Raw genomic sequence first — 57,153 nt, forward strand, 5'->3', positions numbered from 1 at the left:
GGCCCGCCACACCGCCCCAGATCTCTGCCTGCTGCACGGTCTTGGGCACCTCGGCGCCGGTGAACAGGCCGCCCGCCGGGATGCCGTTCTGGATGAACGCCTGGTAGTCGCTGCGACCGCTGAACTGCGCGTCGTCGTACGGCACGCCCGCCCAGGTGTAGTAGCTCTCGAACAGGTCCTCGATCTGGATGGAGCCCTCGGGGATCGGCACGCCGGCAGGCGCATCCCAACCGGACTCGTCACCGTCGTACACCATGAAGATGTAGTTCGGCGACGCCACCATGTCGAAGTTCAGGTAGAGCGCGACCTCGTCGAGGGTGCCCTCCACCAGCTGCTCGTCGACCCACGCGCGCGAGCCGAGCAGGCCGCTCTCCTCGGCGCCCCACCACGCGAAGCGCACGGTGTTCTCGGGCTTGAGCTTCGAGATCTGCTGGGCGATCTCCAGGAGCGCCGACGATCCGCTGCCGTTGTCGTTGATGCCGGGACCGGCCAGCACCGAGTCGAGGTGCGCGCCGGCCATGACGACGTTGGAGTCGTTCGCGCCGGGCAGCTCCGCGATCACGTTGACCTGAGGACGCGACTCGGGCTGGTCGACCACGATGTGCGCCGTCGAGTTCGCCTGGGCGAGCGCGGCGCCGTCGGCGAAGCTCGCGCCGACGACGGGGATGTTCAGCGGCGTCTGGTTGATGCCGAACAGTGTTCCCGTCACGAGGCCGGAGCGAAGCTCGGTGTTGCCCTGGTTGAAGATGATCACGGCCTCGGCGCCCGCCGTCTGCGCGTTCACCGCCTTCACGCCGAACTCGCATGTGCCCCGCTGGATCAGCGCGATGTCGTTCTCGCCCGAGAAGTCGAGACCGACGAAGTCCGATGCCTCACAGCCGCTCGTGACCGGGTCGCGCGGCATGTCGAGGACGATGTCGACCGGGATCACATTGCCCGTGAGCTCCCCGTAGCCGGTTCCGGTGAAGGTGCCCGACTCGTACTCGGCGGCGACCGGCGTCAGCTGCTCGAGGAAGGGCGGCGGCACGAAGGTGAACGGGAACTCGTCGAGTTCGACGTTCCAGCCGGCGGCTTCCAGCGTGTCGACCACGTACTCGACGCTCGCGGTGTAGCCGGTGGTGCCCGCCGCGCGGGTGTCGTCGTTGGCGTCGGCGATCGCCTGGAACGCCTGCTGGTGCTCGAGGACTCCGTCGACGCTCACGCACGAGAGAAGTTTCTCGTACGTGTTGTTGGTGCGCGTGTCGCAGGCTTGGGCGGGCGCTGCGTATGCGCCGCCGGCTGGAATCAGCGCCAGGGCCGCGACCGCCGTCGTCGCGATCACCCCGGTCCTGGCGCGCATGGAAAGTGCTCTAGATGGGTACATCGTCTTCCCCTCCATTGCGGGCGTCATCGTTGACACCCGTCGCGATGGAGCATATGCAAAGCCCTCCGCCGGGGGAAGTGAAGAAAGTATGAGAATCGGGATCGACGTCTGCGCACATCGCCGCGTGCACACCTCGCCGTCCCGATTTGGAGGTGGGCGCGGCATCCCTTACCATGAATGAAGCCGAAGACCGCCGGTCATCGACGTGCGTGTGAACGCATGGAGATCGAAGCTCTGCAACGCAGGGGCCCGCGCAGGTGTCACGAACGATTCTCCTGGATTCAGGAATCCCGCTCCGTGCGCTTGCGCCGGAGCTTTTTTGTTGCCGCGACGAGATGATGAGCGGATGCCTCCGGCCGGCGCCCCGCCACCGCGGAGCGTCTCGTACACCACAAGGAGTGGCCATGGCGCAGAAGGAAGCATCGGTCGCCGAGCTCACGAAGAACTTCGAGGACTCGACCGCCGTTCTGCTGACCGAGTACCGCGGTCTGACGGTTGCCCAGCTCAAGGAGCTGCGCAACAGCATTCGTCAGGACGCGGAATACGCCGTGGTGAAGAACACGCTGACCAAGATCGCCGCGAACAACGCGGGGATCACGTCGCTGGACGACGACCTCAAGGGTCCGTCTGCCATCGCGTTCGTGCACGGTGACCCGGTCTCCGTCGCGAAGGGTCTTCGTGCCTTCGCCAAGGCACACCCTCTTCTCGTGATCAAGGGTGGTTTCTTCGACGGAAACCCCCTGAGCGCTGACGAGGTCAACAAGCTCGCCGATCTCGAGAGCCGTGAAGTCCTGCTGGCGAAGCTCGCCGGTGCGATGAAGGCCTCGATGACCAAGGCGGCATACGTCTTCAACGCGCTCCCGTCGAAGGCCGTCCGCACGGTCGACGCGCTGCGCGAGAAGCAGGAGTCCGCGGCCTGACATCGGGCCTCGGCGTAGCAAAACCACTATCAAGGAGAATCATCATGGCAAAGCTCAGCACTGAGGAGCTGCTCGACGCGTTCAAGGAGCTCACGCTCATCGAGCTCAGCGAGTTCGTGAAGGCGTTCGAGGAGACCTTCGACGTCACCGCCGCCGCCCCCGTGGCCGTGGCCGCCGGCGCTCCCGCCGGTGGTGCCCCCGCCGAAGAGGTCGAGGAGAAGGACTCGTTCGACGTCGTTCTCGAGGCCGCCGGCGACAAGAAGATCCAGGTCATCAAGGTCGTCCGCGAGCTCACCTCGCTCGGCCTCGGTGAGGCGAAGGCCGTCGTCGACGGTGCTCCCAAGGCTGTCCTCGAGGGCGCCAACAAGGAGACCGCCGAGAAGGCTCAGGCCGCCCTCCAGGAGGCTGGCGCGACGGTTACCCTCAAGTAACCCGCTCTGCGAATCACGAAGGCCCCGGATGCTCGCATCCGGGGCCTTCGTCATGCCCGGGGAATCGTAGCGGCGTGCTGAGACTGCGCAATCTGCGAAATCCCTTTCTCACGGTTTGGTCTCGAACCACGCCTGATTTTCACTGGGGACTTGCGCTTCGACATCCGTTCTGACAAGAATGAGAAAGCGCATTCCAGAAAGCGCATTCTCACCACTCGAAGACGAGACCGGAGGACACGGTGACGACGACGCACCGCCCCAGAACACGGCCCCCCGGCCGTGCCCGTGGAGCAGACGCATGAGCGCTGTCAGCGAGCTCGGCAAGCTGAAGACCGCGAAGTCGGACGGCAAGAAGCAGAACAAGGCCGCGTACCTTTTCCTGGCTCCGTGGTTCGTCGGGCTGGAGCTGATCACGATCGGCCCGATGGTCGCATCGTTCGGCCTGTCGTTCACCCGGTACAACCTGCTGAGCCCGCCGAAGTGGATCGGCTTCGAGAACTTCTCGCGGATGCTGACCGATGAGCGGCTCGCCACATCGCTGCAGGTCACGTTCAGCTACGTGTTCATCTCCCTGCCGCTGCAGCTCGCGGTCGCGCTGTTCCTCGCGATCGTGCTCGACCGGGGCCTTCGCGGACTGGCGTTCTACCGCTCGGCGTTCTACCTGCCCTCCCTGCTCGGAGCGAGCGTGGCGATCGCGATCCTCTGGCGTCAGATCTTCGGCGTCGACGGCCTCGTGAACCAGGTGCTCGCGGTCTTCGGCATCCAGGGGCAGGGATGGATCTCCAATCCCGACACGGCGCTCGGCACGCTGATGATCCTGAACGTGTGGACGTTCGGCTCGCCGATGGTGATCTTCCTCGCCGGGCTCCGTCAGATCCCCACCATGTACTACGAGGCCGCCGACGTCGACGGCGCGAGCCGCCGGCAGCAGCTGTTCCGGATCACGATCCCGCTGCTGACCCCGATCATCTTCTTCAACGCGGTGCTCCAGCTCATCGGCACGTTCCAGTCGTTCACGCAGGCGTACATCGTCTCGGGCGGAACGGGGGGTCCGGTCGACTCGACGCTCTTCTACACGCTGTACCTGTACCAGCAGGGCTTCACCAACTACAACATGGGCTACGCCTCGGCGATGGCGTGGCTGCTGCTGGTCATCGTCGGCATTCTGACCGTCCTGATGTTCTGGACCTCGAGGTTTTGGGTTTTCTACGATGACCAAGATTGACGACGCCGCCATGACGGCCCCGCTCGCGACCGAGACGATCGTCACCGGCCGCGCACCGCGCGCCCGCCGGCGCAGCCCGTTCCGCAAGCCGATGGCGAGCATCGTGCGGCACACGCTGCTCATCGCGCTCGCGCTGGTGATGCTCTACCCGGTGATCTGGATGGTCGTGAGCTCGCTGCGGCCGAACGAAGAGATCTTCCGCGATCCGAGCATCATCCCCGACAGCTTCCAGGTCTCGAACTACGTGGACGGGTGGAACGCCCTGGCATATCCGTTCAACGTCTACATGTGGAACTCGGCGCTGATCGTGCTCGGTTGCATCATCGGCAACCTGGTGTCGTGCTCGATGGCCGCGTACGCGTTCGCGCGGCTGCCGTTCAGCGGCAAGCGGTTCTGGTTCGCGGTGATGCTCCTGAGCATCATGCTCCCGATCCACGTGATCATCGTGCCGCAGTACGTGCTGTTCTCCCAGCTGGGCTGGATCAACACCTTTCTGCCGCTGATCGTGCCGAAGCTGCTCGCGACGGATGCCTTCTTCATCTTCCTGATGGTGCAGTTCATCCGCGGCATCCCGAAGGAGCTCGATGAAGCAGCCAGGATCGACGGCGCCGGCCACCCGCGCATCTTCCTGCAGATCATCCTGCCGCTCATGGTGCCGGCCCTGGCGACGACCGCGATCTTCACCTTCATCTGGACGTGGAACGACTTCTTCTCGCAGCTGATCTTCCTGACCAAGCCCGAGCTCTACACGGTCCCGCTCGCGCTGCGGTCGTTCGAAGACGCCCAGAGCACGACCAACTACGCCCAGATGTTCGCGATGAGCGTCGTCTCGCTCATCCCGATCTTCCTGATCTTCCTGTTCGGCCAGAAGTTCCTCATCAAGGGAATCGCGACGACCGGGATCAAGTGACGTCCGCGTCACGCACACCTTCGCGGGCCCCCGGCCCACCCTCATCACACGCACCAACACCCACACACCGACTTCGGTCGAAAGGATGCAAGACATGCGACGCACCACAACCGCACCGCGCTGGTTGCTGCTGACCTCCGTCGGCGCAGCGACGATGCTGACGCTGACGGCGTGCGCGGGACAGACGGAGGCTCCCGCCACCGGCCCGACCCTGTCAGACGAGCCCGTGACCCTCAGCTTCACCTGGTGGGGCAACGACGTCCGCCACGGGATCACGGAAGAGCTCATCGCGGCCTTCGAGGCCGAGCACGAGAACATCACCATCGAGCCCCAGTACACCGACTGGGCGGGCTACTGGGACAAGCTCGCGACGACGGTCGCCGCCGGCGATGCCCCCGACATCATCCAGATGGACGAGAAGCAGCTGTCGACGTACGCCGCCAACGGCGTGCTGCTCGACCTCGGCACCCTCGGCGACCAGCTGCCGACCGGCGACTTCCCCGAGGCCGTGCTCGGCACCGGCGCCCTCGACGGCACGCAGTACGGCATCCCGGTCGGCATCAACTCGTACACCTACATGGCGAACGTCGACGTGCTCGACAGCCTGGGCATCGAGCTGCCCGACGATGAGAGCTGGTCGTGGGAAGACCTCAACGAGATCGCCGAGGAGGTCACCGCGAAGAGCGGCGGCGCCGTCGTGGGCTCGCAGTCGTGGGGCTTCGAGGACGGCGGACTCAACAACTGGCTGCGCCAGCACGGCGAGTCCCTCTACGCCGAGGACGGGTCGCCCGAGGTGACGGCGTCCGCAGAGACGCTCGCCGCATGGTGGCAGAACCTGCTCGACGCCACCGAGGCGGGCGGCACCCCCGACCCCTCGGCCACGATCGAGCGTGAGTCGGCGGGCCTCGCCGAGTCGTTCACGGCCACGAACCAGTCGGCCTTCGGCCCGTGGTGGTCGAACCAGGTCGCCGCGCTGCGCGAGGCGAGTGGCCAGAATCTCGAGCCGCTGATGGTGCCGACGCCCGACGAGGGCGAGAGCGCGGCGGCGTACTACAAGCCGTCGATGTTCTGGTCGGCCTCTGCGAAGACCGAGTACCCCGCCGAGGTGGCGCTGTTCCTCGACTTCCTCTCGAACAGCGAGGAAGCGGCCGACCTGCTGCTCGCCGAGCGCGGTGTACCGGCGAACGAGAAGATCCGCGAGTACATCACGCCCAAGCTCGACGAGGTCAACCAGGAGGTCGTGGACTTCCTCGACGAGATCGCGCCGCGCGTCGGCGAGGCCCCACCGGCGACCCCGCCGGGCGGTGGCGCGATCGAGACGATCATCGACCAGCACACGCAGCGCGTGCTGTTCGGCGAGCAGACGCCCGAGGATGCCGCTGAGAGCTTCATCGCGGAGCTGCAGCAGGCCCTCGACGACGCCGCCATCTAGCCGACGGCCGGGCCGCGCCCACCCGAGGCGCGGCCCGTCGTCCCCAGAACCGCACGGGGCCGGACCGAAGTGATGAGGGGTCCGGTCCCGGGCGGGCATGCCAAGAATCGCTCGGCGACCGCCGCCGGGTCGAAGTCGCACGCGCGAATGCGCCGCACCGGGCACGTCGACGCCCAAGATTGAGAGAGGAGGGGATCCGTTGAGCGAGGTCACAGCGCGCCCGATCACGATGGCGCAGGTCGCGCAGCACGCAGGAGTGTCGCAGGCATCGGTGTCGCGCGTCCTCAACGGCGTCGCCACCGTCGACCCCGCGATCGTCGCGAAGGTCAACCGTGCGGTCGCCGCCCTGAACTACTCGCCGAGCGAGGCCGCGCGCAGCCTCGTGCGGGGGAGCAGCCACACCATCGCGCTGCTGGTGCCCGACCTCGAGAACCCGATGTTCCAGGGCGTGCTCAAGGGGCTCACGGTCGCTGCGGCGCGCGACGGCTATCGCGTGCTCGTCGCCGACAGTGCGGAGGCGGTCGGCGTCGAGGCCGACATCGCGGGGGAGGCGCGCAGCAAGTGCGACGCCCTCGTGCTGGTGTCGCCACGGATGCCGGATGCCGAGCTGCGCGAGCTGATCCAGCGCACGACGCCGGTCGTGGTGGTCAACCGCCGCGTGGACGACACCCCTGCGGCGCAGCTCTCGGTGGACTACACCGCCGCGGTCAAAGAGCTCGGCGTGCACCTGCGGGGCTTCGGCCACCGGCGCATCGCGTATGTCGCCGGACCCGCTCTCAGCTACGCCAACGAGCAGCGCGCGCAGGGGCTCGGGGAGCTCGCCCGTGAGCACCCCGACCTCGAGTTCCTCACGATCCCGGCCGGATCGAGCATGGAGGCGGGCTATGACGCCGCCGACGCCGTGCTCGAGACTGGCGCCACTGCCGCGATCGCCTTCAACGACCTCGTCGCCCTCGGCCTGATGTCGCGCCTGCGCGAGGTCGGCGTCGAGGTTCCGCAACAGCTCTCCATCGTCGGCATCGACGACATCCCCCAGTCCCGTTTCGCCGCCCCTCCGCTGACGACCATGTCGGTTCCTCGGATCGAGATCGGGCGGCAGGCTTGGAATCGCATGCGTCAAGCACTGGACGGCGAGAACGCCGGCCACGCCCTGTTCTATCGGCCCGTCCTGGTGCCGCGTCAGAGTTCCGGTCCGGCATCCCATGCCAGCGGCTGGGTGGGTCCTGCCCGCCCCCTGCTGCGGCTCGGGTCGACGGTGGTCGCCCAGTACGAGGAGGGGACGAACGTCGACTCGGTGCTCTCGCCCCGCCCGTACCTCGACGCCGTGATCTCGCGCGACGGCACGCCGCTCTCCGTTACGGAGCCGACCGACCACCCGCACCACCTGGGGGTGAGCCTCGCGATCGCCGACGTCAACGGCACGTCGTACTGGGGCGGTCGCACCTACGTGCGCGGCGAGGGCTCGATCATGGTCCCCAACCACGGCCGGCAGCGGCGCGACCGCCTGCACATCGACGGGCACTCGCTCGACGAGCGGCTCAGCTGGGTCGACGAGCACGGCACCACGCAGCTGGTCGAGGTGCGGGAGCTCCGGTCGGCTGAGCTCTCGGGCGGCTGGGCGCTGCGGTGGCGCAGCCACCTCAAAGCGACGCTCGACGCCATCACCTTCGGCTCGCCGGCGACGAACGGCCGCGACGGCGCGGGCTACGGCGGGATCTTCTGGCGGTTCGCCCCCGAGATCGCCCGGGTCTTCAGTCCGGCCGGGGACACCGAGCGGGATGTGCACGGCGCGGCGACCGACTGGCTCGCCTTCACGTTCCCGGAGCGCGGCACGACGGTGGTGCTCACGCAGGGCGAGGAGCGCCTGCCGTGGTTCGTCCGCTTCGCCGAGTACCTCGGCGCGGGTCCCTCCGTGGCGTGGGACCAGCCGCGGACGATCCCCGAAGGGGGTGAGCTGAACCTCGAGCTGACCGCCTATGTGCTCGACGAAGAGCTCGCCGACGCCGGCGCGGTCGAAGCGGCCCTTCCGGCGCTCCGCGCCGAGGCGGGGCTGTGACGCCACCGCTTCGCGTCGGTGTCGCCGGCGTCCACGGGCATGGCCGGAGTCACGTCGACGCCGTGCTCGCCCGCCCGGACCTCGAACTCGTCGCCGTCGCCGACCCCCGGGGCGGCGGCGACGTGCCACCTGGGACCGGGGTGTTCGCCGATGCGACGTCGATGATCGAGGCCCTCGATCTCGACATCGTCGTGCTGAGCACGCCGATTCCCACCCACACCGAGCTCGCACGGCTCGCGCTCGCCCGCGGCGCCCACGTGCTGCTCGAGAAGCCGCCGGTGCCCTCGGTCGCCGATCACCATGCCCTCCTGAGTGCGGCGGATGCCGCCTCCCGCGCGGTGCAGGTCGGCTTCCAGTCGCTCGGCAGCGCGGGTGTTCCGGCGACCGCCGACGCCCTGGCATCCGGTGTCATCGGCGACCTCGTGCACGTCGGCGCGGTGGGCCAGTGGTCGCGGTCGGAGCAGTACTGGCGCCGCGCGCCGTGGGCCGGTCACCGTGAGCTCGACGGACGCCTGATCGCCGACGGCGTGGTGACGAATCCTCTCGCCCACGCCGTGGCCACGGCGTTCGCCGTCGCCGGAGCCGCGGCCCCGGAGGACGTCGTGGCGATCGACGCGGACCTGCGCCGGGCGAACGACATCGACACCGACGACACGTCGTCGCTGGTGATCGAGCTGCGCGACGGCACGCGCATCGCCGCAGGTCTTGCGGCCACCGCCGTCCGCCGGCAGGAGCCGTACGTGCTGGTACGCGGCACGCGCGGTTTCCTCGTGTATCTGTACACGCTCGACACGCTCCACGTCCATCGAGACGGCGCGGCGCTGCCCCGCGCCTACGCCTTCAACCGGACCTCGCTCCTCGACGACCTCGCCGCCCACATCCACGACGGCAGCGACCTGCTCGCGCCGCTGCGCCGCACCGGCGCCTTCACCCGCGTGCTCGAGGATGTCGTCACCGGGCCACCGGCTACCCCGATCCATCCCGGGCTCGTGCGTGTCGAGGCATCCGACGGTGAGACGTTCCGCACCGTGATCGGCGTCGAGGACGCCGTCGAACGCGTCGCCTGGGAGGGCCGCACGTTCCGCGACCTCGGTCTGCTCTGACCCGCACCCCGCGCGGAAATCCACCCTCTCGCGGTTCCACGACGCAAGGAATCGCGAAAGGGTATGGTTCCGCGGGGACGGGGTCAGGCGCTGCCGCGGGGGCCGACGCCGATGATCGCGGACGCGTCGTCGTCCACCGCGGCGGTGGAGTTCCGCGCCACGAGCGGCGAGGACTCGTAGAGCCGGTGGGTCGGGGCGCCGGGGTCGTCGAGCTGCCACATCAGCAGCTGCACAGCCGCCCGCCCCTGCTGGTGCGGACGCTGCTGCAGGGTGGTGAGCGAGAACATCTCGGCGTAGGGGTGATCGTCGATGCCGACCACACTCAATCGCTCGGGAACGCGGATGCCGAGCCGCCGCGCTGCGATGATCGCGCCGACCGCCGCCTCGTCGCACACGCCGACGATCGCCGTGGGGCGCGTGCGGCGATCGCCCAGCACTTCGACCGCGGCCCGGTAGCCACCCGGCATGGTGGCCTCGGAATGGACATGACGGACGGATGCCTCGAGCCCGGCGTCGCGCATGGCGCTGCGATAGCCGTCCAGCCGGCGACCGTCGCCGAAGCTCGTCCGGCGCCCGTCGGGGTCGCCGCCGAGGAAGACGATCTCGCGGTGACCCAATCCGATGAGATGCTCGGTGGCGATGCGGGCAGCCGCCTGGTCGTCGATCGACACCGCGTTCGTGCCGACCTCGTACCCGCCGACGGCGACCACGGGCTTGCCGAAGGCGACCAGCTGCTCGAGCTCGCGCGCGCTCGGCTCGATCCCCACAGCGATCAGCCCGTCGAACCTCTTTCTCGCGAGGAAGTGCTCGAACATCTCCCGCCGTGCGGCGGAGTCGGGAGGCGCGCCGTAGAGCGCCAGGTCGAACCTGCGCTCGAGCAGCGCGTCCTGGATTCCCTCGAGCACCTGGGCGAAGAACCACCGGTCGAGTGAGGGCATCACGACGCCGACGGTCTGGGTGCGGCCGGTCACGAGACTGACCGCGCTCGTCGTGGGGACGTAGCCCAGGGCGGCTGCGGCATCCCTCACGCGCTCGCGCGTCGCCGCCGAGACATAGCCCGAGCCGGTGAGCGCACGGGACGCCGTCGACTTCGAGACGCCTGCCGCGCGAGCCACCTCGGAGATGCCCGCCATCGGATCCTCCTCCCCTCCGACGACACCGCCGTCGTCTGGATTGTGGAACCGGTTCCGGGCCTCATTGTGCCGTGATCGCCTCGCGGATGCCACCCCGGTTGACCGCGTTTACCGAGTTGTGATCCGGGGACGTTGTGTCGCCCTGCGGCATCCCCTACCGTGAATATGGAATCGGTTCCCGATCCATACGAGCGGGGTGCGCAATGCGTGCGGCTCCGCGACTCGAAGAGGAGGCAGACGAACATGACTGCACTGCGATCACGTCGTCGACACGGCTACATCGCGCTGGGGCTCGCCACCGTCGCGGCACTGACTCTCGCGGGCTGCGCCGAGGGCGGAGACGAGGGCGACGCGGGTGACGGCTCGCTCGAAGGCGAGACCGTCGAGATCTCCGGCGGCATCACCGGCTCTGAAGCTGACAACCTGCAGAAGTCGTTCGACGAGTTCACCGCCGACACCGGCATCGAAGTGGTGTACACCGGCGACAAGGGGTTCGAGGGCAACATCGTGACGAAGGTCGCCGGTGGCTCCGCGCCCGACATCGCGATCGTGCCTCAGCCCGGGCTGTTCCGCTCGCTCGTCGAGACCGGCGAGGTGCAGGAGGGGACCGAAGAGGTCTCGGCCAACGTCGACGAATACTGGGCCCCCGCCTGGAAGGACTACGGCTCGGTCGACGGCACGTTCTACGCCGCGCCGATGCTCGCGAACCTCAAGGGCTACGTGTACTACTCGCCGGCGAGCTTCGAGGAGTGGGGCGTCGAGATCCCCACGACCTGGGAAGAGCTGCTGGAACTCACCGCGACGATCCAGGAGCAGACCGGTACGGCGCCGTGGTGCGCCGGGTTCTCGTCCGAGGCCGCGTCCGGATGGCCGGGCACGGACTGGATCGAAGACCTCGTGCTTCGTCAGTCTGGTGCCGAGGTGTACAACAGCTGGGCTGCGGGCGACGTCGAGTTCACCGACCCCGACATCGAGGCCGCGTTCGACGAGGTCGCGAAGATCCTGCTCGACCCGAAGTACGTCAACGCCGGGTTCGGAGACGTGAAGAGCATCAACTCGACCGCCTTCGGCGACCCCATCGCCGCAGCCGTCGCCAACGGATCGTGCGCGCTGACGCACCAGGCGTCGTTCCTCACCGCGAACTTCCTCGCGGTGCAGACGGCCGAGGGTGCGACACCCGACGTGGCCGAGGACGGCGACGTCTACGCGTTCCTCATGCCGGGATTCGAGGGTGAGCCCTTCTCGGTCTCGGGCGGAGGCGAGTTCGTGACGGTCTTCTCGGACGACGCCGCGACGCAGGCAGTCGCGGAGTACATGTCGACACCGGAATGGGCCGACGCGCGCGTCGCTCTCGGTGGCGCCATCTCGGCCAACACCGGCGCCGACCCGTCGCTTGCCTCGAGCAAGTTCCTCACCGACGCCATGACGATCGTGCAGGACCCCGAGACGGTGTTCGGCTACGACGCCTCCGACCTGATGCCGGCGACCGTCGGCTCGGGATCGTTCTGGCGGGGCATGGTCGACTGGATCGACGGAAAGCCGACGCCGCAGGTCCTGGAAGACATCCAGGCAGGCTACGAGAACTGACGCACCGCACCTCGGTGCCGGGTCTACACGCTCCTCGCCGAGCGGACCCGGCACCGGGGTGACGTCATCCGTCGGCGTCGACGGGGGAAGGCAGAACATGTCTCAGACCGCAACATCGGCGGAGCAGGCGAAGGCGACGCCGCCGCCCGAAAGAGGCGGCAACAAGCCGCCGTCGCGCGCGACGACGCGCATCGTGGTCACGATCGGCTTCATCCTGATCGCCGCCCTCGTCGTCTTCCTGTTCCTGAGCCCGCCCGACCCTGACGCACCGCCCACGTCGCTGGGGTTCTCGTTCAACTCGTTCTTCCAGTGGATCGGCAACCTGGGCCCGCTCGTCCAGATTCCGATCGTCCTGCTGGTCTTCGGCGTGGTGGTCGCGGTCCTCCTGGTGCTCATCGAGTACGCGCCCCGCAAGGGCACGGGCTACTTCTGGCTGCGACTGGTCTCGTGCTTCGCGATCCCGGTGCTGGCGTTCATGATGCTGCGGCCGTACCAGAACGCGGTCATCTACGTGATCCCCATCGCGCTCATCGCGGGCGGGCTGCTCTTCTACGCCGACTACCGGGCGCGCGAAGGTGCGGGGTATCTGTACCAGCTGACGCTGTTCCTGGCGCCCGCGGCGATCCTGATCCTGATCGGCCTCATCTACCCGTCGATCGCCACGATCATCCAGTCGTTCTTCGACAAGACCGGCGAGAACTTCGTCGGCATGGAGAACTACGTCTGGGCCTTCACGAACCCCCAGGGGTTCTGGTCGATCATCAACACGCTGATCTGGGCGATCTTCGCGCCCATCTTCGCGACGATCGTCGGGCTCGCGTACGCCGCGTTCATGGAGCGTGCGCGCGGTGACCGGTTCCTCAAGATCCTGGTGTTCATCCCCTTCGCGATCGCCCCGGTCAGCATCAGCCTCATCTGGAAGTTCGTCTACGACTACCGGCAGGGTGAGCAGATCGGACTTCTCAACGCGGTCGTCGTCGCCTTCGGCGGAGACCCGGTGAGGTGGCTGGACGTCTGGCCGCTCGTGAACACGTTCTGCCTGCTCTTCGCCTTCGTGTGGGCCCAGACCGGTTTCGCGATGGTGGTCCTGTCGGCCGCCATCAAGGCGGTGCCGGCCGAGCAGATGGAGGCCGCGCAGCTCGACGGCACCAACGCGTGGCAGCGGTTCACCAACGTCACCGTGCCGGGAATCCGCACCGCGATCGTCATCGTTCTCACGACGATCACGATCTCTGCACTCAAGCTGTACGACATCGTGGCGGTGATGACCGGCGGCCGGTCGAACTCGACGGTGCTGGGCTTCGAGATGGTCAACCAGCAGCAGCGCTTCCAGAGCTACGGGCACGCGGCAGCGCTTGCGGTGCTGATCTTCGTGTTCGTCACGCCGCTGATCATCTACAACGTCAGACAGCTCCGCCGGCAGAGGGAGGTGCGGTGATGACCGCCGTCGACTCCAAGACGACCCCGCAACTCGACAGGGCGGCCGCGCGCAAGATCGCGCGCGAGACTCGTCGCAACGAGGCGCAGGCGCAGAAACGCATGACGTCGCCCGTGGCGACGGTGATCGCCGTCGCGATCGCCTTCCTGTGGACGATCCCGACGCTCGGGCTGCTCATCACATCGTTCCGTCCAGGCGCGGATTCCGCGTCCTCCGGCTGGTGGACGGTGTTCACCAACCCCGACTTCACCCTCGGGAACTACGAGGCTGCCCTCACCTCCGGCGGCACGGCCTTGACGCTCGGCGAGTCGTTCCTGAACTCGCTCGCGATCACGATCCCCGTCACGATCTTCGCCCTCGCGATCGCGTCGCTGGCCGCCTATGCGTTCGCGTGGATGGACTTCAGGGGACGCGGCGTGCTGTTCGTGGCGGTCTTCGCGCTGCAGATCGTGCCCATCCAGATGGCGCTGGTGCCGCTGCTGAGCCTGTTCTCGCGCGGGCTGGAGATCGGCGACGTCGCGGTCTTCCCGGGCCTCGAGATGCGCGAGATCGATCACAGCTTCGCGACGATGTGGATCGCGCACGTCATCTTCGCCCTGCCGCTGGCGATCTTCCTGCTGTACAACTTCATCGCCGAGATCCCTTCGGACGTGATCGAAGCGGCGCGGGTGGACGGGGCGGGCCACGGCCAGATCTTCTTCCGCATCATCCTGCCGTTGGCGACCCCGGCGCTCGCGTCGTTCGCCATCCTGGAGTTCGTGTGGGTGTGGAACGACCTGCTCGTGGCGACGATTTTCGCGCCATCCTCGTCGCTGCCGATGACGCAGACACTGAACTCCCTGTCCGGGTCGTGGGGCGATCAGTGGTTCCTGATCTCGGCGGGTGCGTTCCTCGTGCTGGCCGTGCCGCTCATCGTGTTCCTCTCGCTGCAGAGGTTCTTCGTGCGCGGCCTGATGGCGGGCGCGACGAAGGGCTGACACACCACGGCGGACGGATGCCGCGCCCCGACGAGCGACGTCGGGCGCGGCATCCGTCTGTCGGTGCCGCATCAGTACCCTGAACGCATGGATGCCGCTCCCGACGCCTCGCTCTCGCCAGCGGCGGTCGATCCGGGCCTCACTGCCGCGGACGTCGCCGAACGGGTCGCCACCGGGCGCACCAATGCCTTCAGCCCCGACACGAGCCGGAGCGTCTGGACGATCGTGCGCGCGAACGTCTTCACCCTGTTCAACGGCATCGTCTTCGCCTGCTTCTTCGTGCTGTTCGTGCTGGGGCGCTGGCAGGATGCGCTGTTCGGACTCGCCGCGTTCGCGAACTCGATCATCGGCTGCGTGCAGGAGTTCCGCGCGAAGGCTGCGCTGGACCGCCTCGCCCTCCTCAGCGCATCGCAGTCGCGGGTGCGCCGGGGCGGGGCCGAGGTCGAGGTCATGCCGGCTGACGTCGTCATCGACGACATCCTCATCCTCCGTGCCGGCGACCAGGTGTCGGCCGACGCGACGATGATCGACTCGCGCGCCCTGCAGATCGATGAGTCGATGCTGACCGGGGAGTCCGACGCGGTTGACAAGCGGCCGGGCGACGAGGCGCTCTCGGGCTCGATCGTCGTCTCGGGAGAGGGCGCGGCGCGCGTGACGCGGGTCGGTGCCGACTCGTACGCGAACTGGTTCGCGGGGGAGGCGAAGCGGTTCTCGCTGGTCGCCTCGGAGGTGCGCAGCTCGGTCGATCGCGTCCTGAAGTGGATGAGCTGGATCATCGGTCCGGTCGGCCTGCTCGTGCTGAATGCGCAGATGATGGTCGCCGGCGGGTGGGTCCACGCGTGGCAGAGCGGCGCCTGGGTGGACGCGGTCGTGAACACCATCGCGGCACTGACCGCCATGATCCCGCTCGGTCTCGTCCTGATCACATCGATCACGTTCGCGGTGGGGGCGGCGAAGCTCGCCGGTCAGCAGGTGCTGGTCAACGAGCTTCCCGCGGTCGAGGGGCTGGCCCGCGTCGACGTCATCTGCCTCGACAAGACGGGCACGCTGACGGCAGGCGAGATCGCCTTCGACGCGCTGCAGGCGATGCCGGCTGCCGCACCCGGCATCGAGGCCGTGCTCGCGTGGTACGGCGCGGCACCCGACGCGAACGCCACGGCGCGCTGCCTGCGCGAACCGTTCCCCGTCGGCGTCGCCCTCGCCCCGTCGGCCTACATCCCGTTCTCGTCGGCCCGCAAGTGGAGCGCGGTCTCGTTCACGGAGGGGCCGGTCGGCACCTGGGTGCTCGGCGCACCCGAGATGGTCTTCGGCGATGCCGCGACGGATGCTGCCACCGACCTCGGACGGGTCGTCACCGCGCTCGCCTCCTCCGGCCGTCGCACGCTCGTCCTCGCGCACTCGGCTGCGGTCCTCACCGACGAGGATGCCGAGGCGGAGCGCCTGCCTCCTGCACTCGCCCCGGCCGCGGTCGTCACGTTCCGCGAACAGGTGCGGGAAGACGCCGCGCAGACGCTGGCCTATTTCGCGCAGCAAGGGGTCGGCATCCGTGTGATCTCGGGCGACAATCCCCGCACGGTCGCGGCGATCGCGCGAGAGGTCGGGCTGGACGTCCCCGAAGGGTTCGACGCGCGCAGCCTTCCCGACGACGAAGCGGCGCTGGCGGACGTGCTCGAGCGCAACCTCGTGTTCGGCCGGGTGACACCGGAGCAGAAGAAGCGGATGGTACTGGCGCTCCAGTCCCGGGGTCACACGGTGGCGATGACCGGCGACGGCGTCAACGACGCACTCGCCATCAAGGCCGCCGATCTCGGCATCGCCATGAACTCGGGCGCGGCGGCCACGAAGGCCGTGGCGCGCCTCGTGCTGCTCGACGGCCGGTTCTCGCATCTTCCGGACGTCGTCGCCGAAGGACGCCAGGTCATCGCGAACATCGAGCGGGTGTCGATGCTGTTCCTGACGAAGACGGCGTACGCGACAGGGCTGGCGGTGCTGTTCGGCGCCCTCGTTCTCGAGTTCCCGTTCCTCCCGCGGCAGCTGTCGATCACCGACGGCCTGACCATCGGCATCCCGGCGTTCTTCCTGGCGCTGCTGCCCAACACGCAGCGTTACGTCCCGGGTTTCCTGCGTCGTTCGCTGGCGTTCGCGATTCCCGCCGGTGCGGTCATCGCCGTGTCGCTGACGCTCTACACGCTCGCGGCGATGCAGCTCGGCGTGAGCGAGCCGGAACTGCGGACGGGCTCGACGATCATCCTCGCCGTCGTGGGCATCTGGGTGCTCACCGTGCTGTCGCGCCCCATCACCCGCTTCAAGGCGCTCGTGATCGGCGCGATGTTCATCGCGCTCGTCGCGGTGTTCACCGTGCCGCTCCTCACCGAGTTCTTCCAGCTGGTGGATCCGGGCGAGGATGCGGCCTGGCTCGTGGCGGTGGTGACGGTGCTGACCATCGGGGCCATCGAGATCGTGCGGTTCTTCCACCGCCGGTATGTCGAGCGAGATCTCGCCGGCGGAGGGTCAGGCGTTGGCGCGCCGGTCGCGGGTGAACCGGCGGGAACCCGGCGGCGCCCAGAGTAGGACCACGACGATCACCTCTACCGCGAGCTGCACAGCGGTGCTCCAGTCCCAGCCGTCGGTCGTGGCGATCGTCGCGGCGTTGAGTGCGATGAGGATGCTGAGGTACACCGTCGCGAGCACGCGCGACAGCCGGCTGCCGCGGCTCAGTCCGGACGCGACGGCCACGAGGAGGAGGCCGAAGAGGATGACCGCCGCGCCGAGCAGCGACACAGGCAGCACGTCGGCGCGAGCCACCTGATAGCGGCTGAGCAGGATCAGGATGCCGAGCAGCACGTTCGCGAACGCACTGACGTAGACGGCGACCACGGCGATGGTGACGGCGATGGTGACGGGTCTGCCGGCGGCCGAGGCCGTGCGCGGGGGGATATCGTCGGTCACGCGCTCACTGTAGCGGGCGCGGCCCGCGTCAGCCCGAGCAGCCGAGGCGGGCCCGGATCGACTGCATCGCGTCGATCTCGGAGGTCTGACCGTTCTTGATCGCCTGCGCCACCTCGAGCGCACGAGCGTCGGTGCCGAGGTCGAGGAGCGCCTCGGCCATCGGGATCGCCCCCTCGTGGTGGCGGATCATGAGCGACAGGAACAGGCAATCCGCCTCCTGCCCGGTGGCGGCCTTCAGCGCGGCGATCTCGTCGGCGGACGCCATACCCATGGCCGCGTGCGCCTCGTCGTCGCTCATCGGCCGGCCGGCGGTCGCACCGTCGTGAGCGTGCTCGTCGGAGACGTTCATCCACTGCATCATCGGGCCGCCGCGCTGGGGGAGGCCCCACTGCACGAGCCAGTCGTACATCTGACCGCGCTGGCCGGCCTGCCCGGTGGCGATGTCGTAGGCGAGGATGCGCAGCTCGTCGTCCTCGGTCTTGCGGTAGATCTCCATCGCCATCTCGATCGCCTGTGCGTGATGCACCTGCATGTCGCGGGAGAATCCGGCCTCGGGCGAGGCCGTGCCCGGGGTCGTCACAGCCGACTGCGAACCGAAGGTCGAGAAGCGTCCGACCGCGAAGGCCAGCGCCGCGATCAGGACGAGCGCGACGGCGGCGACGAGCCATCGCCGGGCACCCCCGGTCGACGTCTCGTCCGACACGCCGCCTACTTCTTACCCGGCGCGTCGAACGCGCCGGTGCAGGCCGCGCCCGGCTCGGGAGCGTTCGTGCTGTTCCAGTACGCCGTGATGAACTCCTCGATGCGCTCGTCGTCGGCGGAGTCGACCTTGAGCTGGGCGTTCCACGCGCTGACGGCGATCGGGCTGTCCATGTCGTTGTACGGCGAGAGCACCGTGTAGGTCGACGGGAGGGCGTCCTCGAGCTGGGCGATCTCCTCGTCTGACACCTGTGCCGGGTCGTAGGTGATCCAGACCGCGCCGTGCTCGAGAGAGTGGACGGCGTTCACGTTGGGCACGGGCTCGGTGTAGACGCCGCAGTTCAGCCAGATGGCGTTGTGGTCGCCCCCGGCCGGGGGGGTCTGGGTGTACTCGACATCGCCCTCGACGTGGTTGGCCGTGTTGGTGAACGTCTCGACGCCCTCGATGCCGCTGCCGTCGCCGTCGCCGCGGTCGTAGGTCGGCGCGGGCGCCGGCGCGAAGACGATCGAGGCGACGATCGCCCCGATGACGAGGACGGCCGCGACGGAGCCGACGATCCACCACACGAGCTTGCTGCGCCGCCGCTTGGCGAGCTGCTTCTGGTACTCGGCGAGCTTCTCCTGGCGCTTCTGCTCGCGCTGCTGCTTGACGGTGAGGTCGATCTTCGCCTGCGTGGCCGGGTTGCCGCTCGCGCGCTTGTCGGAGGTCTGGGTCATGCTCGTGATCTCTGCCAATCGATAACAGGGGTCTGGGCGCCCGCGAACTGCCGCGGGAACGCGGACGACGGGTTGGGCCCATCCTATGCGAGCGCATGTGTCGGGGCCCTGGGAAGGCGCCGACAGCGGCGACCAGCCGAATGGATCGCGGGTGCGGTCGGGGGGAGGCATCCGTTATCATGGGATCTCGAATCGATTCGACCTTGCGGTCGTCTCCCCTGTTCTGGTGCCGATCGGCAGCGCCGGACTCCTCGTTCCCCCCGGTTCCTCTCCGTGCGCCCGCACCGCCCGGTGTCGATGCCGTACTCCTACGCCGCCCGTCGAAACCACGCCACGAAACGAAGCCCACTGTTGCTCGACACCGCCTCCACCCCCGTCCAGAAGCCCCAGGCCCGCACGCCGCACGAACCGCAGCCGCACCCGCACCCGACGTCCACCGGCGCGATCCGCACCCTGGGCAGCAACCCGGCCACCGCGCCGATCGTCCTGCACCCGGGCGATGCGATCACGCACCGCCGTCGGGTCCTCTACATCGTGCTGCTCGGCGCGCTGACCGCCCTCGGCCCCTTCACGATCGATCTCTACCTGCCCGCGTTCCCGGTGCTCGAGGCCGACTTCGACACCACGGCCGCCATGATCCAGCTCACCCTCACGGGCACCATGATCGGCTTCGCGCTGGGGCAGCTCATCGTCGGCCCGCTGAGCGACAAGGTCGGCCGGCGGCTGCCGCTGCTGGCGGTGACCGCCCTGCACGTCGTGGCCAGCGTCGGCGCGGCGCTCGCGCCCACGCTCGAGCTGCTGTCGGTGGCCCGCGTGCTGCAGGGCGCGGGAGCCGCCGCCGGCGGCGTGGTGGCCGCCGCGATCGTGCGCGACCTGTTCGGCGGACGCCGCCTCGTGGTCATGCTGTCGCGCCTCGCGCTCGTCTCGGGCGTCGCCCCGGTGCTCGCGCCGCTCGTCGGCTCGGCCCTCCTCGCCGTCATGCCGTGGCGCGGCATCTTCGTCGTGCTGGCGGTGTACGGCGGGATCATGCTCGTCTCGGCCATCGTGTTCCTGCCCGAGACGTTGCCGCCCGCGCGCCGCCACGAGCGGGGCGCCACCACGGTCTGGCAGCGCTACCGCAGCGTCTTCAGCGACCGCGTGTTCATCGGCGTGCTCATCATCGGCGGCATGACGTTCTCGGGCTTGTTCTCGTACCTGTCCAGCTCGTCGTTCCTCTTCCAGCTCAGCTATGGCCTGAGCGCCCAGCAGTACGGACTGATGTTCGCCGTCAACTCGCTCGGCGTCGTGCTGGGCGTGCAGACGGCGTCGCGGCTGGCGGCCCGCTTCGGTCCGCAGTGGGTGATGGCGTGGTCGACGGCGGTGCTCGTTGTCTCAGCATCCGCCATCATCGTCACCGATCAGCTCGGCCTCGGACTCTGGGGAACCATCGTTCCCCTGTTCGTCTTCATGACCGGGTGCGGGTTCACCTTCCCGTGCGTGCAGGTGCTGGCGCTCGACCGCCACGGCAAGGCGGCCGGCACGGCGCAGTCGATCGTCGGCGCGACCAACTTCGGCGTCGCAGGGCTCATCTCGCCGCTGGTGGGATGGATCGCGAAGGATGCCGGCATCACGGCCACCACGATGGCCTCCGTGATGGTCGGCTGCGCCGTGGTCGGCGTGCTGGCGCTGTGGCTGATCGTCCGTCCCCGGACGGTGGAGCGCCTCGCTCCCTGACCCCGTTCTCAGTCCGCCGCGGCCACGGGCTGCAGGCGGAAGAGGCGGACGATGCGGCCGGACTCGCGCTCGTAGTTGCGGTAGCCGGGCCACTGGGTCTCGATGCGCGCCCACACCGCGTCGCGCTCGGCGTCGGGCACCGGGGTGGCGTGAACGAGCATGCGGCGCCCCCGGACGGTGATCGCGGCATCCGGGTGGGCCAGCAGGTTCGTCGTCCACGCGGGGTGCCGTGCGCCGGCGAAGTTCGTGCCCGCGACGATCGCACGTCCCCGCCCGTCGGGCGTGTACATCAGCGCCGCATCACGCGGCTCGGCGGACTTCGCCCCGACGGTGTGGAGCACCAGCGAGGGCACCAGCAGCGCGCTCACCTGCACGCGGCCGTGAGAGATCCACGCCACGAAGCGCTCGACCGGTGGCAGCAGCAGCGGCCCCAGCACACGCCGGAACACCCGCGTGCGGGTGAGCGGCGCGATGAAGGCGCGGACGATATCGACGGCCCGTGCTGGCATGGATCCCATCCTGCCGGACGCGGTCGACGCCGTCACGGTCGGGCCCGTGCGGCGGCGCGCGGAAAAAGCCCGGATGAGGTGCAAACCTCCGCCTGGCAGGCAGAATGGGGCGATGACCACGACAGAGCGGCGGGTGGTGGTGCCCGTCATCACCTACCTGGTCGCCGGGTCTGTGCTGGTGGTGCTGTCATGCCTGCTGGGCTGGTGGATCTTCTCGCGCGGCGAAGAGCCCTTCCCGATCGACACGGCGTGGAACAGCTTCGTCGCCGAATGGTGGTACCCGGCGGTCGCGGGGTTCTCTCAGGTCCTGAACTTCGTCGGCGGCGGCTGGTTCAGCGTCCTGGTGGTGCCCATCGGCGGAGCGATCGGGCTGATCCTGCTGAGGCGCCCGTGGGCGGCGGCATACTTCCTGGCGGCCGAGGCGGTCTCCGTTGCAGGTGTGCAGGTGCTGAAGCACGCGTTCGGGCGGGTGCGCCCCGAAGACATCCTCATCGTGTCGGACTACGGTTCATACCCGTCGGGGCATGTGGCGAACGCGGCGACGATCGCGGTGGCGGCTACGGTGATCTTCCCCCGCCTGTGGGTGGGGCTGGTGGGCGCCGCGTGGGTGCTGATGATGGCGTTCAGCCGCACCTATCTGCACGCGCACTGGCTGAGCGACACGGTCGGCGGCGCAATGATCGGCGCGGGCGCGGCGCTGCTGGTGGCGGCCGCCTTCGCCCTTCCGATGGCGCGCGAGGGGACGGATGCCCCGGCGAAACGCGCGTGACTAGGCTGAGCGCATGACCGCGCCCGACTCGCCCGCGCCCGACGTCACCGCGACCGACCCGGCCATCCTGGCCGCCGAGGCCGAGCTCGCCCGGTTGCGCGCCGAGGCGGACGCCGCCGAAGCACAGCTGAAGGCCGCGCAGGCCCGGGCCGCGCTCGCCGCCGCCGAGGCCGCCGCGGCCAAGGCAAAGGCGACCGGCGCTCCCGCGCAGCCCGCATCCTCATCTTCGCAAGCCTCGAGCGAGCCGCTGCCCGCCGTTCCCCACGAGCCCGCACCCACGGACACAGGTATCCCGACGGCAGGGGAAACCGCGGCCGATGCGACCCAAGGGCCCGCGCGAGCGCCCAGCTCGCCCCCGGCGACGCAGGAACAAACTTCCCCACCGACTGTCTCGCCGACGCAAGCCACCCCGACAGAACCCAACCAGCGAACCATCCCGCCCACGCAAGCCGGCCCACTCGACCAAGAAGACATCGAGAAGGTCACCTCCGGATACACATTCGAGGAGGCCACTCTCGACCTCGGCGCGCTGCTCAACGGCGACCCGGTGCCGTCGGCGCAGATCCGCATTCCGCTCGGCATGATGAATCGCCACGGGCTCGTCGCCGGAGCCACGGGGACGGGCAAGACCCGGACGCTGCAGGGGCTCGCCGAGCAGCTTGCAGCCAAGGGCGTGCCCGTGTTCGCCGCCGACATCAAGGGCGATCTGTCGGGCGTCGCGACGCCGGGCGAGCCCAGCGAGAAGCTGCTCGCGCGCACCGAGGCGATCGGGCAGGACTGGAAGCCCGAGGCGTCCGCCACCGAGTACTTCGCGCTGGGCGGTATCGGCAAGGGCGTGCCGGTGCGGGCGACCGTGTCGGGCTTCGGGCCGCTGCTCCTGAGCAAGGTGCTGGGCCTGAACGACACGCAGGAGTCGAGCCTCGGCCTCGTGTTCCACTACGCCGACGCGAACGGCCTCGCGCTCGTCGACCTGTCGGACCTGCGGGCTGTGCTCAGCCACCTCACCAGCGCCGAGGGCAAGGCCGAACTCAAGGAGCTCGGCGGGCTGTCCGCGGCGACGGCGGGCGTGATCCTGCGGGAGCTGATCACCTTCGCGGATGCCGGAGCCGACGTCTTCTTCGGCGAGCCCGAGTTCGACGTCGCAGATTTCATCCGCACGGCGCCCGACGGCCGCGGCATCATCAGCCTGCTCGAGGTGCCCGGCGTGATCGACAAGCCGGCGCTGTTCTCGACGTTCCTGATGTACCTGCTCGCCGAGCTCTTCGAGATCCTCCCCGAGGTGGGCGACGCCGACAAGCCCAAGCTCGTCTTCTTCTTCGACGAGGCCCACCTGCTGTTCAAGGACGCCTCGAAGGACTTCCTCGCCGCGATCGTGCAGACCGTGCGACTCATCCGGTCGAAGGGTGTGGGCGTCTTCTTCGTGACGCAGACCCCGAAGGACGTGCCCTCCGACGTGCTGGCCCAGCTGGGCTCGCGCGTGCAGCACGCGCTGCGGGCGTTCACACCTGACGACGCCAAGGCGCTGCGAGCGACCGTCGGCACCTACCCGAAGTCAGGCTACGACCTCGAGCGGGTGCTCCAGGAACTCGGCACAGGTGAGGCCATCGTCACCGTGATGAGTGAGAAGGGCGCTCCCACTCCGGTCGCGTGGACGCGGCTGCGCGCGCCGCAGGGGCTCATGTCGCCGACGCCGGACCCGGCCATCGAGGCCGCGGTGAAGGCGTCGCCGCTGCTCGCGAAGTACGGCACGGCGATCGATCGCGAGTCGGCGCGCGAGATCCTCACCGCGAAGATGAAGGCGGCCGACGATGCCGCCGCCGCGGAGGACGCAGCCCTCGTGAAGGCGAAGGCCGACGCCGAGTACGCGAAGCAGAAGGCCGCGATCGACAAGCAGCAGGCCGCCGCCGACAAGTCGAGCGCCGCTGCAGAGAAGAAGGCGCAGCAGGAGTACGAACGGCTGCTCAAGAAGACGGCGGGCACGACGCGCACGTCACGATCGACCCAGAAGTCGCCGCTCGACCAGATCCTGAACTCCAAGTCGACGCAGACTATCCTCGGGGGAGTGATCCGCGGGATCTTCGGCACCGGCAGGCGCTGAACGGTCCCGATCCCCGCCGGCGCACGTTCCCGAGCGCGCGCAGCGCGAAGCGTGACGACGCCGCGGCGTGGGCGGATCCCCTCCTGATCCGGAAGGTCCCCGTGCGCCGCAGAGCTGTCGCCGTCGTCGCGTTGACGCTCGCTGTGGCGACCGCCGCCGCGGGCGTCGCCTTGGCGGTGGCGTCGGGCATCGGTGCGGGCACGGCGGGCCAGGCGAATCCCGGGACGTCGGCGTCGGCGCCGGCCGCGTCGTCGTCCGATTCCGCGGTGACCGCTGACGACTACTGCTACGTCGAGGCGATGATCTACTACCGCGTCAAGGAGCTGGAGCTCGCCGAGACGCTGCAGCGCAAGGACGGGCTCGACGCGGGCGCCCTCGGGTTCGCGACCGGGGTCGCCGCCCGCGACGCCGAAGAACTCGAGGACCTGCGCGCCTGGTACCTGTCGTGGGCCGGTGCCCGCCCGCTCGAGCCGCCCGCCGACGGCCCCTGCGGCGGGCACGGTTCCGACCACGCGCAGATGCCCGGCATGCCGTCCTGGAGCACGCTGCAGGGCTTCGTCGACGCGCAGCACCCCGACGCTGAACGGCGGTTCGCCGAGATCCTGCGCGACCAGAACGCCGGCATGGTGGCCCTGGTCACGCTGATCCTCGACGGCGACCCGCATCCGGAGGTCGTCGAGGCGGCGCAGCGGGCGCTCGAGCAGGCCGCATCCGATGCGGCGACGATCGACGGCATCCTCGGCGCCGCACCCTGATCGCCGGAGCCCCCGGCTTCGCAACGACGGCGTCGCGTTCTCGTGGCGAAGCCGGCGGCGCATCACCAGTCGCTGAGCGCGCCGATCGGAGCGAGCGCGTGCGCCGCCCCGCGAAGCGCGCCGACGTGGCGTGCGGCGACAGAGAGGCGCGAGATCGAGGTCGACAGGGTCACCGCTCCGACCGGGCGGGCGGCGTCGTCGTGGATCGGCACCGCCAGGCACCCGCGGTCGGAGTTGAGCAGCGCGACCTGCTCGGTGTAGCCGCGGACCGCATACGCCTCGCGAATGGCGCGGACGTCGCCGGACGCTGCGTCGATCCGCCAGCAGGGCGCCTGCGGCAGACGGCGATCGGGATGGGCGACGAGCCAGAGGTGCCCGATCGCCGATCGCGTGGGGTCGGCCAGCAGCGCATCAGGGTCCGACAGCGGCCGCGCGGGGTCTTCGTCGAGCACCAGCAGCCCTGAGCGGTGGAAGGCGAACAGGTGCACTGCCTCTCCCGTCTCACTGCGCAGGCGATCCACGACGTCCGCGTGGGCAGGTCGAGTGCGGGCACCCACGATCGCGGCGAGCTCGAGCACGCGGGTGCCGAGGAGGAACCCGGAGAAGTCCGGTCGCCGCACGAGATACTCATCGCGAACCAGGGAGTTGACCACACGGTAGACCGTCGCCCGCGGTGCGCCGACGGCACGGGCGATCTCGGCGGCGGATGCGCCGCGGTCGTCGCGCGCGACCTGTTCCAGGATCTCCAGCGCGAGGCCGAGGCCCTTCTCAGGAAGCCGCGAGTCGCCCGCGAGACCCGCGCCGCTCACGCCCGCGCCGGCCCTTCGATGCAGTCCGAGTCGACCGGCCAATCGTGTACGCCGATCCGTGCTGCCACGCGCGGGTGACGTGCCAGCCGCAGCGAGCCGGCCCCGACGACGATGGCGAGGATGGCGGCCGCCCACAGCAGTCCGCCGGGGTTGTCGCGCAGTGTCGCAGCGAGATAGAACCCGAGCACGCACAAGAGGCCGGCGAGCGGCAGTGCGCTGATGGCCACCGCGCGCACCGTGAGCTCGCCGATGCGCGCGAGGAAGACCGGCGCCGCCGCGCACACCAGTGCGTAGGCCAGCACGAAGCCGATGATCGACGCCGGCGAGGTGACGATCCGCATGTCCTGCCGGCTGCCGCCGACCGCGAGGACGGCGACCGGCACCGCCGTCACCACCGTCGCGAGCAGCACGCCGGCAACCGCGGGCACGCCGCGACCCGAGACCCGGCCGAAGGCCGCCGGCAGCAGGCCCTCGCGGCTCATCGCGAACCCGAGCCGCGTCGCCGCGTTCGTCATCGCCAGGGCGCAGGCGAGGAACGAGATCGCCACGATCACGTCGATGAGGCCCGAGAGGCCTGTCACGGCGGCGAGGGATGCCGCACCCGGACGCTCCGCCACGATCGACAGCTGCGCGGCCGTTCCGACCAGCATGACCAGGCCCGTCGCCCCCACGCTCACCATCACGGCGCGCGGGACCGACGCGAAGGGACGGCGCGTCTCCGGGCCGAGGGCGGCGCCGCTCTCGAAGCCGACGAAGCCGATGAGGGCGAAGGCGACGCCCGTGATGATCGCCTCGAGCGAGAAGTCCGACGGACGTGGGACGAGCAACCCCAGATCCCACCGGGTGAGGCTGAGCGCGGCGATCGAGAGGATCAGCACCGTCACCACCGCGATCGACTCGAGCACCAGCAGCATGCGGGTCGACATCCGCAGTCCGCGGGCGACCACCAGGGCGATGATGCCGCCGAACGCGGTGAGGAGGACGACCACGAGCCATGGGGGAGCGGTCCCGCCGCTGAGGAGGTTCGCGAGTCGCTGCGAGCCCGACGCCAGCGTGTTCATGGCGACCGCGAGGTAGCCGATTCCCAGGGCGGCGCCGGTCACGAGTCCGACGTGGGAGCCGAGGCCGCGCGCCGCGAAGGTGTAGAGCGAGCCCGTGCTCGCGATGCGGCGCGCGAACATGCCGATCACCAGGCCGACGCCCACCACGAGCGTGATCGTGATCGCGATGTCGAGGAAACCGAACGATCCGCTGCGGGCGTAGGCGGCGGCGGGATGGATCAGCAGGACTCCGGCGGGCGCGGTGGCCGCGACGGACTGGGCGACGACGTCGATCGTGTGGGCGTGGCGACGGCGCAGGCCGGCGAAGGGTGAGCTGGTTCCCAGGTCATTCCGCGGCCGCGCCCGCTCGATCGCATCTGCGAGTGCAGTGCTCACGCGTCCTCCTCGGTGCCGGCGCTCGCCGCTGTGCGGCTGGCGGCGACGCTACCGGGCGCGCGTTGCCGTAAACGGCGGCCCGTGTTTCGGCCGCGTGACACGGCGTGAGATGAGCGGGCCGGGATCGGCGGGTGTCGTCTCATCAGGATTTCGCTCGGCGTTCGCCGTCCCATACGGCGGGGAAACGGCGCGGGCGAAGAATCGGCCCGACGCGGGTGCGAGCCGCGTCATCGCCGTCGAAAGGAACCCTGTGACCGAACAACAGCTCTCTCCCGAAGGGGACTCGCCGCCCCCCTCGCGGCAGCGGCCGACACTGCGCGGCCGACTGCTCACACCGCGCATCCTGGGCATCGGCTCCGCAGCCGCCGCGGCGGCCGCCGCCGTCGCGCTCGTCTTCGCGACGCAGACCGCCGTGCAGGCGACCTCGTCGCCCGAGATCACGGCATCCACCCCCATCGCCGCCGACAGCACGGATGAGGACGCCCCCGAGAAGGCCGAGGAAGTCGCCAAGCCCGAGAAGATCGCGGCCGCCTACGACGCGCTGTCGGGTGCCGAGGTCGAGTACGTGCGCTTCGTCGGTGCACAGGACGCGGCGTTCGCGGCCGGCGAGGACGTGTTCGGCGAGCCGGGACTGCAGTTCCTCTCCACCGACGTGGCCGACCCGCAGGCATACTCCGACCGGCAGCGGCGCCTGATCTCGCTGTACTACGACTACGCCACCAACGAGACGGTCAGCATGATCGTCAACGCGACGACCGGAGCGGTCGAGTCCGTGGACCGCGCCTCCGGCACCCAGCCCGCTCCGACGGATGCCGAGACCTCGCTCGCGTGGGAGCTGCTGCTCGACTCGGACGCGGCCCAGCCCGTCGTCGACGAGTTCGCCGCGCTCACCGGTGGTTCCGCTCTCACCCCAGCATCCGCCGAGGTGATCCTCACCGCCCACTCCTTCGTCACGGATGCCGGCTCCTTCGGCGCCGAGTCGTGCGGCGTCGATCGGTGCGTGCAGCTGCTCGCCCAGGTAGACGGCGGCGCGTTCCTCACCACCAGCACCTACGTCGTCAACCTGTCGACGCGGGCCGTCCTGTCCATCTCATGACCATGGAGACCCTCCCGATGAAACGAAACCCCCTCCGCCGCCTGCTCGGCGCGGGCACCGCGATGGCTCTGCTGGCGGGCGGCCTCGTGCTGTCCGCTCCGGCGGCGGCCTCTGCCCAGACGGTCACCGAGGCATCCTGCTCCGGCGACTCCCTCGTCTCGAAGACCCTCGAATCCGGATCCAGCTGGCAGATGTGCTGGCGCCTCGACACCTATCGCGGGCTCGTGCTCGACAAGATCGCCTATCAGCCGCGGGACGACGCGGCGCCGATCCTCGTGCTCGACTCGATCGCGCTGGCCCAGCTGAACGTGCCCTACGACACCGGCGCCACGGAGTACAACGACGTGACGACGTACCAGGTCGGCGGGCGCCGTCTGCAGGCCATCGAGGCTGTCGACTGCCCGGTCGGCGAGGTCCGAACCTCGTGGGTCGACGCCACTCGCGGAGCGATCCCCGCGGTCTGCATCGGCGAAGAGGAGTCGGGCCTCGCGTACCGCTCCAACATCGCACGCGACGCCCTCTACGCCGCGCAGGGCACCGATCTCGTGCTGCACACCGTGTCGCGCATCGGCTGGTACGAGTACCAGACCGAGTATCGGTTCCACGACGACGGCGAGATCTCGGTGCGCCTCGGCGCCACCGGCGACCTCTCGCCCAACGACTACGTCGACATCGTGAACCAGGGGTGGCCGATCGCCCCGGGCCAGGAGGACTTCGCGGTCAACCACTACCACTCGGCGTTCTGGCGCGTGGACTTCGGCCTCGACTCCGGCGCCACCCAGCTGGTCGAGAAGTTCGCGACCACCCCGACCGGCGAGTACGGGACCACGGGCGACACCGGTCACACGGCGATCCTCGAGACGCAGCTCACTCAGATCACGAACGAGACCAAGACGATGGGCTCGAACCGCGAGGCCTACCGTGTGGTGAACCCCGAGAGCATCAACGCCGACGGGCACGCCCGCTCCTACGAGATCATCGTGCCGCGCGACCAGGCCTACAACCTCAACCCCGAGACCGATTACGACATCGCGTTCACGTCGGCCAAGTCGGACGAGATCCACGCCAGCCACAACCTCATCCCGTCGAAGGCGGGGCAGATGGTCACCGACTACATCGCCGACGGCGAGACGCTCGAGGACCCCGTGGCATGGGTGAACGTGGGCTTCCACCACATCAACCGCGACGAGGACCAGAGCCCCATGCCGATCCACTGGCAGGGCTTCACCCTCTACCCGCGTGATTTCGCGGCGCAGAACCCGAACATCCCCGAGGGCCGCAAGTGGGTCAACGGCGACATGCGCGGGGTGCCCAACCCGAACATCACGCCGACGCCCACCGCGTCGCCGACGCCGACCCCCACGACGGAGCCCACCGCGGAGCCCACGCCGACGCCCACCGAGTCCGGGAACGGCAACGGCAACGGGAACGGCAACGGGAACGGCAACGGGAACGGCAACGGGAACGGCAACGGGAACGGCAACGGGAACGGCAACGGGAACGGCAACGGGAACGGGAACGGGAACGGCGGCTCGACGGCGCCCGCAATGGCGCCGGTGACCTTCGACAGCGCCGAGGTCGCGCCGGGTGCCGCGCAGTCTGCGACCGCGAGCGGCTTCACGCCCGGTGAGACCGTGAGCGCCGTGATGCACTCCGACCCCGTCGACGTCGGCACGTTCGTCGCCGACAGCGAGGGCGTGGTGAGCGTGCAGTTCATCGTGCCGTCCGACACACCCGCCGGCGAGCACTCGCTGGTTCTGACCGGGCAGACCTCGTCGGCCGTTGCGCAGGGATCGTTCACGGTGGCGTCCGCGTCGCCCGCGGCCATCTTCGGCGCACTCGCGACGACCGGCACCGACGCGAACAACTGGGCGCTGTCGGGCCTCCTGCTCCTCACCGCAGGCGCCGGACTGGCAGCCACATCGTGGCACCTGCGCCGCCAGCAGGCGGTCAAGGTGCACGCGGCCTGATCCACACCCGCGGGGCGACGCGCCGGTCACGTCGCCCCGCGGGTACCCCGTGTCGCTGAGGGCTCGGTCCGCGGCATCCAGATCTGAGAGGACTCGTCCATGCGCAGTCGTATCGCCGCCCTCGGCGTCGTGCTGGCCCTTTCGACGGCCATCGTGGCGGTCGGGGCCGTCGGGCTCAGTCTGACGACGAGTCCGGATTCGGCGCCGCAGGCGGCCCCTGCGGGCGCGAGGACGGATGCCTCCACCGCCGCCTACCCGACCGTCGAGGACCATTGCTACATCGAGGGCATGATCCCGCACCACGAACAGGCGCTCGAGCTCAGCAGCCTGGTCCTGGGCGCCACCGGGGTCCGCGAGCGCACGCGGGCGCTCGCCGAGTTCATCGTGACCGACCAGACCTCCGAGATCGAGACGATGCGGGCATGGCAGAACGCGTGGCGCGGTGCGATCCCCGCCGGCGGTTCGAGCGGCGGCCACGACGGTCACGGTGACGCGCGGCCTGCCGTCGGAGTGATCCCGACCGGGTGCGGCGATCACCCGCACACGCAGATGAAGGGCATGGCCGGCGTCGAGCAGCTCGCGGCCCTCGATGCAGCCGACGACGTCGCGGCCGACCGGATGTTCCTCGAGCTGATGATCGCGCACCATGAGGGCGCCCTCGAGATGGCGGAGAGCGCGGTCCGCGAGGGATCCAATGCGTACGTGCGCGCATCCGGCAAGCACGTGCTCGTCGAACAGCAGCGCGAGATCACCGCGATGTCGACGTTGCTCGCCGAGGCGCCGTGACGATCGTCGCCGGCTCGGCAGCGGTCCGTCGATCCGTGGGCAGGGCTCGGGCGCTCGTCTGGCTCGCAGCCCTTGTGATCCCCACCGGTGCAGCGCTCGCGCTCGCCGCAGCCCTCGGCGTGGCGACCGTGCACAACGACTCGATGAACCCGACGCTGCACAGCGGCGACACGGTCCTGTTCGACCGGTGGAGTACCCCCGGTCGCGGAGACGTCGTCCTCCTGACCGACCGCGAAGGATGGTCGGGCACACGGGACGCGCTCCTCGTGAAGCGGGTCGTCGGTGTCGCGGGCGACGTGGTGGTGTGCTGCGAGGCGGGAACCGGGCGGCTGCTCCTCAACGGAGCGCCGATCGAGGAGGCCTATGCCGGCGCGGTTCGCCCGGGTGGCGACATCCCGTTCCGAGTGACCGTGCCCGAGGGTTCTGTGTGGGTCATGGGCGACAACCGGGCCGCATCGGTCGACTCGCGGGCGTCGGTGTCGGCGCCGGGTCACGGGGCGGTGGCGCGAGACGACCTGCGCGGTACGGCGCGCGCGTGGTGGGGTGGCTGAGGGGCGTGGGACGACTTCCCGGGCGGATGCCGGCGGTCGCCGCATCCGTCATCCAAAGCGGAACCGCTCACATGTCGTGAGGCGCCCTCGACGCCCGGGCGAGGCATAGCCTGGATGTATGGCGACGAAGCCCCCGAGAGCCGATATCGACGAGACGCGTGTGCGCTCCACCCGACCGAAGAAGGTCGCGGTCGGTGTGCCCGCGGTGCTGCACGCGTTGGAGATCGCCAACGAGCAGATGGGCGTGGCCCGGTCGGTGCAGACGCTGCTGCGCGTCAACCAGAAGGATGGCTTCGACTGCCCCGGATGCGCGTGGCCCGAGGAGGACAAGCGTCACATCGCCGAGTTCTGCGAGAACGGCGCGAAGGCGGTCGCCGAGGAGGCGACGCTGCGGCGCGTGGGGCCGGAGTTCTTCGCGGCGCATTCGCTCGACGAGCTGCGCGGCCACGACGACTGGTGGCTCGGGCAGCAGGGACGGTTGACGCACCCGATGCTGCTGGAGGAAGGGGCATCGCATTACCGCCCGATCTCGTGGGACGACGCGCTCACGCTGGTCGCCGACGAGCTGAGGACGCTGGACGACCCTGACGAGGCCGTGTTCTACACGTCGGGACGCACATCGAACGAAGCGGCGTTCCTGTACCAGCTGCTCGTGCGGGGGCTCGGCACCAACAACCTGCCCGACTGCTCGAACATGTGCCACGAGTCGTCCGGATCGGCGCTGACCGAGACCATCGGCATCGGCAAGGGCACCGTCTCGATCGACGACGTCCACGAGGCCGACCTGTTGATCGTCGCCGGGCAGAACCCCGGCACGAACCACCCGCGCATGCTCGCGGCGCTCGAGAAGGCGAAGCAGCGAGGGGCGACGATCATCGCCGTGAACCCGCTGCCCGAGGCGGGACTGATCCGCTTCGAGAACCCGCAGACGGTGCGGGGCGTGGCGTTCGGCGGCACGAAGCTCGCCGACCAGTTCCTGCAGATCCGGCTCGGCGGCGATCAGGCGCTGTTCCAGGCGATCGGCAAGCACCTCCTCGAGGCCGAGGAGACCGACGGGGGTGTGCTCGACCACGAGTTCCTCGCGGCGCACACCAGCGGCTTCGACGCCTACCGTCAGGCGATGACGGATGCCTCGTGGCGCGACCTGGTCACCGCCACGGGTCTTCCGGAGAAGGCGCTGCGCCGGGTGGCTGAGACGGTGCGCACGTCGAAGGCGACGATCGTCTGCTGGGCGATGGGACTGACCCAGCACAAGCACTCCGTGCCCACGCTGCGCGACGTCGTGAACATGCTCCTGCTGCAGGGCAACATCGGCCGACCCGGCGCCGGAGTGTGCCCGGTGCGCGGGCACTCCAACGTGCAGGGCGACCGCACCGTGGGCATCTACGAGAAGCCGTCCGCGACGTTCCTCGACGCGCTCGACACGGAGTTCGCCTTCGCCTCCCCGCGCGAGCACGGCTTCGACACGGTCGGGGCGATCCGCGCGATGCGCGACGGCCGCGTGCGGTTCTTCATGAGCATGGGCGGCAACTTCGTCTCGGCGACCCCCGACACCGCGGTCGTCGAGGCGGGCATGTCCCGTGTCGGGCTGACCGTGCACGTGTCGACCAAGCTCAACCGCTCGCACGTCGTCACCGGGCGCCGCGCGCTCATCCTGCCGACCCTGGGCCGCACCGACCGCGACCGCCGCGGCGGCCGCGAGCAGCGGGTCACGGTCGAGGACTCGATGGGCGCGGTGCACGCGTCGCGGGGCCGGCTCGCCCCGCCGTCCGAGGAGATGCTCAGCGAGGTCGCGATCGTCGCCCGCCTGAGCGGCCTGGTCTTCGGATCCACGGGTGCCGGCGGCGGTTCGTCGTCGCGAGATCAGGTGATGTCACGGGGGAAGGACGTTTCTGACTCAGAACGTCCTGAGCCGGTGACATCACCTGAGCCGGTGACGGATGCCGCGGCGCATGGTGCGGACGCGACGCGGCACGACCGTGGGTACCCGGAGCGCACCGCGGCCGAGGAGTCCGACGGGACGCAGTCGCCGGTCCACAGAGACCGCGAGACCGCAGACGGCCCCGATCCGGCCGGGTTGCGGCATCCGTCCAACGTCCCGCACGCGGACTGGGCGGCGCTCGAAGCGGACTACGCGCTCATCCGCGCCCACATCGCCCGCGTCATCCCCGGATTCGACGACTACGAGGAGCGCATCGACAAGGGCCGCACGCTGCACCTGCCGAACGGGCCGCGCGATGCGCGCCGTTTCGCGACGGCCGACGGCAAGGCGCGCTTCACGGTGAACCCGCTGGAGTACCCGCGCATCCCGCGCGGACGCCTGCTGCTGCAGACGCTGCGCTCGCACGACCAGTACAACACCACGATCTACGGCAAGGACGACCGGTACCGCGGCATCCACGGCGGGCGGCGGGTCGTGCTGGTCAATGCCAAGGACATCGTCGCGCTGGGCTTCGCGGAGAACGACATCGTCGACCTCGTGTCGGAGTGGCGGGGGGCCGACGGGGCGCTGCAGGAGAGGCGGGCGGAGGAGTTCCGCATCGTCGCCTACCGCACGCCGCGGGGCAACGCCGCCGCGTACTACCCGGAGACGAACGTGCTGGTGCCCCTGGACTCCGTCGCCGACGTCTCGGGGACGCCGACATCCAAGTCCGTGGTGGTGCGGCTCGCACGCCGCACCTGAGAGCCCGGCGCGTGCCTAGGCTGGAGGCATGACCCGCGCCGCCGTCATCACCGTCTCCGATCGCTCCGCCGAGGGCGCCCGCCCCGACGCCAGCGGGCCGATCGCGGTCTCGGCACTGCGGGAGGCGGGCTTCGACTGCGCCGACGCCGTCGTGGTGCCCGACGGTGCCGACAGCGTCGAGCGCGCGCTGACAGCCGAGGTCGTCGCGGGCGTGAAGCTGATCGTCACCACGGGTGGCACCGGCGCCTCGCCGCGCGACCAGACGCCGGAGGGCACCGCCCGCGTCGTGACCCGCCAGGTACCGGGCATCGCCGAAGAGCTGCGTCGACGGGGTGCGGCCGAGAAGCCCGCCGGCATGCTGACGCGCGGGATCGCCGGCGTCGTCGACCCGCACGGCGCGCTCGTGGTCAACCTGCCCGGGTCTCCGGGCGGCGTGACGGATGGGATGCCGGTGGTGCTGTCGGTCGCCCATCACCTGCTGGACCAGCTCGGTGGAGGGGACCACTGATGGCCGTGTCGACCGACGCCGTGCGGGTGGCTGCGATCAGCGCCGAGCCGCTCGATCTCGACGCGCACCTGCGCGCCGTCGACGATTCCCGCATGGGCGCCGTGACGACGTTCGTCGGTCGCGTACGGGATCACGATCCGGATGCCGCGGCCGCCGTCGTCGCCCTCGAGTACTCGGCGCATCCTGACGCCGAAGCCGCGCTCACCCGCCTGGCCGCCGCGGCGATCGGGGCCACCGGAGCGCTTGTCGCGGTGTCGCACCGGGTGGGCACGCTGCACGTCGGGGACGCCGCCGTCGTGATCGCGGTCGCGTCCGCCCACCGCGCCGAGGCGTTCGCGGTGTGCCGCACGCTCATCGAGACGATCAAGACCGACCTGCCGGTCTGGAAGCGCCAGGTCGAATCCGACGGCACCGCCACCTGGCTGGGCCTCGGCGGCTGAGCGCCGCGGCCGGAAGGCCCCGCACCCCGGAAGGGGATCAGCCGCCGGCGAAGGGCGGCAGCACGTCGATCAGGTCGTCGTCGCCGAGGGGCGTGTCGTCGTCGACGCGTGAGCCGCCGACGAGCACGGCGCAGCGCGGCAGGATGCCGCCCAGCCCCGGGAACTCCTCGGACACCGCGCGGCGCAGCTCTCCCAGGGTCGCCTCGGTGCGGCGCTCGGAGTCCCGGCCGGTCGCCTCCTGTGCGGCGGCGAAGTAGCGGACGACGGCCATCAGGCCTCGTGCTCCCAGTCTCGGGCGAGTTCGGTGATCGCCGCCACGGCGGATTCGATGTCGGCGGGGGATCCGCCACTGCGGCCCGCGACGAGGCCGGCGACGAAGGTACTGAAGGGCGCCGCCGGGCGTGCGACGTCGTTCGCGACGTCGCGCGCGAGATCGAGGATGAGCGACACCGGGACGTCTTCGGGCGCGAGCCCGAACCGCTCGCGCAGCACGGCCGCCCAGGCGTCGAGGGCCTCGGGGGGAAGGGTGCGGGACTGCTCGCTCATGACGACTCCTCCGGGCGTGGGTGGTGCGGTGCGGGATCGGCCTGGTGCGCGCGATCGACCTGGTGCGCGCGATCGACCCGAGCGCGGGCCTCGTTCAGATCCTCCCACGTGTCGACGTCGCGGGTCAGGTCGTCGGGCGCCGCGACGACGGCGATCGCGAGCTCGTCGGCGATCGCCCGCACCGGAAGGTCCCGTCCGCGACCGGGAAGAGCGGATGCCGCCTGCCGCAGCGCCCGCGTGCGGTAGGCGCCGGTGAGCCACTGCGGGCGGCTCGAGGCGTCGCCGAGACACACGCCGTCGGTGTCGGCGGGGAGCAGCGGGATGTCGTTCACGAGGCGGCGCACGGCCTCGCCCACGCCGGGCAGATCGCAGGCGAGCACGAGCGTCCATTCCGGGTCGGTCTCCGCCGACCACTCATCGAGCGCCGCCACGACCGCCGCGGCGGGGCCGCCGAACGGCGGGTCCTCCCGCACCCAGGCCACGGGGAGCGTCTCGTCGAGGACGGGTGCCACCACCGTGATCGGCCGGGCTCCGGCATCCGTCACCGCCGTCACCGCCGCCGCCAGCAGCGTGCTGCCGCCGACCTCGAAGAGCGGCTTCACGGCCCCGCCGACGCGCGTGCCGCGGCCGCCGGCCAGCAGGATCGCGCCGAGGCTGAGGGGCGAGTGCGGGTCGCGAACGGACATCAGCTCTCGTCCGGGCGGTGCCAGTCGCCGCTCTTGCCGCCGGTCTTCGTCACGATGCGTACGTGATCGATCGACGTGCCCTTGTCGAGCCCCTTCACCATGTCGACGACGGCGAGAGCGGCAACCGACACGGCGGTCAGCGCCTCCATCTCGACGCCGGTGCGATCGGCGGTGCGCACGGTCGCCTCGATCGCGACACCGCCGTCTTCGATGGCCAGGTCGACCGCCGCGCCGTGGACGCCGATGACATGCGCGAGCGGCAGCAGTTCGGGGGTGCGCTTGGCGGCCTGGATGCCGGCGATCCGGGCGACGGCCAGCACATCGCCCTTGGGCACGGTGCCATCGCGCAGCGCGGCGACGACGTCGGGCGCGCAGCGCACGAAGGCGCGGGCGGTGGCGGAGCGCACGGTCGGCTGCTTGAGCGTGACATCCACCATGCGCGCGTTCCCCGCGGCGTCGAGGTGGGTGAAGGTCGGCTGTTCGGGCGCACTCATGAGATCAGCATGACATCCACGACATCGCCCGCCGCCACCGCGTCGACCTCGGCGGGCACGACGGCATATGCCTCGGCGCGGCCGAGTCCGCCGGCGAGATGGGATCCGCCGCTCGTCGCCGGGATCGCGCGCCACGCGGCCGGGTCGGAGCGGTCGATCGTGACGGGCAGGTACTGGCGCCGCGCCGGCGGTGTCCGCCAGCCGGCTCCCGCCTGGAGCGCGAGGACGGGGCGGTCGATGGCCCGGCGACCCTGCAGCCGCAGCAGAACCGGCCGCACGAACACCTCGAACGAGACCGCCGCGCTCACGGGATTGCCCGGCAGCCCGAACAGCAGGGTGCCGGCCTCGAGGCGGCCGAAGCCCTGCGGCTTGCCCGGCTGCATGGCCACCTTCGAGAAGACCATGGTCCCGGCGAGCGCGGTCTTGACCACCTCGTAGGCACCGGCGCTGACGCCGCCGGAGAAGACGACCACGTCGGCGCGATCCGGCGACCGCGGATCCGTCACCTCGGCGAGCAGCGCGTCGAGGGTGTCGCCCTCGTCGGGCACGCTGGCGCGGCGCACGAGCTGGGCTCCGGCCTCCGTGGCGAGGATGGCGAGGAGCACGCTGTTCGACTCGGGGATCTGACCTCGGCGCAGGGGAGAGCCGGGCTCGACGAGCTCGCTGCCCGTCGAGATGACGGCGACGCGGGGACGCCGTGAGACGACGACCTCGGCGACGCCCGCCGCCGCGGCGGCGGCCAGCTGCAGCGGGCCGAGCAGTTCTCCGGCGGAGAGCACCTCGTCGCCGGCGCGGGCGTCCTCCCCGGCGCGACGGATGTGGGCGCCCACGGCACGCGGGACCCTCTGCACAGCGATCGAGCCGAGGGAGTCCGCGAGCCCACCGGCGGTGTCCTCGAACGGCACGATGGCGTCGGCGTCAGTCGGGACCGCCGACCCGGTCATGATGCGGGCGGCCTCACCAGGAGCGAGTGCCGGGTCGGCGTCGGTGCCGGCGGGCAGGTCCGCGACGACGCGGAGGGTCGCCGGGGTGACGGGGTCGGCATCCGCGACATCCGCGAAGCGGACGGCGAACCCGTCCATCGCCGAGTTGTCGAAGACCGGGATGTCGACGGCGGCACGCACCGGTTCACGCAGCGTGCGACCGTGGGCGGCGGCAAGGGTGACGCGCTCTGACTCCAGCGGCTCGGCGGCCGCGAGCGCGTCGGCGAGGTGCTCCTCGACGGTGCGCAAGCCGCTCACGCGCCGACCGCCGTGCGCGCTCCGTCGCGGGTCCACGCGTCGATGCCGCCGGCGAGGACGGATGCCTCGATCCCTGCGCCGCGCAGGGCCACTGCCGCGCGCTGCGCGCGCATGCCGACCTGGCACACCACCACCACGCGGGAAGCCTCCACTCGTCGCGGCTCGGCGAGCACGTCGCCGAGCGGCAGCAGCATCGAGCCGGGGATGACGCCGCGCGCGGTCTCGAAAGGCTCGCGCACATCCAGCAGCACGGCGCCGGCACGCTGGGCGGCGAGGGCTTCGGCCGGGCTCAGCTGCGGGATGCTCGGCGGGCCGGCCGGTGAGGGAGCGGGGGCTGCTGACGGATCGGCGACGACGGCCTCGCCGGCCCGGTGCGTGGCGGCGGGACGCAGCGGCACCTCGTCGGTCCGGCCGCGGAGGGCGTCGAGCACCAGCACGCGTCCGAGGAGCGGCTCGCCGATGCCCGTGACGAGCTTGATGGCCTCTGTGGCCAGAAGTGCGCCGACCTGCAGGCAGAGCGCGCCGAGCACGCCGACCTGTGCGCAGGTGGGGGCCTCGCGTCCGGCATCCGGAGGGTAGAGATCCGCGAGGCGGACGGGCGTCGCGCCGGCGGGAGGCGCCGACCAGAAGACCGTCGCCTGTGCGTGGAACTCCTGCACGACGCCCCACACGAGCGGTACGCCGAGGTGCTCGCACGCGGCGGCCACCGCCTCGCGGGTCTCGAACGTGTCGGTGCCGTCGATGACGACGTGCGCGCCGGCGAGGAGGTCGCGGGCGTTGGCCGGCGTGAGCACCGCCTGCACCGGCCGCACCAGGGTGGTGGGCGAGAGGTCGGCGGCGATGCGGACGGCGGAGTCGACCTTGGCCGCACCGACATCGCCGACACGGTGCATCACCTGCCGTTGCAGATTGGATGCCTCGACCAGGTCGTCGTCGATCACGGTGATGGTGCCGACTCCGGCGGCCGCGAGGGCCAGCACGGCGGGCGAGCCGAGACCGCCTGCCCCCACGACCGCGATATGGGCGGCGGCGAGGCGGCGCTGTGCGAGATCGCCGAAGCCGGCGAGCACGCGGTGGCGCGCGGTGCGCGTGCGTTCGGCGTCGCTCAGCTCGGCGAGGGGCTCGACGAGTGGGGGAAAGGCCATATCCACAGGCTACGCCGCGCGCATCGGTGGCCGGCCGCCGCTCGCCCGTTCGCCCCCTGCCGCACCGACCGCGGTCGGGTCAGACGCGCCCGGTCAGGATGAGATTCCAGTAGACCCAGGGCAGAACGTGCCGGTCGAAGATCCACGAGAGCCGGCTCTCCCGGTACATCCGCCGGAAGAACGGGATCGTCGGCTTCTGCTTGCCCGTGTCGTCGAACTCCGCCCACACGACCGTCGACCGCGAGACGGTGAACGGGCACACCGCGTAGCCGTCGTAGCTCGCCTTCGGCTCCTTCCCTCGGAGCACCCTCGAGAGGTTCTTGGCGAGCACCCACGTCTGCTTGCGCAGCGCGCCCCCGCACTTCGAGTTGGTGGTCGCGGCGGCGTCGCCGAGAGCCCAGACCTGGGGGAAGCGCGGATGCCGCAGCGTCCTCGGGTCGACCTCCACGAACCCTCCCGATGACCCCGGCGCCGGCAGCACCGACGCCTTGAGCCAATCCGGTGCGGACTGCGGCGGTTCGACGTTGAGCACGTCGTAGTGCAGGTGCTCGGGCCCGTCCGGACCGCCGATCACGACCTCCTGTGCCGCGGGGTCCACCCGGAGGAGCACCGAGCGGGTGCGCAGCTCGATGCCGTACTCCTCGATCTTGCGTTCGAGCTCGCGATCGAACGGCGGGATGAACGCGGTCTCCGTCGGCACGACCATCACGACTCGGATCTTGTCCAGCACCCCGGTGGCCCGCCAGTAGTCGCACGCCTGATACATCGGCTTCTGTGCGGCTCCCGCGCACGAGGCAGGCCCGTCGGGCTGAGTGAAGACGACCGTGCCCTCCTTCAGGTCGCGCAGGAGCAGCGACGCCTTCTGCGCCAGCTCCAATTCGTAATGGGATGCCGCTGCCGGCGTCTGCATCGCCTCGGCCAGCCCCGGCAGGCGGTCCCAGTCGAGCTGGATGCCCGGACACACGATGAGCTGGTCGAAGGTGACGCGGTCACCGCTCTCGAGCACGACGGCGTTCGCGTCGGGCTGGACGGCGGTGACGGCATCCAGAATCCACCCCACTCCTCTCGGCATCACCTCTCGCTGCGGGCGTACGGTGATGCCGGCGCGTGCGGTGCCGCCGGCGACATGCGAGAACAGCGGCTTGTACACGTGCTGCTCGCGCGGTTCGATGATGGCGATGTCGTCGACGCCGGAGCGACGCAGTCGCGCAGCGACCGAGATGCCGCCGTTGCCCCCGCCGATCACCACCACCTGATGATGCGCCTGCTGCTCGGACATGGTCCCTCCCCTCGCATGGCGGCACCCGCTGACCGCGATCGGCGGCTGTCGCGTCTGAGATCTCCCTGCAGGCGAGACTAGGCAGGCACCTGCAAGAAGAGAGGGGGCTTGCGCAGCTGCCAACGGTCGCACGAAGATGCCGGGCCCGACCCGTCGGGAACCGGAACGTGCCCCGACGTGTGCTCAGCCGGGGAGGAAGATGGAGGCATGCCTGCCCCTCATCGCCCTGGCCTTCGGATCGGCCATGGGGTCACGATCCCCGAGTCCGAGCTGACCTGGCGGTTCTCGCGGTCATCCGGCCCCGGCGGGCAGGGGGTGAACACGGCAGACTCGCGGGCGGAACTGGTGTGGGACGCCTCGCGTTCGGCGGTGCTCTCCCCGCATCAACGCGAGAGGCTGCTCGAGCGGCTGAGCGGCCGGCTGGTCGACGGAGTGCTGACGATCGCGGCATCCGAGCATCGCGCGCAATTGCGGAACAGGGATGCCGCGCGCGCACGGCTCGCGGCGGTCGTCGCCGACGCGCTCCGGCCGCCTTCGCCGTCGCGACGACCCACGAAGCCGACGCGGGGCGCCAAGGAACGGCGATTGGGTGAGAAGAAGCGGCGCACCGACGTCAAGCGGCTGCGGCGACCACCCGTGGACTGACGACGCCGGCATCGGCGTTAGGAGCGGCGCCGGGTGAGGTGGACGTCCACGGAGTCGCCGTCGGTCTTGCCGATCGCTCTTCTGACCTCGGCGTTGATCGGCAGCTTGTGCGTCCCGTCGCCCAGGGCCATGAAGGCCCCCTCGAACGGGTGCCCGTCCACGGTGCCCGCCACCTTGACGAGTCCGCGGGTGCCGAAGATGGTGGCGGAGTCGGGCAGCTTCACGCAGGTCCAGGTGTCTCCCGGCTGAGCTTTGCCGAGCGTCGCGGTGAAGCGGATATCCAGGGGGCCGGTGTGGTCCGACATGATGGCTCCAATCTCAGCCGCCGCAGCTGTGAAGAGTATGGCCCGGGCGACGGCCGTTCACTGGGATGACGATCGGACGTCGTCCCGATCGACAGTCTCTCTCCGCCGGTGCACCTCGCGCGCCTTTCAGGTCAGCGGATCCAGAAGTCCTCGGCGCGGGCGCCCGGCCGGAATCCGAAGTGCTCGAGCATCGCCGTCGCCTCCGGGAAATGAGCGGCGAGCATGTCGGGTCCGTGGGCGTCGCTGCCGAACGTGACGGCACGTCCGCCTTCCTCCGCCCACCACTGCGGGATCCACGGCCAGAGCCGCCGGGTGTTCATCTCGAGGGCCCGGTCCGACTCCGCGATCGCGCGCATCCCAGCCCGGAACCCGTCTTCGAACCTGCGGGGATCGAAGGGTCCTGCGGTCGCGACCGGCCAGGAGCGCACGGCGTAATCGATGTGCGTGAACACCGCAAAGGAATCCGACCCGGCGACCATGCGCGGGATCTCCTCGAGATACCTCCACATCACGTCGTCCGCCGGCATGTGGCGGTACAACGTGGTCGGCTCGGTACGGTCGACGCCGTCGAAGGGGAGCATGTGCAATGACCCGTTGACGCGATCGATCGTCCCACTGGAGAGCAGATCTGCGGCGTGCGCGTCGCGCAGGTGCGGCTGCCCGAACTCCACGCCCGTGAGGATGCGCAGTTCGGGGAAGTCGTGGCGGCACCGTTCGATCGCCGTGAGATAGCCCTCGACGTCGAAGTCGGGCAGCCGCGCATGGCCGCTCTCGTCGACGTACTTCTGAGCGTGCTCTCCGATGTCGCCGTGGTGGACTCTCCAGTCGTGCTCGAAGTCGAGGTGCTCGGTGAACACGATCGCCGGGAGTCCGATCCGGATCGCGCGCTCGCAGGTGCGGACCATTGAGCCTCGGGAGGCCGGATCCGAGCCCCAGTCCCACGACCACTCGCTGTGCACATGAGCGTCGGCCGGAAGAGTCGCCGTCATCTCGCCGAGAGTACTCCCGGCCCCGGTGCACCCTGCAGCGTCGTGACTCCCAAGCGTGCGTGGCAGTTCGGGTGCCGCGAATTGTGGCTTCCGGCACCCGCCATCCGCTTTTGCGGCGAAAACCTCTCGGACAACCCGCATGCGCGGTGATAGCGTGGCGCTGTGGCGAGCTACAAGATCTCCGAGGCTGCACGGCTGCTCGCGGTGAGCGACGACACCGTGCGCCGGTGGATCGATTCCGGGGCACTGCCGACGACCGGGGCCTCGCCGATCGAGATCCCCGGAGACGCGCTCGCAGCCCGAGCGGTGGAGTTGGCCGCGGCTCCGGGCGACCCTGCCGACGTGCTCTCGAGCGCACGCAATCGCTTCGTCGGACTCGTCACGCGGGTGCAGATCGACGGCGTCATGGCGCAGGTCGACATCCAGTCCGGTCCGCACCGCGTGGTCTCGCTCATGTCGTCCGAGGCGGTGCGCGAGTTGGAACTCGAGCCCGGCTCGCTCGCCGTCGCCGTGGTCAAGGCGACCACGGTGATCGTCGAGACCCCGAAGGCCTGACGTGCGCCACGGCTCCGTCGTCCGCACCGCACTGGTCGCCACGGCGCTCGCGCTCGGGCTTGCGGGCTGCGCGGCAAGCTCCGCACAGGACCCCGGCGTGAGCTCTCCGGCGCCCGTCTCGGGGGAGCCGGAGCTCTCCGGCGAGCTCAGCGTGTACGCGGCCGCATCGCTGCAGGCGGCGTTCGACGAGCTGGCGGCGCAGTTCGAGCAGCGGCATCCGTCCCTCGATGTGCATCCGCTCACCTACGACGGCTCGTCGACGCTCGCCACCCAGATCGTGGAGGGGGCACCCGCCGATGTCTTCGCGTCGGCGGACGAGAGGAACATGCAGAAGGTCGTCGACGCGGACCTTGCGAGCGAGCCGGAGCTGTTCGCGACGAACACGCTGACGCTGGTGGTCCCCGCGGGCGATCCCGGCGGAGTCGACGGCCTCGACGACCTCGCCGATCCCGATCTGACAGTGGTGCTGTGCGCCGTCGAGGCGCCGTGCGGGGCGGCATCGGCGACGCTCCTCTCGGACGCCGGGGTGAAGGCGAGCGTCGACAGCTACGAGCAGAACGTCACCGCCGTCCTCACGAAGGTGGCTGCGGGCGAGGCAGACGCGGGCCTGGTGTACGTGACGGATGCCTCGACCACGAGCGCCGTCGACGCGATAGAGGTCGACGGGGGTGAGGACGTGGTGAACCGGTACCCGATCGTCACGTTGACGGACGCGGCGAACCCGCGGGCAGCCGACGCCTTCGTACGGTTCGTGCTCGGTGACGAGGCCCGGCGGGTGCTCTCCGATCTCGGCTTCGGAGCGCCGTGACGGTCGCCGCGGCGCGCGACGCCCGCACGCACGAGGAGCGGGCCGGGTTCGTGCCCCGCGTGCTCGCCGTCCCGGCGCTCATCGGGCTGGCACTGCTGGTGCTCCCGCTCGGCGCCCTCGTGCTCCGGGTCGAGTGGTCGACACTGTGGACGGACGTCACCTCGCCGCAGGCGCTGTCGGCACTCGGCCTCTCGCTCGCGACCGGTGCCGTCGCGACGACGGTGTGCGTCGTCCTGGGGGTGCCGCTCGCGCTCCTGATCGCCCGGAGCACCGTGCGGACGGCGGCCGTGCTGCGAGCCCTCGTGACGGTGCCGCTCGTGCTGCCGCCCATGGTCGGCGGCGTCGCGATGCTGTTCCTCTTCGGTCGCACGAGCTGGCTGGGCGGGATCCTCGCGGAGTGGGGCATCCGCATCCCGTTCACGACCACTGCCGTCGTCCTCGCGCAGACCTTCGTCGCTCTGCCGTTCCTCGTGCTCGCCCTCGAAGGGGCGCTGCGTTCCACCGGCACCGGTTTCGAGCAGGCGGCGGCGGGTCTGGGCGCGGGGCGTTGGACGATCCTCGCCCGCGTGACCCTCCCGCTCGCCGCCCCCGGCCTCGTCGCGGGCATCGTGCTGTGCTTCGCCCGCGCGATCGGCGAGTTCGGCGCGACGGCCCTCTTCGCCGGCAACGCGCCGGGCGTGACGCAGACCATGCCGCTCGCGATCTACACGGCCTTCAACGGCGCCGGCGTCTCGCAGGGCACCGCCGTGGCGCTCTCGCTGCTGCTGCTCGTGACCGCCGTCGGCGTACTGCTGCTGGTGCGGGCCTGGCGCGCGGAGGCCCCGCGATGAGTGCTGCGGGCACGCCGTCCGCAGCCGACCCTGCCGGACTCGACGCGCGCGTCCGGGTCCAGCACGGCGCGTTCGCGCTCGATGTGGCGCTCAGCGTGCCGGTGGGCGAGGTGGTGGCGCTCATGGGTCCGAGCGGCGCCGGAAAGTCGACGCTGCTCGGCGTGCTCGCCGGGCTGACCGGGTTCGACGAGGGAGAGGTCCGGCTGCACGGCCGGCTGCTCGACCGGCGCACCCACGATCGCACGTCGTCCCGGCAGACCGCGCCGGCGGCGCGCGGGGTGGTGCTGCTCGGTCAGGATCCGCGCCTCTTCCCTCACCTCACCGCGCACGGCAACGTGGCGTTCGGGCTGCGCGTGCACGGCGCCACGAAGGCTGCGGCGGCGGCCGGGGCCGCCGACTGGCTCCGACGTGTCGGGCTCGACGGCCTGGGTGAACGGCGACCTTCACAGCTGTCGGGCGGCCAGCAGCAGCGCGTCGCGCTGGCGCGGGCGCTCGCGACGTCGCCCGCCGCGATCCTGCTCGACGAGCCGCTGACGTCGCTCGACACCGAGACCGCGGGTGACGTGCGCGCCCTGCTGCACCAGCAGCTCGCGGCGACGCGCACGACGGCCGTCGTGGCCACCCACGACGCGGTGGACGCGGTCGCTCTCGCGACCCGCCTCGTCGTGCTCGAGGACGGCCGCGTCACGCAGACCGGGCCGGTCCGCGAAGTGCTGGCCTCCCCGGCGACGCGGTTCGCCGCGGCGGTCGCTGGGCTGAACCGCGTCGTCGGGACCCTCGAACCCGCAGACTCGGCCTGGCGTGCCGGAGACCTGGTGCTGCCCCACCCGGCCGGGTGGCGGCAGCCGTCTCTTGTCGCGGTATTCCGGCCGAGCGCCGTCCGAGTGATCGACGGGCCGCCCCGCGCCGCGGGGGAGTGGACAGCACGCATCGTGCGCCTCGAGCAGACGCCCGCCGGGGTGCGGATGCGCACCGCCGATCCCGACGTCGCGGTGGACGTCGCCGCCGACGGCGCCGCGGGGCTCGCGCCCGGCGACACGATCACGCTGCGCGTGGACCCGGCCGATGTGCGAGTGGTCGTCGAGCACTGAGCCTCCCGCACACTCAGAGCGTTTCGTCTCGCTCGTTCCTCGCTCGCTCAACGACCGGGAGAGGGACCGCCGGGGCGGGACGCTTCGTCAACGACCCGGGCCAAGACAGCTGTCCGACGCATCTCATAGACTCGCCCGGTGACGCGCATCCGCCCCTTCCGCCCCGGTGACGAACCCGCTCTCGTCGACATCTGCCTGAAGACAGCGGATGCCGGAGCCGACGCGACCGGCATCCTCGATGACGACGAGCTCTGGGCCGAGATCTTCGTCCTGCCCTACGCGGCGCGTCACCCCGAGTTCGCCTTCGTGGTCGAAGCGGACGACGGCCGCGTCGTCGGCTACATCGTGGGCACGCCCGACTCCGCGGCGTTCGAGGAGTGGTTCCGTGCCGAGTGGTGGCCTCGGCACGCCGAGCGCTGGCCGCGACCGCAGAGCGGTCAGGCCGCCACCGCCTCGCGCCAGGACGGCATCCTCCGCTACGCGTATTCCCGCGCGGGCGGGGCGCAGCCGTTCGGTGACGAGTACCCGGCGCACCTGCATATCGACCTGCTGCCGGAGACGCAGGGCCAGGGTCTCGGCCGCCGGCTCATCGAGACGCTCGAAGACGCGCTCCGGAAGGCGGGCGTTCCCGGGCTCCACCTCGTCGCCTCGGCCGACAACACCGGCGCCATCGCCTTCTACCCGCGCGTCGGGTTCGAGCCGCTGCCGTCGCCCGAGGGCATCCAGGTCTTCGCGACGCGCCTCTGACTACGCCACGGCCGACCGGACGTCAACCCGTGCGGCTGCGGAGTGCGCCCGCGTAGTCTGCCCCCCGTGGACGATGTCTCGGCGCCGACCGGCCATGAGCCGGATCTCCTGGCGCTGACGCGCCCCGACGGCACCGTGCCACGTGCCCTCGTCCTCGGGGCGACGGGGTACATCGGCGGGAGGCTCGTGCCGCGGCTGCTGAACGCCGGCTACGCGGTCCGCGCGCTCGCTCGCGACCCTGCCCGGGCGGCGGCCTTCCCCTGGGGCGACCGCGTCGAGATCGTCCGCGGCGACGCTGCCGCTGAGGGCCCGGTGCATGAGGCCATGCGCGACGTCGACGTGGTGTTCTACCTCGTCCACTCGATGTCGGGCGGCAAGCGGTTCGCCGACACCGACCGCCGTGCGGCCGAGACCGTCGCGCAGGCGGCGGCCGCGGCATCCGTGGATCGCATCGTGTATCTGGGCGGCCTGCACCCGACCGGGGTGGCGCTCTCGCCGCATCTGCAGTCGCGCGTCGAAGTCGGGCGGACGTTCCTCGAGAGCGCCGTGCCGACGATCGTGCTGCAGGCGGGCGTCGTCATCGGCTCGGGATCGGCGTCGTTCGAGATGGTGCGCCATCTCACCGAGGTGCTGCCGTACATGCCCGCGCCGAGGTGGGTGCGCAACCGCATCCAGCCCATCGCCGTGCGCGACGTGCTGCACTATCTGCTCGGCGCCGCACGACTGCCGGCCGACGTGAACCGGGCCGTCGACATCGGCGGACCCGATGTGCTGCGGTACGGGCAGATGATGAACGGCTATGCCGTCGAGGCAGGGCTGCGGCAGCGTGCCATCGCCGCGCTGCCGGTGCTGACGCCCCGACTGGCGTCGCACTGGGTGAATCTCGTGACACCGATCCCGCGGTCGATCGCGCGGCCTCTCGTCGAGTCGCTGCAGAACGAGTGCATCATGAAGGACCACGCGGTCGACGCGCTCATCCCGCCGCCGGAGGGTGGTCTCACGTCGTACCGCACGGCGGTGCAGCTGGCGCTGGGCAAGCTCGAGACCGACGCGATCGAGACCAGCTGGCAGGATGCCGGCGTGCTGGGCGCGCCCAGCGACCCGCTGCCGAACGATCCCGACTGGGCCGGGCGCGTGGTGTTCAGCGACATCCGCACCACGCACAGTCCGGCATCCCCCGAGGCGCTCTGGCGCGTCATCGTCGGGATCGGCGGCGAGAACGGCTGGTACTCCTCGCCGGTGCTCTGGGCCGTCCGCGGCTGGATGGACCGCCTCGTCGGCGGCATCGGCCTCGCGCGCGGTCGTCGCAGCCGCGACCGGCTGGCAGTGGGGGACGCGCTCGACTTCTGGCGCGTCGAGGCGCTGGAGCCGGGACGGATGCTGCGCCTCCGCGCCGAGATGAAGGTTCCGGGTCTCGCGTGGCTCGAGTTGCGGGCGTCGGCCGACGAGGTGAGCGGCGGTTCACGGTACGACCAGCGCGCCCTGTTCTTCCCGCGCGGCCTTGCCGGGCGCCTGTACTGGCTCGCCGTCCTGCCGTTCCATGGGTTCATCTTCGCGGGGATGGCGCGGCGCATCACCGCGACGGCAGCGGGCGGCACCGTCGGCGAACCCTGAGCCGCGCCGGCCGTCGCGCCGCGAGGATCCGCCGAGAGGCTCGATCCGGGGCCGGGGTGGGTCGCCGCTCAGGCGGTGATGCGGCCGTCCTCGAGCCGCACCACACGGTCGACCAGCCCGTCCGGCACCGCGACGTGCGAGATCAGCACCACCGCCTGGTCGTCCCGCACGGCGCTCAGCAGGTCGACGAGGAGCCGATCGGATGCCTCGGGGTCGACGCCCGCGGTCGGCTCGTCGAGCACGAGCACGGGGAAGCCCCGCAGCAGGGCCCGGGCCAGCGCGATGCGCTGCGCCTGACCGCCCGACACGAGCGCGCCGCGTTCCCCGACGCGGGCGCCGAGTCCGCCGCGTTCCCGCAACCACGCATCCAGTCCGACGCGGGCGAGCGCCGCCTCGAGCTCGGCATCCGTTGCGGTCTCTCGCGCGAACAGGAGGTTCTGCCGGATGTCTTCGTCGAAGAGCATCGGATGCTGCTCGCACAGGCCGACGGTCAGCCGCACGTCGTCGGGCGACAGGCCGTGCACCGACCGGGGCCCGATGTCGTAGCCGCCGTCCGTGTCGAGGAACCGCACGAGGGCATGCGCCAGCGTGCTCTTGCCCGCCCCGCTCGCCCCGATGACCAGCACGCGCTCGCCCGGCCGGATCGCGAGGTCGATGTCGTGGAGCGAGGCCTGCGCCGCGCCCGGCCAGCGCACGTCCGCCGACTGCAGCCGGATGCCGTCGCCCAACTCCGGAGCATCGCCCGTGGCGGGGGTGGACTCGGGCGCGAGTTCGGCCGGCGGTGTCGCGGGCAGCGCGCCCGCGACACGCTCGGCCGAGGCCCGCACCTGCCGCCAGGCGGAGGCGGCCATCGGCACGGCGGCGAACACCTCGAACACGGCCATCGGCACCAGCACGACCACGGCGAGCGATGGTCCGGTCAGAGCGCCGGATGCCACGCCCGGCGCGGCGACCAGCACCGCCGCGATCGACGCGGCACCGGCGAGCAGCGAGACGAGGGCCGTGGTTCCCGCCTGGGCTCCGGAGCGACGGACGATGGCGCGTCGGAGGTCGGCGTCGGCGCGGGCGATCCGCTCGCGGCTCTGCGCTTCGGCGCCGAACGCGGCGAGCACATCGATGCTGCCGATGTGGTCGAGCACGGCGTCGGCGAGGGCGCCGCGCAACGGCGAGATGTCGCGCTCGGCGCGGGCTCCCGACATCCATCCCCACAGCGTCGCGATCGCCGCCGCGACCGCGAGGCACGCGAGCAGGGTGAGCGCGGCCGGCCACCACACGAACGCCACGAGCACGACGGCGCCGAGCGCGACGAGCGCCGACGCGACGAGCGGCTGCACCACGCGCAGCGGCAGATTCTGCAGCTCGTCGACGTCGTCCACGAGCGTGCCCAGCACCGAGCCCCTGCGGGTGCGCGCCAGGCCGTCGGGCGCCAGCGGAACGAGGCGGCGCACGAGGTCGGCGCGGGTCGAGGCGAGCTGCCGCAGCGCGGCGTCGTGGCCGGTGAGCCGCTCCAGGTAGCGGAACGAGGCGCGCGAGATCGCGAAGAACCGCACGCCGACCACCGCCGCCGACAGGTACAGCACGGGCGGCTGTTCACTCGCGCGCACGATGAGCCACGCGCTCACCGCGAGCAGCGCCACGGCGGACGCCTCGGACGCGAACCCCGCGGCCAGCGCCCATCCGAACCGCCGCGCCGGCGGCATCGCGCCGCGCAGCACCGCCCTCGGAGTCCCCGCCCCACCGCTTCCCGGGGGCGTGGTCATGCGAGGACCTCGATCGGTTCGAGGCGGACGACGGTATCCGCGATCTGGCGGGCGGACGTCCGGTGCGAGATCAGAAGCACCGTCGCGCCCTCGTCGGCGAGGTGACGGATACCGCGCCACAGGCGAGCCTCTGTGTCGGGGTCGAGCGCCGAGCTGGGCTCGTCCAGCGCGATCAGCGTGCCGGTCGTGCCGCTCGGCGGCGTATCGAGCGACAACTGCGGCTGCGCGATGCCGCGCAGGTGCCGGTAGAACGCGCGGGCGACCGCGACGCGCTGCGCCTGCCCGCCCGAGAGGCCCGACCCCTGGACGCCGAGCTCCTGCGCGGGGTCGAGGCTGCCGGCGCACGCGAGGTCGAGCGCGGCGCGCACGGTGGAGGCCTCCGGCGCCGGGTCGCCGAGGGTGACGTTGTCCGCGATCGTGCCCGCGAGGAGGCCGGGCCGCTGGCCCGCCCAGGCGAGCCACTCCGACGGTGCGAGGTCGCGGATGTCGGTGCCCGCCCACGTCGCCGCTCCATCGAATGTCGCGGCTCCGCGCAGGGCGGCGAACACGCTGGACTTGCCGGCGCCGCTGGGTCCCTCGATGAGCGTCACGGTGCCCGGGGTCGCCGTCAGGTCGACGGGAGGCAGCATCCGGTCTCCGCGGCGCACGCGCAGGGCTGAGAGCTCGAGAAGATGGCCGCCGGCGGTCGGGCGCGGGGGCAGAGGGTTCCGGTGCGTTCCGGGCGTTTCGTCTCGCTCGTTCCTCGCTCGCTCAACGACCGGAAGTTGGGCCTGGCCGATCGCTGCCTGAGCCCGGCCGGCGCCGCGCTGCCGGGCGGCATCCAGCACGTCGAACACATCGTCGGTCGCGGCGATGCCCTCGGCCGCCGCGTGGAACTGCACGCCGACCTGCCGGAGCGGCAGGTACGCCTCGGGCGCCAGCAGCAGCACGAACAGGCCGACCGCGAGTGTGAGCGACCCGTCGATGAGGCGGAACCCGATCGACACCGCGACGATCGCGACCGAGATCGACGCGAGGAACTCCAGTGCGAAGCCCGACAGGAACGACACGCGCAGCACGCGCATGGTCTCGCGGCGGTAGTCGTCGGTGACGCGCTCGATGGATGCCGCGGCGCGGTGCTGGCGGCCGAACACCTTGAGCGTCGACAGCCCCTGCACGGTGTCGGCGAAGCGCGAGGCCAGGCGCTGCAGGGTCTGCCACTGCCCCTGCTGCACCGTGCGTGTCGCAAGGCCGATGAGCACCATGAAGATCGGGATGAGAGGGAGGGTGAGCACCACCGTCAGCCCCGAGATCCAGTCCTGCCACCACATCACTGCGACGATCAGCGGCGTCGCCACGATCGTCTGCACCAGCTGCGGCAGGTACCGGCCGAAGTACGCCTCGAGCGCGTCGAGGCCGCGCCCCGCGGTGATCGCGAGGGCGGCGGAGTTGCGGGAGCCGAGCCACCCCGGCCCGAGGACGCCGATCGCCGCGACGAGCGCCGTGCGCAGCTGCGTCTGCACTCCCGCCGCAGCGCGGGCGGCGACCGCCTCGCGGGCCCACAGCAGCACGGCACGCAGCGCGACCGCGAGGGCGAGGGCGCCGAGCGTGGGCAGGAGGTCGGCCGGCGGCATCCCGTCGATCGCTCCGGTGATCGCGCGCGTCAGCAGCCACGCGAACGCGACGATCACGGCCGTCTGAGCGACGGCGATCGCACCGATCGCGACGAAGAACCACCGCGAGGCGCTCGCATACCTCAAGAGCCGCGGGTCGACAGGCTTGCCCGAGGTCTGGCCCGGGCCGCCGCCGTTGTTCTCGTCCATCGCTCCTCCGACCCTACCGATCCGCCCCGCGCTCCCCTCCCACCCCGTTCACTTGCGCTGAACGTACGGGATGCGGTGCATTTCGCGGACGTTCAGCGCAAGTGAACTGGTCACGACGAGGGGGACGGATGCCGCGGGCCGCGGCATCCGCTCTCGACAGGTCAGTGCGCGGGCGCCGCCGCGGCCGCCTCGATGTGCGAGCGGGTGATGCGCTTGCGGAAGATCCAGTAGGTCCAGCCCTGGTAGGCGAGCACGAGCGGCAGGAAGATCAGCGCCGCCCACGACATGATCGTCAGCGTGTAGTCGGTGCTCGAGGCGTTCTCGATCGTGAGCGAGCCGGCCGGATCGCCGGTCGAGGGCATCACGAACGGGAACAGGGCGAACCAGACGGCGAGAACGGTGCTGACGATCGTGAAGGCGCCGAAGCCGAAGGCCCAGCCCTCGCGGCCGCGGGCGTTGGAGATCCACGACGCGATGAGCAGCACGGCCGCCACCGCCGACAGGGCCGCCGTGACGAGGGCGAATTCGCGGTCCTCGCCGAACGCCATGCCGACCGTCCACACCAGGAAGATCGCGGCCACGACGATCGTGAGAAGACCCGAGCGGCCCGCCAGCCGGCGCGCGTCGGCGGCGACCTGGCCGTCGGTCTTCAGCGCCACGAAGTACACCCCGTGCGTGAAGAAGAGCAGCAGCGTCGTGAGCCCGCCGAGCAGCCCGTACGCGTTGAGCAGGGTCAGGAACGACCCGATGAACTCGTGGTCCGCGTCCAGAGGCACACCCTGCACGATGTTGGCGACCGCGACGCCCCACAACAGCGCCGGCACGGCGGAGCCGACGACGATCATCGTGTCGAAGCCCCTCTTCCACCGCAGCGAGTCGCGCTGATGGCGGTACTCGAACGAGACGCCGCGCAGGATGAGCGCCAGCAGGATCAGCAGCAGCGCGAGGTAGAACCCGCTGAACAGCGTCGCGTACCACTCGGGAAAGGCGGCGAACAGGCAGGCGCCGGCGACGATGACCCAGGTCTCATTCAGGTCCCACACCGGGCCGATGGTGTTGATGACCTGGCGGCGGCTGACGTCGTTCTTGCCGAGGAACGGCAGCGACATGCCGACGCCGAAGTCGAACCCGTCGAGCACGAAGTAGCCGACGAAGAGGAATCCGACGATCCAGAACCAGAGGTAGGCGAGGTCCATGACGTTTCTCCTGGGCTCCTAGTAGACCGTGGTCGGGGTGTCTGCGACCGCGAGTTCCCGGGGGTCGGGGTCATCCGGGCCGGGCAGTGGATCGGGGCCCTGCTTCGAGGTCTTCATGATGAGCCCGAACTCGACCACCGCCAGCGCCGCGTAGATCAGGGTGAACGCGGTGAGCGAGATGAGCACGGTCCATCCCGGCACCGACGGCGAGACCCCGTCCTCGGTCAGCATCAGGCCGAACACGATCCAGGGCTGGCGGCCCATCTCGGTGAAGACCCAGCCCACGAGGATTGCGAGGAGGGACGCCGGCCACGCCCAGATCGCCAGTCGCCAGGCCCACGCGGGCACCTCGCGCTTGGCGTTCTTGCGGGTGAACCAGAGGCCCGCCACCGCGACGAGCGCGGCGACGCCGCCCAGGCCGATCATCCAGCGGAAGGCCCAGTAGGTGACCCAGAGGATCGGTGCGAAGTTGCCGTCGACCTGGTCGGCGAACTGCGGGAACAGCTCGGTCGTGTACTGCATGTTGAGGTCGTTGATGCCCTCGACGCAGCCGTCCAGCGAGTGCGTCGACAGCAGTGCGAGGAGGTAGGGGACGCGGATGGAGAACAGCTCGCTCGTGCCGTCGGGTGTGCCGAGGGTGAAGATCGAGAACGAGGCATCCGCTCCGCACACGGTGTTGAAGGTCGCCTCGGCGGCGGCCATCTTCATGGGCTGGGTGGCCACCATGACGAGGCTCAGCTGGTCGCCCGAGAGCGCGACGCCTGCGAACGCGGCGATCAGCCCCCAGAGGCCGAATTTCAGCGACGACCGCATCATGTCGACGTTCTGCCTGCGCAGCAGATGCCAGGCAGAGATCGACACGATGACGCCCGCGGTCATCATGAACGCCGCGAACAGCGTGTGCGGCAGGGCCGCCAGCGCGACCGGGTTGGTCAGCACCGCGAGGAAGTCGGTCATCTCGGCGCGCGAGCCGTCCTCGGCCATCTTGAAGCCGACGGGATTCTGCATGAAGGCGTTGGCGGCGAGGATGAAGTAGGCCGAGAACCAGGCGCCGATCGTGGCGATCCAGATACTCGCGAGGTGCAGCGCCTTGGGCAGCTTGTCCCACCCGAAGATCCACAGGCCGATGAAGGTCGCCTCGAAGAAGAACGCCATCAGGCCCTCGAAGGCGAGCGGTGCTCCGAAGACGTCGCCGACGAACCGGGAGTAGGACGACCAGTTCATGCCGAACTGAAACTCCTGCACGATGCCGGTGACGACGCCCATCGCGAAGTTGATCAGAAAGATCTTGCCGAAGAACCGCGTGAGGTGCAGCCATTTCAGCTTGCCGGTGCGGAACCAGGCCGTCTGGAAGATGGCGACCGTCAGGGCCATGCCGAGCGTGAGCGGCACGAAGAGGAAGTGGTACAGCGTCGTGAGGCCGAACTGCCAGCGCGCCAGGAGGAGGGGGTCCAGCAGATCCACGATGCGTTCTCCGATCGCTACGGGATTCCGTGTGGTCCGACCACAGTAACATGTGGTCAGACCACAGGGCGTGGCACTCCCGGGAAGCCGTACCCTCCTACAGGTTCCCAGCAAGCGAGCGCGGCGACGAGCCGTTGGCGCCGTGAATAAACCGTTGCACCGGAGCCGGGCGGGCTGTCGCGCGACTACCCTCGAATCATGGCGCCCCGGCAACAGCGAATGGGAGCGCCCGCGTGACCGCGATCCCGGTCACGATCGGGCGACGGCCCCTGCTGTCTCCGGCGGCGGGGGGCGCGGCTGTTCCCGCGGCACGCGCCGGCATGGACGCTTTCGCTTCCGGCCATGCACCGGCCGGCGACGCACCCACGGGTATCGGCGCGCCGCTCATCGACACGCACGGACGCGTGCACCGTGATCTGCGGATCTCGCTCACCGACCGCTGCTCGCTGCGCTGCACGTACTGCATGCCCGAGCAGGGCAACGAGTGGCTCGCCCGGACAAGCATCCTGACGCTCGACGAGATCGAGCGCATAGCCCGCCTGGCCGCGGCCGACGGCATCACGACATTCCGGCTCACGGGCGGTGAGCCGCTGCTGCGCACCGACATCGTCGAGGTGGTCCGCCGCCTTGCCGCGATCACGGGACCGGCCGGCGCTCCGGTCGAGATCGCGATGACGACCAACGGCATCCGCCTTCCCGAGCTGCTGCCCGGTCTGATCGAGGCGGGTCTCAACCGCCTGAACATCTCGATCGACACGCTGCGGCGCGACCGCTTCCACGAGCTCACGCGGCGCGACCGGCTCGATGATGTGCTCGAGGGGATCGCGGCGGCCGCGGCATCCGCTCTCCGGCCGCTGAAGCTCAACGCCGTGGCGATGCGCGACGTCAACGACGACGAGCTCGTCGACCTCGTGGAGTTCGCGATCGCCCACGACGCGCAGATGCGGTTCATCGAGCAGATGCCGCTGGACGCCGGTCACACCTGGGATCGCTCGCGGATGGTGACGCAGGACGAGATCCTCGCCGCGCTCGCCGAGCGGTGGACGCTCGCCCCGGTGCCGGGTCGTGGCGGCGCCCCCGCCGCGCGGTGGACGCTCGACGGCGGTCCGCATTCGGTGGGCGTCATCGCGTCGGTCACCGCGCCCTTCTGCGGCGACTGCGACCGCCTGCGGCTGACGGCCGACGGCCAGCTGCGCAACTGCCTGTTCTCGACCACCGAGTACGACGTGCTGCCAATCCTCCGCGACGGCCGCGGGGACGAGGCGGTCGACGCCGGCATCGACGGGATGCTGCGCTCCTGCGTCCGCGGCAAGCTGCCCGGGCACGCGATCAACGACCCGTCGTTCCTGCAGCCGGCGCGCGGGATGAACGCCATCGGGGGCTGACATGGGCCGCCTCACGACGCGCACGCCGGTCACCCGCATCTCGCTGAACGACGGCGACTTCGCGGTCCGCCGCCGCGCCGACACGCTCGTCGTCGAGGAGCCGCTCGAGATCCGCATCCTCGGCGAGGCGCTGACGGTCACCATGCGCACCCCCGGGCACGACCTGGAGCTGGCCGCGGGGTTCCTGGTGTCGGAGGGCGTCATCGCCACGAGCGGAGACCTCCGCTCGGCCATCCATTGCGGCGGACCCGGCACCGGCCCGGCCGCGGCGACTCCGCTGCTGACCATCGGTCCCGCGGCGGTCGGTACGCCGGCGTCGACCGAGAACACGTACAACGTCCTCGACATCGCACTAGCGCCGGGACTCGAGCCGCTGGTCACCGACATCGCCCGCAACTTCTACACGACCAGCTCGTGCGGCGTGTGCGGCACGTCGTCGATCGAGGCGATCGAGAAGCAGTCGCGCTACGACGTGGCGACGGATGCCGCAGCCGTCGACGCCGCCGTGATCACGACCCTTCCCGACGCGCTGAGGGCCGGGCAGGCGGTGTTCGAGAAGACCGGCGGCCTGCACGCCGCGGCGCTGTTCGACGCCGGGTCGGGGGAGCTCCTCGTGCTCCGCGAGGACGTCGGCCGCCACAATGCCGTCGACAAGGTCATCGGCTGGGCGGTGCTCGAAGACCGGCTGCCGCTGACCGGAACGGTGCTGCAGGTGTCGGGCCGGGCGAGCTTCGAGCTCGTGCAGAAGGCCGTGATGGCCGGCATCCCGATCTTGTCCGCCGTGTCGGCGCCCTCGTCCCTCGCGGTGGAACTCGCCGCCGCCTCGGGACTCACGCTCGTGGGGTTCGTGCGCGGATCCTCGATGAACGTCTACTCGCACCCCGAGCGGGTGCGCGTGCCGGCGGCCGCCGAGCTCTGATCCCTCCGGCCCGACTCAGTGTCGCGCGGCGGTGAGGTGCACGACGCACTGCGTCGGGTCGCACGAGGCGGCGATGCCCTCGACCCGCAGCGGGCCGCCGGCCTGCGCCAGCACGCTGTCCATGAGGCCCACGTGCACATCGCACAGGACGCCGCGATGATCGGCCGCCGGCGCATGCGGGCACGGCGTCAGATCCACCGTGAGCCCGCGCTCGTCGACAGCGGGGTCGAAACCGGCGTCGTTCAGGTCTTCCACGAGAGCGTCGAGCTGGTGGAGGGCGTCGGCGCCGAGCTCGGCATCCGTGTCCGATCCGTACACGCGACGCAGCAGGTCTCCGCGCCGCGCCGCGGCCTCGGCCCGGCGGATCGCCACCGGGCTGGAAGCCTCGCCCGCGCCGGTCGCCGCCGAGTAGAGCACGCGTGGGCGCCCCCGCGTGGTGCGCCGCTCGGTCTCGGCGATCACGTAGCCGGCATCGATCAGGCGCTGCACGTGCTCGCGCACCGTGTTGGCGTGGAGACCGGTGGCCTCGACCAGCTCCGAGATCGGCCGGTGCGGGCGCTCCTGGAGCAGGTGCATGATCTCGACGCGC

The 57,153-nt window shown here is 70.6% G+C and carries 53 protein-coding genes (1 of these 53 only partly in view); 31 read left to right on the forward strand and 22 right to left on the reverse strand.

Annotated features, from left to right (window positions below; all coding sequences use genetic code 11):
• A partial coding sequence (locus tag B2K11_RS14185) for a M28 family peptidase (RefSeq protein ID WP_163619017.1) occupies positions 1–1,339 on the reverse strand: 1,339 nt, incomplete at its 3' end.
• A gap of 428 nt (positions 1,340–1,767) precedes the next feature.
• Here B2K11_RS14185 and rplJ point away from each other — a divergent pair.
• The 7 genes from rplJ (at position 1,768) to B2K11_RS14220 (ending at position 9,440) form a co-directional block, all read left to right on the forward strand.
• Positions 1,768–2,283: a 50S ribosomal protein L10 gene (gene rplJ, locus B2K11_RS14190; protein ID WP_109211493.1), complete on the forward strand. Its 516-nt coding sequence runs from the start codon at positions 1,768–1,770 to the stop codon at positions 2,281–2,283.
• A gap of 44 nt (positions 2,284–2,327) precedes the next feature.
• A complete protein-coding gene (gene rplL / locus B2K11_RS14195) occupies positions 2,328–2,714 on the forward strand; it encodes a 50S ribosomal protein L7/L12 (RefSeq protein WP_163619019.1) in 387 nt (128 codons plus the stop codon).
• Between the two features lie 298 nt (positions 2,715–3,012).
• Positions 3,013–3,939, forward strand: coding sequence for a sugar ABC transporter permease (locus tag B2K11_RS14200; protein WP_163619020.1), 927 nt, complete (start codon positions 3,013–3,015; stop codon positions 3,937–3,939).
• Positions 3,926–4,849, forward strand: a complete 924-nt coding sequence (locus B2K11_RS14205; protein WP_239526072.1) for a carbohydrate ABC transporter permease — start codon at positions 3,926–3,928, stop codon at positions 4,847–4,849. Before B2K11_RS14200 ends, B2K11_RS14205 begins: the two co-directional genes overlap by 14 nt.
• Before the next feature lie 94 nt (positions 4,850–4,943).
• The gene (locus B2K11_RS14210) at positions 4,944–6,281 is read left to right on the forward strand and encodes an extracellular solute-binding protein (protein ID WP_163619022.1); all 1,338 of its coding nucleotides are present in this window, start codon (positions 4,944–4,946) and stop codon (positions 6,279–6,281) included.
• Between the two features lie 199 nt (positions 6,282–6,480).
• Entirely contained in the window at positions 6,481–8,337 is a 1,857-nt protein-coding gene (locus B2K11_RS14215; protein ID WP_163619024.1) for a DUF6807 family protein, read from the forward strand.
• A complete protein-coding gene (locus B2K11_RS14220) occupies positions 8,334–9,440 on the forward strand; it encodes a Gfo/Idh/MocA family oxidoreductase (protein WP_163619026.1) in 1,107 nt (368 codons plus the stop codon). The genes B2K11_RS14215 and B2K11_RS14220 overlap by 4 nt, the downstream gene beginning before the upstream one ends.
• Before the next feature lie 83 nt (positions 9,441–9,523).
• On the opposite strand, the gene B2K11_RS14225 is transcribed toward B2K11_RS14220, so the two are convergent.
• Positions 9,524–10,573, reverse strand: a complete 1,050-nt coding sequence (locus B2K11_RS14225) for a LacI family DNA-binding transcriptional regulator (RefSeq protein ID WP_163619028.1) — start codon at positions 10,571–10,573, stop codon at positions 9,524–9,526.
• A 243-nt stretch (positions 10,574–10,816) separates the two neighbouring features.
• On the opposite strand from B2K11_RS14225, the gene B2K11_RS14230 reads away from it, so the two are divergent.
• The 4 genes from B2K11_RS14230 to B2K11_RS14245 all read left to right on the forward strand — a co-directional run bounded on the left by B2K11_RS14230 (position 10,817) and on the right by B2K11_RS14245 (position 17,146).
• Complete coding sequence (locus B2K11_RS14230) at positions 10,817–12,160, forward strand: ABC transporter substrate-binding protein (protein WP_163619030.1); 1,344 nt, start codon at positions 10,817–10,819, stop codon at positions 12,158–12,160.
• 97 nt (positions 12,161–12,257) lie between these two features.
• Entirely contained in the window at positions 12,258–13,598 is a 1,341-nt protein-coding gene (locus B2K11_RS14235; RefSeq protein ID WP_163619032.1) for a sugar ABC transporter permease, read from the forward strand.
• A complete protein-coding gene (locus B2K11_RS14240) occupies positions 13,598–14,575 on the forward strand; it encodes a carbohydrate ABC transporter permease (protein ID WP_163619034.1) in 978 nt (325 codons plus the stop codon). Before B2K11_RS14235 ends, B2K11_RS14240 begins: the two co-directional genes overlap by 1 nt.
• A gap of 87 nt (positions 14,576–14,662) precedes the next feature.
• On the forward strand, positions 14,663–17,146 hold the full coding sequence (locus B2K11_RS14245) for an HAD-IC family P-type ATPase (RefSeq protein WP_163619036.1): 2,484 nt from the start codon (positions 14,663–14,665) through the stop codon (positions 17,144–17,146).
• Here B2K11_RS14245 and B2K11_RS14250 read toward each other — a convergent pair.
• From B2K11_RS14250 to B2K11_RS14260, 3 genes are read right to left on the reverse strand one after another with little or no spacing between them, the layout of a single operon-like run.
• Positions 17,087–17,524, reverse strand: a complete 438-nt coding sequence (locus B2K11_RS14250; RefSeq protein ID WP_163619037.1) for a hypothetical protein — start codon at positions 17,522–17,524, stop codon at positions 17,087–17,089. The genes B2K11_RS14245 and B2K11_RS14250 overlap by 60 nt on opposite strands.
• Positions 17,525–17,552: 28 nt before the next feature.
• Positions 17,553–18,227: a DUF305 domain-containing protein gene (locus B2K11_RS14255; protein ID WP_163619038.1), complete on the reverse strand. Its 675-nt coding sequence runs from the start codon at positions 18,225–18,227 to the stop codon at positions 17,553–17,555.
• 5 nt (positions 18,228–18,232) lie between these two features.
• A complete protein-coding gene (locus tag B2K11_RS14260) occupies positions 18,233–18,940 on the reverse strand; it encodes a DUF3105 domain-containing protein (protein ID WP_163619040.1) in 708 nt (235 codons plus the stop codon).
• 351 nt (positions 18,941–19,291) lie between these two features.
• Here B2K11_RS14260 and B2K11_RS14265 point away from each other — a divergent pair, with 351 nt between their 5' ends.
• A complete protein-coding gene (locus tag B2K11_RS14265; RefSeq protein WP_163619042.1) occupies positions 19,292–20,653 on the forward strand; it encodes a multidrug effflux MFS transporter in 1,362 nt (453 codons plus the stop codon).
• An 8-nt stretch (positions 20,654–20,661) separates the two neighbouring features.
• Here the strand turns inward: B2K11_RS14265 and B2K11_RS14270 are convergent, their stop codons facing one another.
• Positions 20,662–21,162: a nitroreductase family deazaflavin-dependent oxidoreductase gene (locus B2K11_RS14270; RefSeq protein ID WP_163619044.1), complete on the reverse strand. Its 501-nt coding sequence runs from the start codon at positions 21,160–21,162 to the stop codon at positions 20,662–20,664.
• A 112-nt stretch (positions 21,163–21,274) separates the two neighbouring features.
• Here B2K11_RS14270 and B2K11_RS14275 point away from each other — a divergent pair, with 112 nt between their 5' ends.
• The 3 genes from B2K11_RS14275 (at position 21,275) to B2K11_RS14285 (ending at position 24,784) form a co-directional block, all read left to right on the forward strand.
• On the forward strand, positions 21,275–21,931 hold the full coding sequence (locus tag B2K11_RS14275) for a phosphatase PAP2 family protein (RefSeq protein WP_163619046.1): 657 nt from the start codon (positions 21,275–21,277) through the stop codon (positions 21,929–21,931).
• A 13-nt stretch (positions 21,932–21,944) separates the two neighbouring features.
• Entirely contained in the window at positions 21,945–24,029 is a 2,085-nt protein-coding gene (locus B2K11_RS14280) for a helicase HerA-like domain-containing protein (RefSeq protein ID WP_163619048.1), read from the forward strand.
• A 101-nt stretch (positions 24,030–24,130) separates the two neighbouring features.
• Entirely contained in the window at positions 24,131–24,784 is a 654-nt protein-coding gene (locus tag B2K11_RS14285) for a DUF305 domain-containing protein (protein ID WP_163619050.1), read from the forward strand.
• Between the two features lie 62 nt (positions 24,785–24,846).
• Here B2K11_RS14285 and B2K11_RS14290 read toward each other — a convergent pair whose 3' ends face one another.
• Both B2K11_RS14290 and B2K11_RS14295 read right to left on the reverse strand, forming a co-directional pair.
• On the reverse strand, positions 24,847–25,593 hold the full coding sequence (locus tag B2K11_RS14290; protein WP_163619052.1) for a helix-turn-helix domain-containing protein: 747 nt from the start codon (positions 25,591–25,593) through the stop codon (positions 24,847–24,849).
• Entirely contained in the window at positions 25,590–27,029 is a 1,440-nt protein-coding gene (locus tag B2K11_RS14295; protein ID WP_163619054.1) for an APC family permease, read from the reverse strand. The genes B2K11_RS14290 and B2K11_RS14295 overlap by 4 nt, the downstream gene beginning before the upstream one ends.
• Positions 27,030–27,279: 250 nt before the next feature.
• Here B2K11_RS14295 and B2K11_RS14300 point away from each other — a divergent pair, with 250 nt between their 5' ends.
• The 7 genes from B2K11_RS14300 (at position 27,280) to B2K11_RS14330 (ending at position 35,063) form a co-directional block, all read left to right on the forward strand.
• Positions 27,280–28,125, forward strand: coding sequence for a hypothetical protein (locus B2K11_RS14300; RefSeq protein ID WP_163619056.1), 846 nt, complete (start codon positions 27,280–27,282; stop codon positions 28,123–28,125).
• Between the two features lie 17 nt (positions 28,126–28,142).
• Positions 28,143–30,095 carry a hypothetical protein gene (locus B2K11_RS20490; RefSeq protein WP_204260143.1) on the forward strand — a complete coding sequence of 651 codons (1,953 nt, stop codon included), beginning with the start codon at positions 28,143–28,145 and terminating at the stop codon, positions 30,093–30,095.
• Between the two features lie 99 nt (positions 30,096–30,194).
• On the forward strand, positions 30,195–30,881 hold the full coding sequence (locus B2K11_RS14310) for a DUF305 domain-containing protein (RefSeq protein ID WP_163619057.1): 687 nt from the start codon (positions 30,195–30,197) through the stop codon (positions 30,879–30,881).
• Positions 30,878–31,432 (forward strand): signal peptidase I, encoded by a 555-nt coding sequence (gene lepB, locus B2K11_RS14315; RefSeq protein ID WP_163619059.1) that lies wholly within the window; start codon positions 30,878–30,880, stop codon positions 31,430–31,432. The genes B2K11_RS14310 and lepB overlap by 4 nt, the downstream gene beginning before the upstream one ends.
• A gap of 118 nt (positions 31,433–31,550) precedes the next feature.
• Positions 31,551–34,115: an FdhF/YdeP family oxidoreductase gene (locus B2K11_RS14320; protein ID WP_163619062.1), complete on the forward strand. Its 2,565-nt coding sequence runs from the start codon at positions 31,551–31,553 to the stop codon at positions 34,113–34,115.
• Positions 34,116–34,143: 28 nt separating this feature from the next.
• A complete protein-coding gene (locus tag B2K11_RS14325) occupies positions 34,144–34,623 on the forward strand; it encodes a MogA/MoaB family molybdenum cofactor biosynthesis protein (RefSeq protein ID WP_163619064.1) in 480 nt (159 codons plus the stop codon).
• Positions 34,623–35,063 (forward strand): molybdenum cofactor biosynthesis protein MoaE, encoded by a 441-nt coding sequence (locus B2K11_RS14330; protein ID WP_163619066.1) that lies wholly within the window; start codon positions 34,623–34,625, stop codon positions 35,061–35,063. Before B2K11_RS14325 ends, B2K11_RS14330 begins: the two co-directional genes overlap by 1 nt.
• Positions 35,064–35,100: 37 nt before the next feature.
• Here B2K11_RS14330 and B2K11_RS14335 read toward each other — a convergent pair whose 3' ends face one another.
• The 7 genes from B2K11_RS14335 to B2K11_RS14365 all read right to left on the reverse strand — a co-directional run bounded on the left by B2K11_RS14335 (position 35,101) and on the right by B2K11_RS14365 (position 40,454).
• A complete protein-coding gene (locus B2K11_RS14335; protein WP_163619068.1) occupies positions 35,101–35,334 on the reverse strand; it encodes a MoaD/ThiS family protein in 234 nt (77 codons plus the stop codon).
• The gene (locus B2K11_RS14340) at positions 35,334–35,609 is read right to left on the reverse strand and encodes a DUF6457 domain-containing protein (RefSeq protein WP_163619070.1); all 276 of its coding nucleotides are present in this window, start codon (positions 35,607–35,609) and stop codon (positions 35,334–35,336) included. The genes B2K11_RS14335 and B2K11_RS14340 overlap by 1 nt, the downstream gene beginning before the upstream one ends.
• Complete coding sequence (locus tag B2K11_RS14345; RefSeq protein ID WP_163619072.1) at positions 35,606–36,295, reverse strand: NTP transferase domain-containing protein; 690 nt, start codon at positions 36,293–36,295, stop codon at positions 35,606–35,608. The genes B2K11_RS14340 and B2K11_RS14345 overlap by 4 nt, the downstream gene beginning before the upstream one ends.
• Complete coding sequence (moaC, locus tag B2K11_RS14350) at positions 36,295–36,789, reverse strand: cyclic pyranopterin monophosphate synthase MoaC (RefSeq protein WP_163619074.1); 495 nt, start codon at positions 36,787–36,789, stop codon at positions 36,295–36,297. The genes B2K11_RS14345 and moaC overlap by 1 nt, the downstream gene beginning before the upstream one ends.
• Positions 36,786–38,030 carry a gephyrin-like molybdotransferase Glp gene (gene glp, locus B2K11_RS14355; RefSeq protein WP_163619076.1) on the reverse strand — a complete coding sequence of 415 codons (1,245 nt, stop codon included), beginning with the start codon at positions 38,028–38,030 and terminating at the stop codon, positions 36,786–36,788. Before glp ends, moaC begins: the two co-directional genes overlap by 4 nt.
• A complete protein-coding gene (locus B2K11_RS14360; protein WP_163619078.1) occupies positions 38,027–39,175 on the reverse strand; it encodes a ThiF family adenylyltransferase in 1,149 nt (382 codons plus the stop codon). Before B2K11_RS14360 ends, glp begins: the two co-directional genes overlap by 4 nt.
• A gap of 79 nt (positions 39,176–39,254) precedes the next feature.
• Positions 39,255–40,454, reverse strand: a complete 1,200-nt coding sequence (locus tag B2K11_RS14365) for an FAD-dependent oxidoreductase (protein ID WP_163619080.1) — start codon at positions 40,452–40,454, stop codon at positions 39,255–39,257.
• Between the two features lie 207 nt (positions 40,455–40,661).
• Here B2K11_RS14365 and arfB point away from each other — a divergent pair, with 207 nt between their 5' ends.
• Entirely contained in the window at positions 40,662–41,099 is a 438-nt protein-coding gene (gene arfB / locus B2K11_RS14370) for an alternative ribosome rescue aminoacyl-tRNA hydrolase ArfB (RefSeq protein ID WP_163619082.1), read from the forward strand.
• Positions 41,100–41,116: 17 nt separating this feature from the next.
• Here the strand turns inward: arfB and B2K11_RS14375 are convergent, their stop codons facing one another.
• Both B2K11_RS14375 and B2K11_RS14380 read right to left on the reverse strand, forming a co-directional pair.
• Complete coding sequence (locus tag B2K11_RS14375; RefSeq protein ID WP_163619084.1) at positions 41,117–41,404, reverse strand: DUF1905 domain-containing protein; 288 nt, start codon at positions 41,402–41,404, stop codon at positions 41,117–41,119.
• A 131-nt stretch (positions 41,405–41,535) separates the two neighbouring features.
• Positions 41,536–42,393 carry a PHP domain-containing protein gene (locus tag B2K11_RS14380; RefSeq protein WP_163619086.1) on the reverse strand — a complete coding sequence of 286 codons (858 nt, stop codon included), beginning with the start codon at positions 42,391–42,393 and terminating at the stop codon, positions 41,536–41,538.
• 162 nt (positions 42,394–42,555) lie between these two features.
• Here B2K11_RS14380 and B2K11_RS14385 point away from each other — a divergent pair, with 162 nt between their 5' ends.
• The 6 genes from B2K11_RS14385 (at position 42,556) to B2K11_RS14410 (ending at position 48,038) form a co-directional block, all read left to right on the forward strand.
• On the forward strand, positions 42,556–42,948 hold the full coding sequence (locus B2K11_RS14385) for a TOBE domain-containing protein (RefSeq protein ID WP_163619088.1): 393 nt from the start codon (positions 42,556–42,558) through the stop codon (positions 42,946–42,948).
• Position 42,949: 1 nt separating this feature from the next.
• Complete coding sequence (modA, locus tag B2K11_RS14390) at positions 42,950–43,756, forward strand: molybdate ABC transporter substrate-binding protein (RefSeq protein WP_163619090.1); 807 nt, start codon at positions 42,950–42,952, stop codon at positions 43,754–43,756.
• Positions 43,753–44,586 carry an ABC transporter permease gene (locus B2K11_RS14395; protein WP_163619092.1) on the forward strand — a complete coding sequence of 278 codons (834 nt, stop codon included), beginning with the start codon at positions 43,753–43,755 and terminating at the stop codon, positions 44,584–44,586. Before modA ends, B2K11_RS14395 begins: the two co-directional genes overlap by 4 nt.
• Positions 44,583–45,677, forward strand: coding sequence for an ABC transporter ATP-binding protein (locus B2K11_RS14400; RefSeq protein WP_163619094.1), 1,095 nt, complete (start codon positions 44,583–44,585; stop codon positions 45,675–45,677). Before B2K11_RS14395 ends, B2K11_RS14400 begins: the two co-directional genes overlap by 4 nt.
• Before the next feature lie 138 nt (positions 45,678–45,815).
• Positions 45,816–46,424 carry a GNAT family N-acetyltransferase gene (locus tag B2K11_RS14405; protein WP_163619096.1) on the forward strand — a complete coding sequence of 203 codons (609 nt, stop codon included), beginning with the start codon at positions 45,816–45,818 and terminating at the stop codon, positions 46,422–46,424.
• 66 nt (positions 46,425–46,490) lie between these two features.
• A complete protein-coding gene (locus B2K11_RS14410) occupies positions 46,491–48,038 on the forward strand; it encodes an SDR family oxidoreductase (RefSeq protein WP_163619098.1) in 1,548 nt (515 codons plus the stop codon).
• 68 nt (positions 48,039–48,106) lie between these two features.
• On the opposite strand, the gene cydC is transcribed toward B2K11_RS14410, so the two are convergent.
• The 4 genes from cydC to B2K11_RS14430 all read right to left on the reverse strand — a co-directional run bounded on the left by cydC (position 48,107) and on the right by B2K11_RS14430 (position 54,260).
• A complete protein-coding gene (gene cydC / locus B2K11_RS14415) occupies positions 48,107–49,798 on the reverse strand; it encodes a thiol reductant ABC exporter subunit CydC (RefSeq protein ID WP_163619100.1) in 1,692 nt (563 codons plus the stop codon).
• Complete coding sequence (cydD, locus tag B2K11_RS14420) at positions 49,795–51,600, reverse strand: thiol reductant ABC exporter subunit CydD (RefSeq protein WP_163619102.1); 1,806 nt, start codon at positions 51,598–51,600, stop codon at positions 49,795–49,797. Before cydD ends, cydC begins: the two co-directional genes overlap by 4 nt.
• Before the next feature lie 161 nt (positions 51,601–51,761).
• Positions 51,762–52,796: a cytochrome d ubiquinol oxidase subunit II gene (gene cydB / locus B2K11_RS14425; protein WP_163619104.1), complete on the reverse strand. Its 1,035-nt coding sequence runs from the start codon at positions 52,794–52,796 to the stop codon at positions 51,762–51,764.
• Between the two features lie 18 nt (positions 52,797–52,814).
• Complete coding sequence (locus B2K11_RS14430; protein WP_163619105.1) at positions 52,815–54,260, reverse strand: cytochrome ubiquinol oxidase subunit I; 1,446 nt, start codon at positions 54,258–54,260, stop codon at positions 52,815–52,817.
• 320 nt (positions 54,261–54,580) lie between these two features.
• Here B2K11_RS14430 and moaA point away from each other — a divergent pair, with 320 nt between their 5' ends.
• A complete protein-coding gene (gene moaA, locus B2K11_RS14435; RefSeq protein ID WP_239526102.1) occupies positions 54,581–55,645 on the forward strand; it encodes a GTP 3',8-cyclase MoaA in 1,065 nt (354 codons plus the stop codon).
• Between the two features lies 1 nt (position 55,646).
• Positions 55,647–56,564, forward strand: coding sequence for a formate dehydrogenase accessory sulfurtransferase FdhD (fdhD, locus tag B2K11_RS14440; protein ID WP_163619109.1), 918 nt, complete (start codon positions 55,647–55,649; stop codon positions 56,562–56,564).
• A gap of 15 nt (positions 56,565–56,579) precedes the next feature.
• Here fdhD and B2K11_RS14445 read toward each other — a convergent pair whose 3' ends face one another.
• Positions 56,580–57,153, reverse strand: the 3' portion of a protein-coding gene (locus B2K11_RS14445; protein ID WP_163619111.1) for an ArsR family transcriptional regulator. It continues 35 nt past the right edge of the window; only the last 574 of its 609 coding nucleotides appear in the window; the start codon falls outside the window, past its right edge; its stop codon occupies positions 56,580–56,582.

It is taken from the genome of Microbacterium sp. B35-30 (genome assembly GCF_010634855.1).
Lineage (GTDB): Bacteria > Actinomycetota > Actinomycetes > Actinomycetales > Microbacteriaceae > Microbacterium.

What these genes read in the sequence shown, in the direction of transcription:
- rplJ (WP_109211493.1), top strand. Translation starts at nt 1,768, where the DNA reads ATGGCGCAGAAGGAAGCATCGGTCGCCGAGCTCACGAAGAACTTCGAG.
- rplL (WP_163619019.1), top strand. Translation starts at nt 2,328, where the DNA reads ATGGCAAAGCTCAGCACTGAGGAGCTGCTCGACGCGTTCAAGGAGCTC.
- B2K11_RS14200 (WP_163619020.1), top strand. Translation starts at nt 3,013, where the DNA reads ATGAGCGCTGTCAGCGAGCTCGGCAAGCTGAAGACCGCGAAGTCGGAC.
- B2K11_RS14205 (WP_239526072.1), top strand. Translation starts at nt 3,926, where the DNA reads ATGACCAAGATTGACGACGCCGCCATGACGGCCCCGCTCGCGACCGAG.
- B2K11_RS14210 (WP_163619022.1), top strand. Translation starts at nt 4,944, where the DNA reads ATGCGACGCACCACAACCGCACCGCGCTGGTTGCTGCTGACCTCCGTC.
- B2K11_RS14225 (WP_163619028.1), bottom strand. Translation starts at nt 10,573, where the DNA reads ATGGCGGGCATCTCCGAGGTGGCTCGCGCGGCAGGCGTCTCGAAGTCG.
- B2K11_RS14230 (WP_163619030.1), top strand. Translation starts at nt 10,817, where the DNA reads ATGACTGCACTGCGATCACGTCGTCGACACGGCTACATCGCGCTGGGG.
- B2K11_RS14235 (WP_163619032.1), top strand. Translation starts at nt 12,258, where the DNA reads ATGTCTCAGACCGCAACATCGGCGGAGCAGGCGAAGGCGACGCCGCCG.
- B2K11_RS14240 (WP_163619034.1), top strand. Translation starts at nt 13,598, where the DNA reads ATGACCGCCGTCGACTCCAAGACGACCCCGCAACTCGACAGGGCGGCC.
- B2K11_RS14245 (WP_163619036.1), top strand. Translation starts at nt 14,663, where the DNA reads ATGGATGCCGCTCCCGACGCCTCGCTCTCGCCAGCGGCGGTCGATCCG.
- B2K11_RS14260 (WP_163619040.1), bottom strand. Translation starts at nt 18,940, where the DNA reads ATGACCCAGACCTCCGACAAGCGCGCGAGCGGCAACCCGGCCACGCAG.
- B2K11_RS14270 (WP_163619044.1), bottom strand. Translation starts at nt 21,162, where the DNA reads ATGCCAGCACGGGCCGTCGATATCGTCCGCGCCTTCATCGCGCCGCTC.
- B2K11_RS14275 (WP_163619046.1), top strand. Translation starts at nt 21,275, where the DNA reads ATGACCACGACAGAGCGGCGGGTGGTGGTGCCCGTCATCACCTACCTG.
- B2K11_RS14280 (WP_163619048.1), top strand. Translation starts at nt 21,945, where the DNA reads ATGACCGCGCCCGACTCGCCCGCGCCCGACGTCACCGCGACCGACCCG.
- B2K11_RS20490 (WP_204260143.1), top strand. Translation starts at nt 28,143, where the DNA reads ATGAAACGAAACCCCCTCCGCCGCCTGCTCGGCGCGGGCACCGCGATG.
- B2K11_RS14310 (WP_163619057.1), top strand. Translation starts at nt 30,195, where the DNA reads ATGCGCAGTCGTATCGCCGCCCTCGGCGTCGTGCTGGCCCTTTCGACG.
- B2K11_RS14320 (WP_163619062.1), top strand. Translation starts at nt 31,551, where the DNA reads ATGGCGACGAAGCCCCCGAGAGCCGATATCGACGAGACGCGTGTGCGC.
- B2K11_RS14325 (WP_163619064.1), top strand. Translation starts at nt 34,144, where the DNA reads ATGACCCGCGCCGCCGTCATCACCGTCTCCGATCGCTCCGCCGAGGGC.
- B2K11_RS14330 (WP_163619066.1), top strand. Translation starts at nt 34,623, where the DNA reads ATGGCCGTGTCGACCGACGCCGTGCGGGTGGCTGCGATCAGCGCCGAG.
- B2K11_RS14335 (WP_163619068.1), bottom strand. Translation starts at nt 35,334, where the DNA reads ATGGCCGTCGTCCGCTACTTCGCCGCCGCACAGGAGGCGACCGGCCGG.
- B2K11_RS14340 (WP_163619070.1), bottom strand. Translation starts at nt 35,609, where the DNA reads ATGAGCGAGCAGTCCCGCACCCTTCCCCCCGAGGCCCTCGACGCCTGG.
- B2K11_RS14345 (WP_163619072.1), bottom strand. Translation starts at nt 36,295, where the DNA reads ATGTCCGTTCGCGACCCGCACTCGCCCCTCAGCCTCGGCGCGATCCTG.
- moaC (WP_163619074.1), bottom strand. Translation starts at nt 36,789, where the DNA reads ATGAGTGCGCCCGAACAGCCGACCTTCACCCACCTCGACGCCGCGGGG.
- B2K11_RS14360 (WP_163619078.1), bottom strand. Translation starts at nt 39,175, where the DNA reads ATGGCCTTTCCCCCACTCGTCGAGCCCCTCGCCGAGCTGAGCGACGCC.
- B2K11_RS14365 (WP_163619080.1), bottom strand. Translation starts at nt 40,454, where the DNA reads ATGTCCGAGCAGCAGGCGCATCATCAGGTGGTGGTGATCGGCGGGGGC.
- arfB (WP_163619082.1), top strand. Translation starts at nt 40,662, where the DNA reads ATGCCTGCCCCTCATCGCCCTGGCCTTCGGATCGGCCATGGGGTCACG.
- B2K11_RS14375 (WP_163619084.1), bottom strand. Translation starts at nt 41,404, where the DNA reads ATGTCGGACCACACCGGCCCCCTGGATATCCGCTTCACCGCGACGCTC.
- B2K11_RS14380 (WP_163619086.1), bottom strand. Translation starts at nt 42,393, where the DNA reads ATGACGGCGACTCTTCCGGCCGACGCTCATGTGCACAGCGAGTGGTCG.
- B2K11_RS14400 (WP_163619094.1), top strand. Translation starts at nt 44,583, where the DNA reads ATGAGTGCTGCGGGCACGCCGTCCGCAGCCGACCCTGCCGGACTCGAC.
- cydC (WP_163619100.1), bottom strand. Translation starts at nt 49,798, where the DNA reads ATGACCACGCCCCCGGGAAGCGGTGGGGCGGGGACTCCGAGGGCGGTG.
- cydD (WP_163619102.1), bottom strand. Translation starts at nt 51,600, where the DNA reads ATGGACGAGAACAACGGCGGCGGCCCGGGCCAGACCTCGGGCAAGCCT.
- cydB (WP_163619104.1), bottom strand. Translation starts at nt 52,796, where the DNA reads ATGGACCTCGCCTACCTCTGGTTCTGGATCGTCGGATTCCTCTTCGTC.
- moaA (WP_239526102.1), top strand. Translation starts at nt 54,581, where the DNA reads ATGGACGCTTTCGCTTCCGGCCATGCACCGGCCGGCGACGCACCCACG.
- fdhD (WP_163619109.1), top strand. Translation starts at nt 55,647, where the DNA reads ATGGGCCGCCTCACGACGCGCACGCCGGTCACCCGCATCTCGCTGAAC.